The organism is Citrobacter sp. Cb041 (genome assembly GCF_030336655.1).
Taxonomy (GTDB): Bacteria; Pseudomonadota; Gammaproteobacteria; order Enterobacterales; family Enterobacteriaceae; genus Citrobacter; species Citrobacter braakii.
In genome coordinates this window covers 1-47,865 of the sequence record NZ_JAOWDD010000032.1, presented here as the reverse complement: position 1 = coordinate 47,865, position 47,865 = coordinate 1, and the positions used below count along the sequence as shown (strand labels likewise).

Below are 47,865 nucleotides of genomic sequence, written 5' to 3'. Positions count from 1 at the left end.
GCATCTTATATGTCCCCATTTCAGGGGCAAGAGAGAAATTCAGAGGGGAATATGGTCGACAGACCGGAGGGAAAAGAAATCAAAAGAGTGGTGGTGGTCAATAATCAGGCGTTTATTACCACTTCGCTGAATCATTTGTATATGAGCTCATACCCTTTTGACGATCCGCGTCTAAAACCCGGCGGTCCGGGTATAGATTATAAGTTCTTTGATGACACTTATTATCTCTACAGGCCAGGCAAGCATAAATCCAATGGCGAGTATGTGAATGCCCACATCAGACCTGAATCTCCAGGGTATGCGTGGGGTACGGTTATTTTTATGAAAAAAGGACTGAATAATCTTGTTGAGTCAGAAAAATCGAATTATCAAAACCTGCCCGACAAAGAACCGGAGGTGGTGGGTTATAAGGGATGGACCCGGATGCGCTGTGACCTGGATGTGGGGAAATAATATGAAAGGTGTAATCAGGCTAAATGACCCGCTGGAAAACGGTGGGTATGTGAACAAAGCTTCTGGTAGCAAGTTTATGGGAATTCCTGTCGCTTTAATGGGGGATACTGTTCTTTGTGTTGCGCATAAAGGAACCTTTCCCATACTTGATTTTGAACCAACCTGGACAATGGACGGTAGAGGCGTTGTTGTGGATGGGTGTAGGGCTGCATGCGGTTGTGCAATAAAAACCACACTGCCAATGGCGGGGACAAGCAAATGAGTAAATGGAAGATACCAAACAAGAATCCCTATCAAGATCCAGGAAAATTCCCGCTAAATATTATGCTGGTTATTAGCTGTGCTATATTCTTGTTATGTATGATGTACCATATATTAAACTGGCTTCAGGAAAAGAAAGTTGCTGATGATTTGACATGGAATGCAATAGTAATCCCTTCTCTAATAGTGTTAGTAATCTGGTGTGTGGTGATAATCATTCACGGTATAATATCTTTTCCTTTTTATTATGCGGGTTACCTTGAGCAGTATGGTATGTATAAGTGGAAAAACTGGGCAATACAGGCATTGCCTCTTTTAGACTATTCATCAATTCTCCCGGTGCCTGAACTGGCATTAAAAATTCAGAAACTAGAAGGGGAAGCGCCAGCAGGTTCTGCAACGCCGTTACGAATTGATATCGAAGTTGATTCAATGGATGATGCCAGAGTTGATAAAGTGCTAAGACGGTTGATCGAACCACTCAAGAATTCTCTTGTCAAAGAGTATCGTCCGTTTAATACCTGGTTGTATGTTAAGGGTGCGGATGACACTATCGGCAATAGTTTCAGGGCGGTACTCGCAAGTCTGGGCATCTCCAGCAATAAGGTCGGAGACGTTAATATTCTTCATGATTGTCCGGATTATTCTTTAATCAATGGTTGGGTTGGCCTAAATATTTCTGAAAACAACCTGGTTATTACAGTTGAATTGCACAATAAAAATAATTATGATTTTTTCGAAAGTGCTAATGCCTTTATTTTTACCAATGCAAAATTGCTTGAAGATAAAGACACACCTTTATATTTATTGCGTATGATGGACAGTACTCCATATTATCTTGATGAAATCGTAAGTGCATATTTATCTGCTCAACAAGTGGATGTGAGTAAAATTAAAAAGATGTGGTTCAACTCACTGGATAAACAGTCAAAATTCGTAATGTTTAGTGGGGTGGAAAACGCAAAAGTGAACATTTTGGCCGATAGTCGATATGAACTGGAAGCCATTACTGGGCAAAGCACAGAGGTTCAGCGTTGGGTTGTATTGGCGTTGGCTGCGGATGCTGCAAAATATGGTCAAGGGCATCAGTTATTCGCCAGTGCATCCGCAGGCACGATTCAAACCGGAATAATAGCTGCAAAATATCCAGGATGTTGGCCTGCACTTGGTAAGCTCGATTTCGGGAATTATTGGAAAATCATAATTGTTTGCGCAATTATTTTATGGGGTATAGGGTTTGTAAGTCTCGTGCCAACGGAAATGTTCAATAATCATCCCTGGTATACGTTTACTCCTTTAGTTATCGGCATTCTGGTTATTTATACGGCAATTATGATTTATTCTTTGATAGTGAGTCAAAATATAGAGCGGGAAATGGATATTTATTACTCTCAGTTTTTATGAGGTAAGCGCCCTGACGGGCGCTCATACTTCTTTTACTCTCTTTGCGGCAGGAGAGCATCAGTCGGTTAAGGGGTTATTTCACCGTCCAACCCTTATAGCTGCCGACGTTGTTTTTATCGATCATCGTCACCGGGATCAGTACGGGTTCTTTCGGGGCGGGTTTCCCCTGCAATATGTCATAGCCGATTTCGACCGCTTTGGCAGCCATCACCTGTGGATCTTGTGCAGGCGTCGCCACAAATAGTGAGTTTTCCCGCTTCAACGCTTCTTCAGCGTCTGGCGATCCGTCTACGCCGACAATAAAGAATTCGCTACGTTGTGCCTGTTTTGCCGCCAGATCGGCACCGATCGCCGTAGGATCGTTAATGGCGAATACGCCGTCGATCTTCGGATTCGCCGCCAGCAGCGCGGTCATGATCTCTAGTCCGCCTTCGCGACTGCCTTTAGCGTTTTGGTTATACGACAGCACCTTGATATCCGGGTGGCGTTTAAACTCGGTCTGGCAGCCTTCCACGCGGTTCTGGACGGCGGAAACCGGCGGCCCGTTGATAATGACGACGTTGCCTTTCCCTTTCAGACGGTCGGTAATGTATTTACAGGCCATTTCACCCGCCTGGGTGTTATCGGAGGTAATGGTCGCATCTGCGCCTTCCGCCGCTACGTCAACGGCAACCACCACAATCCCTGCGTCTTTCGCGCGTTTTACCGCTGGGCCGATGCCTTTGGAGTCGGCGGCGTTAAGGATAATCATGTCGACCTTGGCGGCAATAAAGTTGTCGATTTGCGACACCTGTTGTCCCAGATCGTAGCCGCTGGAAACCAGCGTCACTTTAACGCTATCACCCGCCAGTTTGCGTGCTTCCAGCTCCGCGCCTTTGGTGATCTGCACGAAGAACGGGTTGGCCAGATCGCCCACCGTAACGCCGATCGATTTCAGTTCTTTTGCCTGCACAAACGGAGCTGCAGCAAGCAGTGCGCCAGCACAGAGCGCGGTGACTAAGGGCTTCAATCTCATGCTGTATTCCTCGAAGTAAGATGTTGTTGTTATGCACTTTGATGGTGTCGGGTACGGTATTTGTCGATCAGTACCGCTATGATGATCACCGCCCCTTTGATCACCAGTTGCCAGAAATAGGAGACGCCCATCAGCGTCATGCCGTTATTGAGCGTGGCGATAATCAACGCCCCTACCAGCGTGCCGGTGATGGTACCGATCCCCCCAACAAAGCTGGTACCGCCGAGGATCACCGCCGCGATGGCGTCCAGCTCGTAACCCATGCCTAAGTTGCCGTTGGCGCTGTATAGCCGTGAGGCGCTCATCACCCCGCCAAGACCTGAGAGCACACCGCTCATGCCGTAGACGAACAGCAGCACCAGCCACACTTTGATACCGGTTAAACGAGCGGCCTGCATATTGCCGCCGACCGCATAAATATGAACGCCGAGTGTGGTGCGCCTAAGAATGAACCAGCACATCACCACCACCGCCAGCGCAATGACCACTAGCCACGGAACCGGACCAAGATAGTTGTTACCGATCCACTCAAAGCTGATATTGGAATTGATCACCGTCGTGCCGTCGGCCAGCAGATAGGCCGCGCCGCGCAGCGCCGTATACGTTCCAAGCGTGACGATAAACGGTGGCAGTCCGGCAAAAGCAACCAGCGCGCCGTTAAACAACCCCAGCACCAGACCGAGCATCAGCGCCGCCGGAATCGACAGCATGGCAAATTCAGGGATCAGCGAAACGACCATAGCCGCGACGGCGGTGGTGCCGAGAATCGAGCCAACCGAGAGGTCGATCCCGCCGGTCAAAATAATGAAGGTCATGCCAGCCGCCAGCACGATGTTGATCGACGCCTGGCGGGTAATATTCAGCAGGTTGCTTTCGGTAAAAAAGTTTGGCGCGATAAAGCCAAACACCGCCACTATCAGGATGAGAATCGGCAAGATGCCGACCGTTTGCATCAGATCGCTCATCAGCAATTTTTTCGCGGAGGCGGATTTCGCCACCTGCTGGGGAGTGGTTGGATTATTCATGGGACACCGCCTGATGATGGGAGTCGTTCACGCCGGTTGCCAGCGTCATAATATTTTCTTGGGTAATACTTTGCCCGTTCAGCTCACCGGCAATGCTGCCTTCCCGCATGACGTACACGCGATCGCTCATACCGACAACTTCCGGCAATTCGCTGGAGATCATCAGGATCGCCACGCCTTTGCGCGCCATGTCGTTCATGATCCGGTAGATCTCGCTTTTGGCGCCAACATCCACGCCGCGCGTGGGTTCATCGAGGATCAAAATGCGTGGGCCGATCGCGACCCAGCGTGAAATCAGCAGCTTTTGCTGATTACCACCGGACAGCCCGCCCGCGCGTACCTGGGCGTGCGGAACGCGGATGTTGAGCAATTGGATGGCGTCATCGGAAATAGCCTGCGCCTTTTTGCGATCGAGCATGCCCCAGTTGGCGTCACGTTCCAGCGTCGCCATGGTGATGTTCTCTGCTGCCGCCAGCTCTAAAAACAATCCCTGCTCTTTGCGGTTTTCCGTCAGAAAGCCAATGCCGTGGTCAATTGCCTCGCGAGGGGAGTGGATCACCACCGGTTCACCGTCTACTTCAATCATGCCGCCGATGGCTTTACGCACGCCAAAAATCAACTGAGCCAGTTCAGAACGCCCGGCGCCGACTAACCCGGCAAGGCCGACGATCTCCCCGGAGCGCACCAGCAAACTGCACGGCTGGACTTTATGGCCGTCGGTCAGGTGGTGGACGTTGAGGCGCGCTTTACCTAAGGGAATATCGCGCTCTTTGTTGAACAAATCGCTTAACGGTCGGCCCACCATCATGCGCACCAGCTCAGAGGCGTTGAGTTTGTCGCGGGTCAGGCTGCCTACATATTGCCCGTCGCGCAGGACGCTGACGCGGTCCGAGAGTTCATACACCTCCGCCATGCGGTGGCTAATGTAGATAATCGCCATCCCCTCATCGCGCAGGCGCATGATCAGTTCAAACAAGCGGTGGGTTTCACGTGAGGAGAGGGCGGCAGTGGGTTCATCCATCACCAGAATGCGGCTGTTACGGTGCAGGGCGCGGGCGATTTCCACCTGCTGCTGTTCGGCGATGGTCAACGTCATCACGCGATCGCTGGCCTTAAACTGGGCGCCGAGCCGGTCGATGACTTTTTGCGACTGCATCACCATCTCTTTACGCTGGACCAGACCGCCGCGCGACAGCTCGCTGCCAAGAAAGATATTTTCCGCCACCGTCAGGTTCGGCGCGAGCTGCATCTCCTGGTAAATCAGCGTGATGCCTGCGCTGAGCGCGTCTTTTGGCCCGCGAATGTGAAACGGCTGACCGTCGATCAGGATCTCACCGCTGGTGGCGGTATACGCGCCCGCGAGGATCTTCATCAGGGTGCTTTTCCCCGCGCCGTTCTCACCCATCAGGGCATGAATCTCACCCGGCCAGACCGTTAAATCGACCCCTTTCAGCGCGTAAAATTTACCAAACGCTTTGGCAATGTTGCGCATCTCCAGAACCGGTGTCCTGCTCATAGCGGATCTCCTGTGGGGTGGCCGATATCAGCAGTCCATCACAGGAATGTAAATGCAAAATGTCAGAAGCCGTTCATATTTGTCATATTGCGATTTTTCTTCACGGAGCGTGATATGCCGCAACCAGGACGTCACTTTTTCGCCAGTGCGCGCGGACGATTGCTGTTCTTCAATCTGCTGGTGGTGACGGTCACGCTGATGGTAAGCGGTGTGGCGGTGCTGGGGTTTCAGCATGCCAGTCAAATCCAGGAACAGGTGCAGCAGCAAACCGTTGACGACATGACCGGCAGCATGAACCTGGCCCGGGATACGGCGAACGTGGCGACGGCGGCGGTGCGGCTGTCGCAGGTGGTCGGCGCGCTGGAATACAAAGGTGAAGCGGAGCGGCTGCAGGAGACGCAACGGGCGCTGAAGCATTCGCTGGAACAGCTGGCTACCGCGCCGTTGGCGCAGCAGGAGCCGGCGCTGGTCGAGCGTATTATCCAGCGCAGCCAGGAGCTACAAAGCAGCGTGGAAGGTATGCTGCAGCGCGGGCAACGGCGACATCTGGAACGTAACGCCCTGCTCAGTTCGCTGTATCAGAATCAAAGTTATTTACGTCATCTGCAAAAGCTGACCGGCGCGCAGGATGACGTGCTGCTGGGGCAGATAGACCGCTTAATTGTTGCCGCCATTGAAACACCCACGCCGCGTTCGGTGGTGAAACAACTGGACGGCGTGATGCCCGCGCTGCCTGTGCAAAATAGCAATCCGCTGATTACCAACATCCTCACCGACTTCAACCAGGAGTTGCATAAGCTGGAGCCGCTCTCTTCTGCGCTTGAGCAGAGTGATTTGGCGATCAACTGGTATATGTTTCATATCAAAGCGCTGGTGGCGATCCTCAACAGCGATATCAACCGGTATGCTTCGCAGGTGGCGCTGATCTCCGAACAGCGGGTGGCGCAAAGCCATCAGGAACTGCAATCTGGCGCGTTGTTTATTTTGGTGTTTGCGCTGTTGGCGGTGGTGATCACCGGTTTTGCCGGCTGGTATATCTACCGTAACCTCGGTTCTAACCTGACGGCCATTTCGCGGGCGATGACCCGGCTGGCGCACGGTGAATCGGACGTTAGCGTCCCGGCCCTGCAGCGGCGCGATGAGCTGGGCGAACTGGCCCGCGCCTTTAGCGTCTTCGCCCGTAATACGGCATCGCTGGAGCACACCACCCGACTGCTTAAAGAAAAAACCAGCCAGATGGAAATCGACCGCACCGAGCGCCAGGGGCTGGAGGAAGCGCTGTTGCACAGTCAGAAACTGAAGGCGGTAGGGCAACTGACGGGCGGATTAGCGCATGATTTCAATAACCTGCTGGCAGTCATTATTGGCAGCCTGGATCTGGTGAACCCAGACTCTCCCGATGCGCCACGGGTCAATCGGGCGCTAAAAGCCGCCGAGCGCGGGGCGCTCCTTACCCAGCGGCTGCTGGCCTTTTCGCGCAAACAGTCGTTGCATCCCCATGCGGTGGAGCTGAAAACGCTGCTGGAAAATTTGGGCGAACTGATGCGCCACTCTCTTCCGGCTACGTTGACGCTGGAGATTGAAGCCCAGTCTCCCGCCTGGCCCGCGTGGATTGATGTCAGCCAACTGGAAAACGCCATTATTAATCTGGTGATGAATGCCCGTGACGCCATGGACGGGCAGGCGGGCACGATTAAAATCCGTACCTGGAATCAGCGGGTCACGCGCAGCGATGGGCGTAAGCAGGATATGGTGATGCTGGAAGTTGCCGACCAGGGAAGCGGGATGTCGCAGGAGGTGAAAGCTCAGGTCTTCGAGCCGTTTTTCACCACCAAACAGACCGGCAGCGGCAGCGGGCTGGGGCTGTCGATGGTCTACGGTTTTGTGCGCCAGTCCGGTGGCCGCGTGGAGATTGAAAGCGCCCCTGGGCAGGGAACGACGGTCAGATTGCAGCTTCCTCGCGCGGTTGTGCCGGTGCAGACACCGGTGGAGACAATCGCACAGCACACCCCGACTCGCGGTGAAAAACTGGTGCTGGTTCTCGAAGATGAAGCCGATGTGCGCCAGACGTTATGTGAGCAATTACACCTACTGGGCTACCTGACGTTAGAGGCCGCCAACGGCGAACAGGCTATGCATATGCTGGCGGCTTCATCCGAGATTGATATTTTTATCAGCGACTTAATGCTGCCCGGCGGTTTAAGCGGTGTGGATGTGGTTAATCATGCGCTGGCACATTATCCACAACTGAACATCCTGCTGATTAGCGGCCAGGATTTACGTCCGGCGCATAACCCGGCGCTGCCGGATGTGGCGTTATTGCGTAAGCCCTTCACTCGGGGAGAACTGGCGCAGGCGCTGCGGCATTCGCGTAATTGAGATTCCTCCGCTACCCGCGCAAATACGCTTTGATTACCGTGGGGCGAGTTTCTTGATGAGGCTGGTTTTATGCAACGCTCCGCGACATTCTTACTTTTCACTCTGCTGATGATGACCACCGTATCGGCGCAGGCCGATATTATCGATGACGCCATCGGCAATATTCAGCAGGCGATTAACGATGCCTACAAACCGGACAGCGGGCGGGATTATGACGACTCTCGTGATGAAAGCTGGCAGCGACAGATGAGTGACGATCGTCGCAGACAGTATGATAATCGCCGCCGCCAGTTTGAAGACCGACGCCGCCAACTGGATGACCGCCAGCGCCAGCTCGATCAGGAACGGCGTCAGTTAGAAGACGAAGAGCGCAGAATGGAAGAAGATTACGATCGTTAGCGCAATCTTTCGCCGGCAAGGTTATAGGGAGCAGAGACCTGTTAACAAGTGTTTTAGTGCGATGTAAACCTACCTCAGCACAATCTCCATTCCGTCATACCCGGCTTCGAGCCCTGTCGGTAGCGGATTCTCCATCATCCACAAATCAAACTGATGACTGATATGCGTCAGGATCACCCGTGGGCAGCGGATAACCTCGTTCAAGGCGATAACGGTATTTACATCGCTGTGATTGCGCGGCGGCTCGGCGCGCGGGGCGTGGCTGCAGTCGATGATAATCACCTGAGGCTGGTTATTGTGGAGAAACTTCAGCGTCTTGTCGGGAAGTCCGGCGGTATCGGAGAGCCACGCCACGCGGCTGTGCGCGGTCTCCAGCAGATAGCCAAACGTCAGCTTTGAATGGTTGAGTGGGAGTGGCGTCACCTGCAACCCTTGCAGATTAAACACCACGAATGGCGCGACGGTATGGCTAAAATCGAGGATGCCAGGGTGCTTAAACAGATCGTCGCATCCCTGTTCATCCGGCGGACCGTACACCGGGATAGTCGCCCCCACGCCCCAGCGCAGCGGAAACAGCCCCTGCACGTGATCCATATGGTAGTGGGTGAGCAGAAACTGCTGGAAGCTGCCTGCTGGCCAGTCGTCCATCAGATGCGGGATCCCCGCGTCCAGCAGCGTCACCGCATTGTTAAATTTGACCACCCCGCTACAAGGGCGTCGACGGTATTGCGCCTGTAAGCGTGCTCGTTGGCAGGCCGCACAGTCACAGCCAAATGCTGGCACCAGTTGCGCGCCGCCGGTTCCCGTCAGCGTAATGGTCAGACTCATGGCTCCCCCTACAACGGTTTGGTGAAGCGAAAATGGCTCATGGTATAGCCTTCGCGCTGGTAAAAGCGGTGCGCGTCAAGGCGTTGGGTACTGGTAGAAAGCTCGGTTATTTCTGCGCCCGCTTCGCGCGCGGTGGCTTCGGCCCAGGCCAGTAACTGACTACCCACTTTTAGTCCTCGTGCCTGTGGCATCACCACCAGTTCCTGGATCTCGCCAATCCAGTTGGCGTGGTGCAGATGAAACTGTAGGTGCAGACCGATCAAGCCGACGACCTGTCCGTCGAGCAGCGCCAGCTGGTAGTGCATATTGGGATCTTGCAGATTTGCGGCGTAGCCAGCGCTAAAGGCCTGCAGGTCGAATTGGCCCTGTTTCAACTCACAGATAAGCGCGTAAACCGCATCGGTATCGTATAGCGTGGCGCGGCGTAATTCACAGACAGACATGTTTCTTCTCCTTGCGTCCCATCAGTGTGAGCAGTGTATCGACAGACTGTAGCAAACTTCCATCATTGTTCAGGACGTGGCAGTCATACGGCGTGTAGCGTGCCGCGCGTTCAAGGCGGGCAGCGATTTCCGTTTCGCTCTCCCGCCCACGTGCCTGCAGGCGCTGGCGTAGAATGGCCGGGGAAACCTGTAAGCAAATGGGAAGTAAAGACGCGCCATAACGGGCCTGCGCCTGGGGCAGATGCGCGCGCGAGCCATTGACCACCACATCAAAACCGGCGTGCAGCCAGAGGTCAATCTCTACGCCGACGCCGTAATAGAAGCCGTTGGCGTGCCAGCTCAGCGCCAGCAGGTTCTGCCCGGCGCGGGTAAAAAACTCTGGTTCGCTGAGGGCAATATGGTTTTCATTCCCGGCGTTGGCGGCGCGGGTGATGTAACGGTGCGCCACCAGCAGTTGCGCAGGTTCCTGCTGGCGAAGTTCTGCCAGTAGACTGTCCTTACCGGAGCCGGACGGCCCCATCAGCCAGATCAGTTTCCCCATAGTCAGAATACCCTTTTGCCCTGACGCCAGACGTGGTCGATATGGATGTGATCGCCTTTGCGATGCGCCAGCACCAGATCCGCGCGTTTACCTTCGGCTACAACGCCACGATCGTCGAGATTTAATGCCCGCGCCGGATTGCGGGTCACCAGACGAATGGCCTGCGGTAGCGTAAAGCGGTTGGCATCATCGTCTGCCACGCGAAATGCCGCATCGAGCAGGCTGGCGGGGTAGTAGTCGGAGGAGAGAATATCCAGCAGCCCCAGCTCAGCCAGCTTATGCGCCGCCACGTTGCCGGAGTGAGAACCGCCGCGCACGATGTTGGGCGCGCCCATCAGCACGTTCATGCCATGCTGGCGCGAGGCCTCTGCGGCGGCAAAGGTAGTAGGAAATTCGGCGATCACGCTGCCAAGTTGATGCGATTCCAGCACATGATCGCAGGTGGCATCGTCATGGCTCGCCAGCGCTATCTGGCGCTCACGACACATCTGAGCAATCGCTGTGCGGTTGGGTTGCGACCAACGAGCAGCCAGAGCTAACTGTTCTTCTTCGTAGCGGGCCATTTGCTCGTCGGTAAGTGAATACTTGCCCTGATAGTACTCGCGGTACTTCTCGCGATTGGCGAACTGACGCTGGCCGGGGGAGTGGTCCATCAGCGATACCAGCGTCACCGGCTCACGACCGACCAGTTTTTCAAACAGCGGTAGGGTGGCGTGATGCGGCAGCTCGCAGCGCAAATGCAGGCGGTGCTCGGCGCGATTGACCCCGCGCTTTTGCGTCTCTTCCACCGCGTTGATCATCTTCTCCAGATTTTCCAGACGGTCGCCACCGTCGCGCACATCGCCAATCGCCACCGCGTCCAGCACGGTGGTAATGCCGCTGGCGACCATCAGCGCGTCGTGGCTGCTCATCGCCGAGTGGGCGGGCCAGTCTACCTTCGGGCGCGGGGTGAAAAACTTGTCGAGATTGTCGGTATGCAGCTCGATAAGCCCTGGCAGCAGCCAGCCGCCTTCTCCGTCCATCGCTTGGGCCAGTTGGCTCTGACTTTCGGCAAAGGCGCGGATCGTTCCGCCCTCAATTTCCAGCGATCCTTGCACCACTTCATCTTCCAGCACCAGCTTTACATTATTGATAATCATGCTGTTGTTCCCATCAGGTGCAGGCGATCCGCGACGCGGTCGCGCACGGTTTGATCGTGAAAAATGCCGACAATTGCCGCGCCGCGGGCTTTCGCTTCTTCAATCAATGCGACGACGGCGGCGCTGTTTTTGGCGTCCAGCGAGGCGGTGGGCTCATCGAGGAGTAGAATCGGGTAATCGACGATAAACCCTCGGGCGATATTGACGCGCTGCTGTTCGCCCCCGGAAAACGTCGACGGCGCCAGATGCCACAGCCGCTCCGGCACGTTCAGGCGGGTAAGCAGGTTAGCCGCTTTGGCTGCGCACTCCTCGCGTGACACGCCGAGATCCAGCAGCGGCTGCATCACCACATCCAGCGCAGAAATCCTTGGGATCACGCGCAGGAACTGGCTGACCCAGCCGATGGTTGAACGGCGAACTTCCAGCACTTTACGCGCCGGAGCCTGCACCAGATCGACCCATTCGCCGCTGTGGCGGATGTGGATGTGTCCTTCATCCGGCAGGTAGTTGGCGTACAGCGAACGCAGCAACGTGGATTTGCCGCTGCCAGAGTGACCGTGCAGCACCACGCATTCGCCGTTTTTAACTTCCAGCGTGGCGTCTTGCAGCACCGGCAGACGCACGCCGTTTTGCTGATGCAGTACAAAGGTTTTACTGACGTTTTCAACGCGAATCGCGTTCATTTTTAGCCTCTTTAAGCATTTTTGCGTTCGATTGCCTGATGGCGCTTCGCTTATCAGGCCTACAACCGATGCCGATCCGTAGGCCGGGTCGCGAAGCGCCACCCGGCAAGACAAAATCAGTTTTGCAAAACAGATGACACCAGCAACTGGGTATACGGATGATGCGGGTCGTCGAGTACGCGGTCGGTTAACCCACTTTCCACCACCTGACCCTGCTTCATCACCAGCAAGCGGTCGGCCAGCAGGCGCGCTACGCCCAGATCGTGGGTGACAATAACCACTGCCAGATCCAGTTCCACCACCAGGCCGCGCAGCAGGTCCAGCAGTTTGGCCTGTACGGAAACGTCCAGACCGCCGGTGGGCTCGTCCATAAACACCAGTTTGGGATGGGTGACGAGGTTGCGGGCGATCTGCAGTCGCTGCTGCATGCCGCCGGAAAAGGTGGTTGGCAGGTCGTCGATACGCGAGGCCGGGATCTCCACTTCCTCCAGCCAACGCTGCGCGGTGGCACGAATGTCGCCGTAGTGGCGCGCCCCGGTGGCCATCAGGCGTTCTCCGATATTGCCGCCAGCGGAGACCTGACGGCGCAGGCCATCCAGCGGATGCTGATGCACCACGCCCCATTCGGTGCGCAGCAGACGGCGACGGTCGGCCTCGTTCATGCCGTACAGCGAACGGTTCTGATACAAAATCTCACCGCTCTGCGGCGTCAGCCGTGAAGAGATCGATTTCAGCAGCGTGGTTTTGCCTGAACCGGACTCGCCGACGATACCCAGCACTTCGCCAGGCCACAGGTCAAAAGAGACATCGCTGAAGCCCTTGCCCGGCGCGTAGAGATGGGTCAGGTTGTTGACTGAAAGCAGCGGTTGCGTCATTTGCTGAGGGCCTCACTCTGTTGGCGGCAGTAGTCGGTGTCGGAGCAGACAAACATGCGTTTGCCGGTGTCATCGAGCACCACTTCATCGAGATAGCTGTGGGTTGAGCCACAGATGGCGCAAGGCTCATCCCAGCTCTGCACGGTAAACGGGTGATCGTCGAAATCGAGGCTTTCCACGCGGGTGTAAGGTGGAACGGCATAGATGCGTTTTTCGCGGCCTGCGCCAAACAGTTGCAGGGCCGGCATCATGTCCATCTTCGGATTGTCGAATTTTGGAATTGGCGACGGGTCCATGACGTAGCGGTCGTTGACCTTCACCGGATAGGCGTAAGTGGTGGCGATATGGCCGAAGCGGGCGATATCTTCATACAGTTTCACCTGCATGATGCCGTACTCTTCCAGCGCGTGCATGGTGCGGGTTTCCGTTTCGCGCGGCTCGATAAAGCGCAACGGCTCGGGGATCGGGACCTGGAAGATAATGATCTGGTCTTCCACCAGCGGCGTTTCCGGGATGCGGTGGCGGGTCTGGATCAGCGTCGCGTCTTCCGTGCGCTCGGTGGTGTTCACCCCGGTTACGCGTTTGAAGAAGTTGCGAATCGACACGGCGTTAGTGGTGTCATCTGCGCCCTGGTCAATTACCTTCAGCACGTCCGGTTCGCCAATCACGCTGGCGGTGAGCTGAATACCGCCGGTTCCCCAGCCGTAGGGCATCGGCATTTCACGTCCGCCAAACGGCACCTGGTAACCGGGGATCGCCACCGCTTTCAGAATCGCGCGGCGAATCATGCGTTTGGTCTGCTCATCAAGATACGCAAAGTTGTAGCCGGAGAGGTTAGTGGTCACGGGTGGCCTCCTGTTGCAGGCGTTTGAGCAGTTCCAGCTCGGCCTGGAAATCGACGTAATGGGGAAGTTTGAGGTGCGAAACAAAACCCGCCGCCTCGACGTTATCCGCATGCGCCAGCACGAACTCTTCGTCCTGCGCCGGTCCCGTGACCGCTTCATCGTATTCGGCTGCCTGTAGGGCGCGGTCCACCAGCGCCATCGCCATCGCTTTACGTTCGCTCATGCCGAACACCAGCCCGTAGCCGCGGGTAAAATGGGGGGATTCGTTTTCTGGCGCGACAAAACCGTTGACCATTTCACATTCGGTCATCAGCAGTTCACCGACGTTCACCGCAAATCCCAGCTCTTCCGGTACGGTTTCCAGTGCCACATAGCCGCTGCGGATTTCGGCGGCAAACGGGTGATTGCGCCCGTAGCCGCGTTGGGTGGAGTAGGCCAGCGCCAGCAGATATCCCTCATCGCCGCGCATCAGCTGTTGCAGACGTGAAGCGCGTGAACAAGGGTAAACCGGTGGCGTGCGGGTGATGTCGTCGGGCGTGGCGCCATCATCCTCTTCACGCTTTGCCAGTCCCTGGTTGGCCAGCAGGGAAAAGACGTGCGGAGAGGCGTTCTGCGCGTCGTCTGCGCTGCGCAGGGGTGGCGTTTCGCCATTGGCCAGCAGGGTAAAATCCAGCAGGCGATGGGTGTAGTCATAAGTGGGACCTAACAACTGCCCGCCGGGAATATCCTTGTAGACCGCAGAGATTCGGCGCTCAAGGCGCATTTCTGCACTGTTAACCGGTTCGCTGACCGCCACCTTTGCCAGCGTAGTGCGGTAGGCGCGGAGCAAAAAGATGGCTTCGACGTTATCGCCGCTCGCCTGCTTCAGCGCCAGCGCGGCCAGTTCGCGGTCGGCGATGCCGCCTTCGGTCATCACCCGGTCGACGGCCAGGTTCATCTGTTGTTCGATTTGCGCCACGCTCAGTTCAGCAATGGTCTCATCGCCCCGGCGTCGGTTTTCCTGCAGGGCATGGGCGTTGGCTATCGCCTTTTCGCCCCCTTTGACGGCGACATACATCAGCACACCTCCACATGGGTAGTTCGCGGAATAGCCAGCAGGCGTTCGCCGCAGGTGAGGATCAGGTCGACCCCCAGCGGGAACGGATGCGGGCGTTCGGTGAGTTCGTGGATCAGGCATTCCGGTAGCTGTGGCGCGATCATGCGCTCTTCAGCGATACCGGCGCCGGTCAGACGCAGCATGCGTCCACCGCTTAAGCCAGAGACCTGCACAATCAGCGTGGCGCTGGTTTCTGGCGCGACGGCGGAACCGGCGGAGAGGGCGTTAAGCTGTTCGCTGCTGATGCGTTCGTCGGCGACGGCAAAGGCCGCCAACTGCGGCTGATCCACCAGCGGCGCGTTGGTGTGAAAACGCAGATTCTGCCGGGCGATATCGTTATCCATCGACGGCGCAAGCCAGACCGGCGTGTCGCCATCGACCAGGGTCAGTAGCACGCTGGTGGTTGCCAGGCCCAGTGGCTGCCAGCCGTGTTTCAGTTGATGCAGGGCGACGATTACGCCCGGCTCACTCATGGCCTTCAGCAGGCGACGGAAGCTCTGCTGAGCATCCTGAACGGGTAAATTAAAAGCGGTTTGTAAGGTCATGCATTATCTCCGCGTACCAGCGTGAAGAAGTCGACCCGGCTGGCGTTGATTTCGGCACGGCGTGCGCTAATCAGCGCATCGCGTTCCGCTTCCAGCGGGGCAATTAAGGTTTCCATTAGGCTCTGGAAATGCGTTTGTTCCTGCAGCAGCGCGTCAATGACCGCGCACTGCTCGGCGTGTTGTTTGTTGCGGCCCAGCAGGTAGCTGTAGCCCAGCGTGCCGCTTTTCAGGCGTACCACTGCGCGGGTAAGCGTGGTATCACCGGCAAAGAAGCGGTTGCCGGTGCCGCCCATGCGAGCCTGGAGCTGCATCAGTCCGCTTTCCGGTGCGCGGATAAGTTCATAGTCTGGCGTCAGTTTGAGCGCGTGGATGCGGGCGTTCAGGGCATCGGCATTGCTGTAAGCCAGCGCGCGCATCCAGCGCTGGCGGGTAGCGGTATCGAAATGCATTCAGTGCTCCATAGTGAATTCGATCATGTCGGCGCGGGTCAGGCTGACGGAGTATTCCGCCGCGTGTTCTTCGCCTTCACGGTGGTTCAGGGTGCGCACGCACAGCAGCGGCGCCATATTGGGGATTTCCAGCACTTTGCTCTCTTTAGCCTGTGCGCGGCGGGCGCTGATGCGCGTTTGTGTGCGCAGGAGCGTCAGACCGGACTGTTCGCGCAGGTAGTCGTGCAGTGAGCCGTTGTTAAAGCCCTGCAGCAGCGGCCATAGCGTGAGGTCGGAAAAATAGTGGTCGATCTGGCACAATGCGATGCCGTTTACCCGACGCAGGGTGCGCAGATGAATCACGTTATCGCCCTCGTTAATGCTGAGCGCATCGGCAATGTGGCTGGAGGCTGGGCGCAGCACCGCCAGCAGTTTTTCGCTGGTGGGGTGGCTGCCCTGGTCCAGCAGGTTCTGGCTAAAGCGCGCCTGGGCATTAAGCGGGTAATCGAATGGGCGCATCAGCACCAGTACGCCGACGCCCTGGCGACGCTGGACCCAACCACGCTCAACCAACTGGTCAATAGCGCGGCGCAGGGTGTGGCGGTTTACCTCGTAGCGCGCGGCAAGCTGATGCTCGGCGGGCAGATAGTCACCGCAGCGATAATGATGACGAAGCTCCTGCTCAAGTCTCGCGGCAATTTCCTGATAACGCGTTGGATAACTGGTCGGATGTGTAGACAAGTGCATAGCAATCAATGCCTCGCTAATCAGATAAAGTGCTTACGCAAACGCTGGGAAAGGAAATCCAGCAGGCTGACGGTGACGATGATTAACACCATCAGGGCGCAGGTTTGCTGGAACTGAAAGCCGCGAATCGCCTCCCATAAGGTCACGCCAATACCGCCCGCACCCACCATTCCGACCACCGTGGCCGAGCGAACGTTGGATTCAAAGCGATATAGCGAGTAGGAGATAAGCAGCGGCATGACCTGTGGCAGAACGCCGTACAGAATCTCTTCAATTTTGTTGGCCCCGGTGGCGCGAATGCCTTCTACCGGACCTGGCTCAATGGCTTCTACCGCTTCCGAAAGCAGCTTGGAGAGCACCCCGGTGGTGTGGATAAACAGTGCCATTACCCCGGCGAACGGACCTAAACCCACGGCGACCACGAACAGCATGGCGAAGACCATTTCATTGATGGCGCGGCAGGCGTCCATCAGGCGACGCATCGGCTGGTAAATCCACCACGGCACGAGGTTATCGGCGCACATCAGGCCAAAGGGAATCGACAGCACAACGGCGAGGGCGGTACCCCAGACGGCAATTTGCAGGGTGACGGCCATTTCACCGAGATAGTCCTGCCACTGACTGAAGTCTGGCGGAAAGAAGTCGGCGGCGAAGGTCGCCATATTGCCGGAATCCTGGATCAGCGTGAGCGGAGCCATTTCGGCACCTTTCCACGAGACCACCAGCACGGCGAGAAGAATGGCCCAGCTCAGCAGTGAGAACCAGCTACGTTTGGGCGGGGCGACGGTGATGGTTTGCATGTTTAGCTCCGTGCGTAGGTTATCGCCGGATGGCAGCGTTTACGCCTTATCCGGCCTACAGAACATCGTCTGCCCGGTAAGCGAAACGCCACCGGGCATCAGGTTTACTGCACCGCTTTAGTCACGCTGGTCATGGCGCCCAGGGCGGCGGTTAAACGGTCAAGGTCGTCGAGCTGCGCTTTCAGCGCCGAGGTTTTGCTGCTTTTCTCTTCCTCGTTCAACCCTTTGTTGCCCTTCACGCCCTGCATCTCTTTAAACAGCGCCAGTTGGCGAATCGGTACCAGTTGCAGGTCGCTGGAAGCACGGAACGGTGCCCATCCCAGGCGTTCCAGTACGGTTTTCTGTTCCGGCGTTTTGCCGTAATTCATAAAGAAGTCGTACACCTTGTCCTTGGTGGTTTCGGAGAGGTTTTTGCGCCAGACGATCGGATCGCCCGGGATCAGCGGTGACTTCCAGATAACCTTCAGCTCTTTCAGTTTTTCCGGCGCGGAGGTTTTCAGCTTGTCGAGGTTTTCAGTGTTGTTGGTGGCGACATCGACCTGTTTGTTGGCGACGGCCAGCGCGTTGGTTTCGTGTCCGGCGTTAACGGTGCGTTTGAAGTCGCTGGCGGAGATGTTGTTTTTGGCGAAGACGTAGTAACCGGGGACGAGGAAGCCTGACGTTGAGTTGGGATCGCCGTTGCCGAATGTCAGATCCTTACGTTTGGCGATCAGATCGTTCAGGTTGTTGATCGGACTGTCTTTGTTAACGATCAACACGCTCCAGTATCCCGGGGAGCCGTCGGCAGCGACGGTTTGGGCAAACACTTGTCCGTTAGCGCGATCCACTGCTTCCATTGCCGAGAGGTTGCCGTACCAGGCGATATCAACTTTGTTAAAACGCATTCCCTGAATGATCCCGGCGTAGTCCGGGGCGAAGAAGGCGTTCACTTTCACGCCCAACGATTTTTCCATGTCCTTCAGGAACGGTTCCCACTGTGGCTTCAGGTTTTGCTGTGATTCGGTCGAAATAATGCCAAAGTTCAGCGCTTTTTCTTGCTCTTCGGCCTGCGCCGGGCTGAACAAGGTGCTGATGCTGAACATGCTGGTAAAGGCCAGCGCGGCAACGGTCTTATAGCTCATGTTGTTTCCTTAATTAGTCTTTGTTCCAGGCTATTTCACTTGCCAGCCTGGCTGCGCCAATAACGCCTGGTTTTTTAGAACTATGCAGCCTGCGCGTTCTGTTCGACGCGGTTCATGCTGCGGTAGAGATGGTCAAAACGATCGTTATCAAAATGCTGGCTGCTGCCATCAAAGAAGACGTTGCCCTGACGAAGCGCGACAATGCGTTCGCAGTAGCGCAGGGCGTAATCCACCTGATGCAGCGTGACGACCACGGTGATGCCGTCGGTCTGGTTAATGTCGCGTAGGGTGTCCATCACGATGCGCGCGGATTCCGGGTCCAGCGAGGCTATCGGCTCGTCGGCAAGGATCACTTTGGCTTGCTGCATCAGCGCGCGGGCAATCGCCACGCGCTGCTGTTGCCCGCCCGAAAGCGTGGAAACGCGCTGGTATGCAAAGTGCGCCATGCCAACGCGGGTCAGCGCCTGTAATGCACGCTGTTTCTGTTCCTGGCTAAACCAGCTAAAACAGGTGCGCCAAAACGGCGTGCTGCCGAGTGCGCCAATCAGGACGTTTTCCAGTACCGTCAGGCGGTTAACCAGATTGAACTGCTGGAAGATGTAGCCGGTGTGGGCGCGGCTTTTGCGGATATCGCGCGCCAGGCGGCCTTCATGTTGAACGGTGCGACCCAGCAGTTCGACGTGGCTACCAGGGGATTTATCACCGACGATCAAACCGCTTAAATGACGTAAAAGGGTGGATTTGCCGGAGCCAGATGGCCCAAGCAGAGCCACCATCTCACCGGAACAGATGTTCAGATCAACCGCATTGAGCGCCTGATGTTGATTGAAGGACCTGGAGAGTTTTTCGACGCGAATAATCGTTTGCATGATGCGGCCTCCCTTAAAAAGTGGCCCCATCGTGGCGGATCAATGTGACGTTTTCGTTAAGGGATGGTTACTTGGTGATGAAGAGTTGAGCGATTTTTGATGACAGTACGGGAGGGCTGGCCTCCCGTTGGATTACTCTGTAGGTTGCTGCTGTTTGACGACGTTGATCATCCACGGTACGCCATACCGATCGCTCACTTTACCGAAACCATGAGCCCAGAAGGTTTCCTGCCAGTCCATTTCGATTTTTCCGTTTGCTGCCAGGTTATCAAACCAGCGTTTGCCTTCGTCGACGTTTTGCGTGTCGAGTACCAGCGTAAAGCCAGAGTAGTGGGCATTTCCGTCGGGGGCGCTATCGCTCATCATGATGTCGCTGCCCGCAACGCGCAGGTTGGCGTGGGCAATGGCGGTATCGGGGAATTTCATGCCTGAAGGGCAACCCTCTTCGCTGTTCTGCGCCGGTTTGGGCATTTCACCGAAGTTGATTTTGTAGAGTAGCTCAGCGCCTAATGTTTTTTGATAGTAGGCGATAGCATCAGCGCAGTTGCCTGCGAAGGAGATATAGGGACTTAACGGCATAATCTTTACCTCAGGTAAAAGAAACCAGTTAAGTGTAGTTATCGTCTGCAAAAATAAGCCAGGCGGGAAGTATGAGCTTCCCGGCTGGCAGATGAGCTGGCATCGGCCTGATTGACGTAGCGCCATCAGGCAATTTGCATCAGTTCTTTTTCACAAACTCAGATTTCAGCTTCATTGGGCCAAAGCCATCGATTTTGCAATCGATGTTGTGGTCGCCTTCAACCAGACGGATGTTCTTCACTTTAGTCCCGATCTTCAACATGGAAGAGCTACCTTTTACCTTCAGGTCTTTCACTACGGTAACGCTGTCGCCGTCAGCCAGCAGGTTGCCGTTGGCATCTTTAACGATCAGTTCGTCGCTGTCCTGAGCCGGTTCAGCATCGTTCCATTCGTGAGCGCATTCCGGGCAGATGAACATGCCGTTATCTTCGTAAGTGTATTCGGAGTTGCATTGTGGGCAGTGTGGTAATGACATGTGGATTTCCTCAAAAGTCAGCAGGGGCAAATGCGCCCAAAAATGGCAGATTGCCGAAAAAGGCCGCAATTATACATAAAATCCCTGCTTTTGTCGGGACTACTGCGTGATTATGCAAAATGATCTGCTGTAAAGCCCCTTTGCTTTTACCTCAATGAAAGTATGGCGGAATATTTTTTAAGGGAAATTGCTACGCTTAGGTATTTAAGATAAGGTGAGGCGAAATATCTGATATTCATAGGTAACGTTGCTTACGGATGCCTAAGCCATTGTGATTGAATATCATTGACCCCCTTAATTTTAGTAGGGGGATTACGCGGGTATTTTTTAAAACTGAACTACGCTGTTTATCTTTCTTACTTATTACATAAGTGAGAGGCATCCGGCCAGCGGTTATACGCCAAATTTATTTTAATAATATCAGTTGGTTGTTTTGATTTTAATTATTTCTACACGTAATTATAAAAGCCAAAAAATCTATAAATAAAACGATTGGGCTAAATAAAAGTAATGCCATTTGCGTTAAGGAAGAATTTTCCATGCACACACAGACAATATATGAATTAAGTCAGGAAGCGGAACGCTTGCTGATGCTCTCGCTTGAACATCTCAGGCAATTGCAAAAATTGCCTATGACGTCGTTGGATGATGTCGCGCTAAAACAAGGAGAGCATAGCAGACAGGTGGTTCAGCCTCTGCATTTCAGCGCGCGTGGCATGGATGTCCAGCAGGCAACGCTCAATAATGAACTGCGTAAGATTACGCGTCTGGAAATGGTGCTGGCGATTGTCGGTACCATGAAAGCGGGAAAATCGACGACGATTAACGCGATTGTGGGGACCGAAGTTTTACCTAATCGTAATCGTCCCATGACGGCGCTACCAACGCTAATTCGCCATACGCCGGGGCAGAAAGAGCCGGTGTTGCATTTTTCACATGTCACGCCTATCGATGCCTTAATGAAGGTTTTACAGCAGCGCGTACGCGAGTGCGATCGCCAGCGTCTTACGCAGACCCTGGAAATTGATAAGGATATGAATGTCCTGCTGCAGCATATTGAAAACGGCGTGGCATTTGAGCGGTATTATCTTGGCGCACAGCCTATTTTCCATTGCCTTAAAAGTCTGAATGACCTGGTGCGTTTGTCAAAAGCACTGGAAGTGGATTTTCCTTTTGCCGCCTATGCCGCGATTGAGCATATTCCGGTTATCGAGGTCGAATTTGTCCATTTGGCCGGTCAGGCGAGCTATCCGGGGCAATTAACCCTGCTGGATACGCCGGGGCCGAATGAGGCCGGGCAACCGCATCTACAAAAGATGCTGAATGAACAGCTGGCGCGGGCTTCTGCGGTACTGGTGGTGATGGATTACACCCAACTGAAATCGATTTCCGATGAAGAAGTGCGCCACGCTGTCATGACGGTCGGCAAGTCAGTGCCGCTGTATGCGCTGGTGAACAAATTCGATCAGAAAGACCGCAACAGTGACGATGAAGAGCAGGTGCGGGCGTTAATTTCCGGCACGCTGATGCAAGGCGGGATTGCCCCGGAGCGAATCTATCCGGTTTCTTCGATGTGGGGGTATCTGGCGAACAGGGCGCGTCATGAGCTGATGGCTCGCGGGCGGCTGCCGGATCACCAGGTGCAACGTTGGGTACAGGATTTTGCCGAAGCGGCGCTTGGCCGACGCTGGTGCACCAACGATCTTGAGGATACGGAGCACATTCGCCATGCAGCCGATCTGTTGTGGGAGGATTCGCTGTTTGAGCAGCCGATCCAGAAAGTGATTCATGCCGCTTACGCCAATGCTTCGCTGTATGCGCTACGCTCAGCGTCGCATAAGTTATTGAACTATGCGCAAAGCGCGCACGAATATCTGGAGTTTCGCGCCCATGGGTTAACGGTTGCCTATGAAAAACTGCGGCTGAACATCACGCATATTGAAGAGGATATGCAGCAGTTAGAAGTGAGTCAGGGGCGGGTGAGTGATGAAGTCAGTCATGAGGTCGAGCTGGCGCTGGAGGCTGCCGCGGCCTATCTCAATGAGCAACAGACTGAGATTCTGTGCGGCATCAACACGTTCTTTATCAAAGAAAATGTCCTGATGATGTCACAACATGGCCAGGGGGCTGGCGTTTCCTCGGCAGAAATGGCCGGAGAAATGCTGGTGTTGCACGATGAAGGGCAGGCGAAAATCGTGCTGGATAAAATGCGCTCGTCCTGTGAAGTTGTCTTGCTGGCAGCGCAGGAAAGCATCAGTCGGGATTTAGCTCTGCGCTTTGAACAGCTTGAGTCGACGCTGTCCCGGGCGCTAAATGACGCCATGCGCCCCATTGAGCAGCGGGTGAAAGAGGAGCTGAACCACGCTGGTTTTCGTGCGCGGATACGTTTTCCGGCGTTTCATGCGGCGATGTTTAACTTCAACACCCGCCAGTTGTTTAACGAGGCCATTGAGCAGGATATTCCGGCGGAAAATGCGCCGTCAACTGGCGGTGTGGTGCGTGATACCTTCTCTCGCTGGTTGAATCAGCCCAACTGGGGATGGAATGAGTACGTCGAAACAAAAACGCGTTATCTCATTGATATGGGCGCACTGCATAAGAACCTTGTGCACTATGTCACCCAGTTTTGCCAACAAATTCGTAAAGCTTTAGCTGCGCAGGTCGATATTTCCGTTACGGCAGGCATGGCCACGTTTTTTGCTGATTTTTCACTGTGTTTGACGCAATTACAGGCGAGCCTGCGTGAGAGTCTGACCCTGCGCCAGCAAAATGAATCTGCGGTGAATGCCTTGAACGAACAACTGCAGCATCGCATTACGACTGCGGCATGGCTTTATGAAGATTCCCGCTTGCTGCGCGACGATATCAATACCCTTTTTGCAACCGAGCACACATGACTAACGTGTTACTGGAAGGCCCCGGGCGGACGCTGGAGTGTGTCTACCCGAAGTTTATGGTCGATCTGGTTCAGGGAGATGAAACCAAACGTTCCGGCGGTTTTCTGCAACAACAGCAGCGGCTGCGTGCGCGTCTGACGCAGGAGGTGCTATCCCAGACGCAACTGCGAGCATGGGTGTTGGCAGGCGTGTCCAGCGAGCATCTGGTGATGCGTCTAAAACTGGTGGAAAAACTGGCGGGCATGATCGATCCGGGCCATCTGGCGCTGGTACGGATCGCCGAAGGGTTGATGTTTTTACAACAAACCGAACACCCGCGTGGACTCTCCACGCCTGGTCTTCTGCAGCAGATAAATTCACTCGCTGACTGGTTTACCCAGCGCGGCGCTTATAAAGAGAAGGCGGTGACGCAACGCGGCCTGACGGTGCAAGCGGGCGAACATAGCGAGCAAATTTTTACCCGCTGGCGGGCTGGCGCGTATGACGGCTGGTCGTTACCTGGACGCTGTTTTGTGGCGTTAGAGGAGCTGCGCTGGGGAGCCTTTGGTGACGCCTGCCGGTTAGCAAATGCCGATGTGGTGTCAATGCTAAAAGACAACCTGCGAACGATGGCTGCTCAGGCGCTGGCAGACAGCGTGAATGCGGCCCCCGCCACGCGTCATTACTATCATCATTGGCTCAGCACGCCGGTTGTTGGCGGCTCGGGTGAGCACAACGATATGTTGAGCTGGCTCGGGGACTGGTGCGATGCGCAGCGTCATCCGGTGAGCTGGTCGGTGACGCAACGTTGGCAAAATGTGGCGTTGGGCATGCCGAGATTGTGTTCGGCGAAGCGGCTGGTTGATGCGATGGTTGAGGAGATTTTTGCACCGTCCCCGCTCATCAATTGAGCAGGAACGGTGAGTGGGATAAAGGCAGGTTTAGTGGTGCAGGGAGTCTGCCGGGGTAGCCGCCGTCTCATTGACGACCGGGTTTTTATTAAAACGTTTGGCATACAGCGCGGTGATAATCGGCACCAGAATCGCGGTGACTATCACGCTGGCGGCAACCAGCGCCGTAGCGGATGCGGCAACCGGTTCAAATGCCGGGTTAATCTGGGCGATAATCACCGGGTTTGCCACTGCAGCGCCTGCCGCAGAAGAGGCTGCTACGCCTGCCGTACCGTTCCCGCCACCAATAACGCGGTCAGCAATAATCAGCGGAATACCGGTGATGACGATAACCGCGACGCCCAGCAGGATGCCCAGCAGACCCGTATCAACGATGACGCTCAGGTTAATCGTGTTGCCCAGCGCGAAGCCGAAGAACGGGATCAGCACCGGCGTGGCTTTGCTGAAGAAGGAACGCAGATCGTGATCCAGGTTACCCAACGCAAAACCAATCAGGAACGGTAATACCGCGCCGACAAAATGGTTTGGTTCGAAGGAAGCCAGACCCGCGGAGCCGAGGATCACCATGGTCATTAACGGACCGGATTCCAGAGACATCAACACAAATGCGCCAGACTCTTCTTTGGTTCCGTACTGGTTCATCAGGCTGGCGTACAAACCGCCGTTGGTCATGTCCATCGCTGAAACAATTGCCAGTACCGAAAGACCGGCAAAGAACCCAGTTTGAATACCGGTATCAGGAATAAATGAAGCAGCAATCATTGCCACTACCCATGCCACGGCTATTTTAGTTAATACCAGTGTGCCGGATTTGCGTAATACCGTGCCGGTTGCTCGTAAATCAATAGATGCACCGATACAAAAAAACCACACTGCCAGAATCGGCACCGTTCCGCTGATCATTCCTTTGGTAAACGAACCGAAATACGCGCCGGTATCCGGAGCTAACGTATTTAACACTGCGCCTAATAACAGAGGAATCAACATCATTCCGCCAGGGATGCGTTCAATCGTGGCTTTAATTTTCATAAGCGTCCTCATCTCTTGTCGCAGGGAATACACGCGCAAGGAAATAAAAATTAATAAATTCAAGTAGTTACTGGTGTTTCTTAACAAAGAAAACAGCTATCTCTTTGTTTTATAAAATCTAACGCGGCATACGTTGAGCGTGTTGCTGCTCCCAGGGATATTGCGTCTGGAATTAGTTTGCATTCATGGGAACATTGATTCAATCAAAATAAAACGATGTTTTAGTTATCTTCATCACATATTCCGAGCAAAAGTTCCTGAGTGCTCTGATTATTAAAAAAGCTGTGATCTTTTTGTGAAGAGATTAGGTGGGTTTTTGCCTAGCAGAATAATAGTGACTGTTGTGATTGTTGGTGCAACAAAGTGATTTATTCTTGTATTTAATTGCCAGAAAATCGCAAGCATTACATGTAAAAAAGTTGACTAAGAATGACCTGATTTACGCATGTTGACGAAATGGAAATCTATATGTGAAGTTGATCACAAATTTAAACACTGTTAGGGTAAAGAGGTCATTAACCGCCCAATCAGGCGTCAACAGGTTCGGTTGTACTGCTCGTTTCTCGTCAGTGTAAGTAAACCTGCTACGCTTGTTACAGGGAATGCGTCTGTGCATTCCCCGCTCGGTGATGACCTTGACGCAGGGGCGTTGAGGGACTCGATCTGTAGCGTGACAGGGCTAAGTCTATGAGGACGAGTATGCTAAAAAGGAAAAAAATAAAACCAATTACGCTGCGCGACGTTACCATCATTGATGACGGTAAACTGCGAAAAGCCATTACTGCGGCGTCGTTAGGTAATGCGATGGAGTGGTTTGATTTTGGTGTTTATGGGTTTGTTGCTTACGCATTAGGTAAAGTGTTCTTCCCGGGGGCTGACCCCAGCGTACAGATGGTTGCTGCACTTGCCACCTTCTCTGTTCCCTTTCTGATTCGACCGCTTGGCGGATTGTTCTTCGGTATGCTTGGCGATAAATACGGTCGTCAGAAGATCCTCGCTATCACCATTGTGATTATGTCGATAAGTACCTTCTGTATCGGTCTCATTCCCTCGTATGCCTCGATTGGTATCTGGGCGCCGATTCTGCTGTTGCTGTGTAAAATGGCGCAGGGGTTCTCGGTCGGCGGAGAGTATACCGGGGCGTCGATTTTTGTCGCAGAGTACTCGCCAGACCGTAAGCGCGGATTTATGGGCAGCTGGCTGGACTTCGGCTCGATTGCCGGGTTTGTGCTGGGTGCGGGCGTGGTAGTCCTGATCTCAACTATCGTCGGCGAAGAAAACTTCCTTGAGTGGGGCTGGCGTATTCCGTTCTTCCTGGCGCTACCGCTAGGGCTTATTGGCCTGTACCTGCGTCATGCACTGGAAGAGACTCCGGCGTTCCAGCAGCACGTGGATAAACTGGAGCAGGGCGATCGTCAGGGACTGCAGGACGGTCCGAAGGTGTCGTTTAAAGAGATTGCGACCAGGCACTGGCGCAGCCTGCTGGCATGTATTGGTCTGGTGATTGCCACCAACGTCACCTACTACATGCTGCTCACCTATATGCCGAGCTACCTGTCGCATAACCTGCATTACTCTGAAGACCACGGCGTGCTGATTATTATCGCCATCATGATTGGTATGCTGTTTGTGCAGCCGGTGATGGGTCTGCTCAGCGACCGCTTCGGACGCCGTCCGTTTGTGATTATGGGCAGTATTGCGCTGTTTGTGCTGGCTATTCCGGCATTTATTCTGATTAACAGTAACGTCATCGGCCTGATTTTCGCCGGGTTGCTGATGCTGGCGGTGATCCTCAACTGCTTTACCGGGGTGATGGCGTCAACGTTACCAGCGATGTTCCCGACGCATATTCGCTACAGTGCCCTGGCCGCAGCGTTTAATATCTCGGTATTGGTCGCTGGTCTGACACCGACGTTGGCCGCATGGCTGGTGGAAAGCTCGCAGAATCTGATGATGCCTGCTTATTATCTGATGGTGATTGCGGTGATAGGTTTAATTACCGGCGTGACCATGAAAGAGACGGCTAATCAGCCGCTGAAGGGGGCTACGCCTGCCGCTTCGGATATTCATGAAGCGAAAGAGCTCCTCGGCGAGCACTACGATAATATTGAGCATAAAATCGAAGATATCGATCAGGAAATTGCTGAGCTGCAGCTTAAGCGTACGCGCCTGGTGCAGCAGCATCCGCGGATTGATGAGTAATCATGTGATTTATCATATCCACTTAAGGTTGGCTTAATCTGTGTCAGGCAAACTCTCCTCCAGAGTATCGGAGGAGAGTGTCATGAAAAACCGCATTTATGAAAGTTTGACCACCGTGTGCAGCGTGCTGATCGTCAGCAGCTTTTTGTACGTTTGGGTGAGTTCTTACTGACCTTTCGCTAATTCCACCCAAGCGCGAGTGCCGGTGGTTCCCTGACGATTTTGCAAATAGAAATGCCCGTGATGTAACTGGGTGATACGACTGACAATGCTCAGCCCCAGCCCAATCCCGCCAAAACGGCTGTCCATACGCACAAACGCTTTACTCAGCTCCCCGCATTTACTCTCATCAATGCCAGGGCCTTCATCTTCGACGGCGATAACGGCATCATGCTCTGTATTCAGGCTAATCGTAATATGGGTGCCTTCCGGGCTGTAACGATGCGCGTTCTCCACCAGATTTCGCAGCAGCATTCGTAATAGCGTCGCATCGCCACGTACGACAACGTCCGCCGTGCTTTGCGGTAGGAGCAGCGTCTGCTGACGCTGGTCCAGCATGGTGCTGAGTTCATCGTAGGAGGGCAAAATCACGTCCTCCAGCAGTTTGACGTGCTGGTAGCTCCCGGCCGAGAACGACTGTCCAACGCGGGCGAGTTGCAGCAGTTGCGACACGCTGTCCATCATTTGGTCAAGGCGGGCAATTAACGGTGAAACGTCGACCTTATGGGTTTTGGACAGTAATTCCAGATGCAGGCGAACGCCTGACAGTGGGGTGCGCAGTTCGTGGGCGACATCGGCGGTAAATAAGCGTTCGTTTTCAATGGTGCTCGTCAGCCGCGTCACCAGCTCGTTGAGTGCTGAGACGACCGCCTGGATCTCAATGGTTGAACTGTGAACTTCAATTGGAGTCAGGTTATCGGCTGCCCGCGTTTCTAACTCTTTTTGCAGATCCGCCAGCGGGCGAGTAATACGTCGTACTGCCTGGTAGCAAATCAGCAGCGTCAGGCTGACCATAAAGATACCGGGGACGATCAGGCTGGCGATGGCCTCGCGGATTTCATGCAGGATGTGGCGATCGTTGTTACGATTTTCGCGTAACGCCTGCTCAAATAGCTGTATTTGTTCGGTGCTTTCGTGCCACAACCAGAAGGTGCTAATCAACTGGAAGACCAGCAGAATAAGACCGATGGTCAGCATCAGGCGATGACGCAGCGGGAGCGGTTTTTTTAGATATTGCAGTAGCTTCACTTAGCTTTCCTCAGTGGCAACCAGCATATAGCCAAATCCCCTGACTGTGCGGATACGTGATTTACCCACTTTGTCCCGCAGGTTGTGAATGTGCACTTCCAGCGTATTGGTCGACGGTTCGTTATCCCAGCTGTAGATGTCGTTATACAGGATCTCCCGGTGTACCGGGCTGCCCGCTTTAAGCATCAGGCGCGACAGGAGTGCGTATTCTTTCGGCGTTAAGATAACTTCTTGTCCATCCATCCACACCTGGCGACGACCGATATTCAGCGTCAGGTTACTGACAATGAGTTCGCTTTCACCCTGATTGTTATGACGACGCAGCAGCGCCCGGATGCGGGCATGCAGTTCTTCCAGTGCGAACGGTTTGACCAGATAGTCATCGGCGCCAACGTCCAGCCCGCTGACCCGGTCTTTCACCGTATCGCGGGCGGTGAGGATAAGCACCGGCACGGTGTATTTTTTCTGTCTGATGCGGTTCAGGAAGTGCAGGCCGTCTTCATCCGGTAAGCCCAGGTCCAGAACCACCAGACTGTAATGGCCGGTCTCCAGACACTGCTCCGCTGCACGGGCCGTTGATACGCCGTCGCAGGCATAGCCTTCTGTTTGCGCGGCGAGTATCAGTCCCTGTAATAACAACGTATCGTCTTCAACAATCAGAATTTTCATTCATTTAGCCTCCCCGGCAGGGTTGCAGAATATCATCTGCCGCCTGATATTTCTGTGTTTGCACGCCTGTTAATCCCAGCAGGGTTGAGAAGAAATTATCCTGTGAGAAGTCCTCTGAGCCTGCCCGTTTTTGCAAACATGTCTGAGAGACTTGATAGCGTTGCTGATAATCTTCTGAGAGCCACAGCAGCATCGGCACATGTTTTTGCGTATCTGGCGCAATCGAATACGGCAGGCCGTGTAAATAGATGCCATTTTCCCCTAAGGATTCACCGTGATCGGAAAGGTAGACCAGGCTGGTGGTGAAATTATCCTGATGCTCTTTCAGTATATTGATTGCTTTATCAACAATATAGTCGACGTAAAGAATGGTGTTGTCATAGGTATTGACCAACTGTTGCTGTGAACAAGTCTGGATTTCGTTGGTGTCACAGGTTGGCGTAAATTTCTTGAACTGCGCAGGATAGCGGTTGTAATAGGTCGGACCGTGGCTGCCGATGGTGTGCAGCACAATCACGCCGTCGCCTTGCAGGTTATTAATGTACTCTTCCATCCCGTGGAACAGCACGTCATCGTAGCATTCCCCGTCAATACACTGCCCTGGCAGGTTCAGCTTAGTCATATTCTGGTGCGGTACCCGGTCGCATGCCCCTTTGCAGCCGCCGTCGTTATCGTTCCACAGAACGTTAATTCCCGCCCGCTGAATAATGTCGAGCACGCCTTCCTGATGCTGCGCCAGTTCTTCATCGTAGTGCGCGCGTGGCATACCCGAGAACATGCAGGGGACAGATACTGCCGTTGCCGTTCCGCAGGATGTGGTGCGGGGGAAATAGACCACATCATCTTTTTCCAGCAACGGGTTGGTCTGGCGCGAATAGCCTGACAGCGAGAAGTTATCGCCGCGTGAGGTCTCGCCGAGAACCACAATCGTTAGGTTCTTACGCTTTTCTTTCACCATCAACGGATTGCGATGGGCGTCTTCACCAATGCGTACCAGCGGCAGGTGGGCCAGCCGCTGGTGTGAATACCAGGAAGAGGTCGCCACAATGCTGTTGGATGGGCTGAGGGATTTCACCAGTTCTTTATTGTTGCGAAACAGTGAGGCGTAATCTTTGTAGAAGAACGCGGCGACCAGCACGATCAGCAGCGCGGAAATCAGAATATTCGCGCCACGGAACAGTACGCTGCGCATGGCCGGGGCGATCGGTTTGATTCTTACCCAGCAGGCAATGAGCGCGGCGAGAATGCCGCTTACTCCGAGCGTGATGAGCATTTGCGGCGTCAGCAAAGCAAAGGTTTCGGCGGGTGTGGTGTCCATCATATTGGCGATCATCGTGCGGTCAATGATGATGCCGTAGGTCATGATGAAATATTGGGCCGATGCGCCAACCAGAATGAAAACGCAGGCCACCAGGCGATTAAGCCACAGGAATGAGGCCAGCGTCAGCACAATGTTCATGACGCTGAAAGCGACGACCGGCATCGACAAAAACACCAGCACGTTACGCACAGAATCCAGGGGCAGTTCTTGCAGCACTTGTTTATAGAACGCAATGTTCAGGAAAGTCGCAAGATAAAATGAGATCAGGAGAAGCCAGCTGATTAGCCCGAGAGTGGGTCTTTTAAACAGGTGCTTAAACATTAAGGGGGTTCCATCGACTAAGTGGTACAAATCCTCTCAAAGTAAAATTAAGCCAACCTTAAGTTCTTAATGTTGATTTCAGGAATCGCGGGGGGCGGCGTTGGCCCGATGAACTTACGCCATCGGGCAACGACGACTGTTTGCGTTAGCTATTGTTTACCGGAGCATCCAATGGATATGGGTTTTTATGGATCCGATTGTAGTTCAGTGCATACAGCGCGGTGATGATCATCAGTGTGACGAATGACCACATCACCTCTTTGGCACCGGAACCGACAACCGCCCAAATGCAGTAAACAAAAGCGATAAAGGTCACCAGTAAGTACATCGGACGCGCTTTACCAAAGTGACCATGGCCGAGCAGCAGCAGCGCGGCGCAGGTGTACAGATACGGCACCAGCGTGAAGATAACGGAGACCGAAGAGACCAGACCAAACTCTTTCGCAGCGTTTGGCGACATGCTGCTGAACTGGAAGATGGTCATCAGAACGCCGACGATAATTAACCCGGCTACCGGCGTACCGGCTTTGTTAACACGGGCAAAAATCGGTGGGAACAAGCCGTCATCGGCTGCCGCTTTGGCGGTTTGCCCGGCAAGCAGCGTCCAGCCGCCCAAGGAACCAAGGCACCCGGCCGCGGCACAGAAGGAGACAATCGCCCCAGCGGTGTCACCCAGCGCCATGCGTGCGGCATCACCGAACGGGGAGGCTGAAACACGCAGCGCCGCGTTAGGGATCATACCCATAATCGCCGTGGTGGAGAGCACATAGCAAACGGCGGCAATCAGCACGCCGCCCATGGTGGCGATAGGCACGTTACGTTTGGGATTTTTAACCACACCTGCCGCGACGGAGGCGCTTTCCACGCCGATAAATGACCACAAGGTTACGTTCAGAGTGCTTTGAATCGCACCGAAGGTGTTCATACCGCTGACGTTCCATGCCGCCATATAGGTTTCACCCCGGAACCAGAACCAGCCGAAGACGGCAATACCGACAATTGGCACCAGCGCCAGTACCGTTGCGACGGCCTGTACACGGGTGATCATTTTTGGTCCGACAATGTTCAGCAATACGAAGATCCACAGTACCACGACGCAGGTCAGCGTCAGGACCAGCGGATCTTTTAAGATGGGGAAGAAGTAGCTCAGGTAACCGACGCCAATAACCACCATGGCGATGTTACCAATCCAGCAAGCCAGCCAGTACAGGACGTTGGTCTGGTAGCCCAAAAAAGGACCGAAACAGCGGCGGGCATAAGCGTAAGAACCACCGGGACTGGAGTCTAAGGACGACATTTTCGCGTACACCATCGACAGCGCCAAAGCACCGATAATAGTGACCAACCATCCGTAGATTGCAATCCCGCCAGTTGACGCAAGGTTTGCGGGTAGCAGGAATACACCGGAACCCATAATATTCCCCGACACCATAAGGGTGACGGGGATTAAGCCCACTTTGTGAGCATCAGCATCCGTCGACATATTTAGTAACTCCTGATAAGGATAAATGACGTCTTATCATACCTCTTCAGAAGACTATTTTATGATGGCGGACTGGGGGTATCGCTAATGCTGATATTATTATGGCTTATCGCTAACTGATTAAAAATCAGGCAGCGGATGGCTCCCTATGTTGACTGACATAATGCAGAGGCGTCATCCCATAGAACTCTTTGAATACGGAAATAAAGTACGAGGTACTGTTATATCCGCACAGTTGAGAGACCTGGGAAATGTTTTTGCCATCCATCAATAATTGATTGACGGCATAACGCATGCGACACGTGGTAATTATTTGGCTGTAACTTGTATTTTCACTTTTGAGCTTTTTCTTTAACAAACTGGGGCTCAGGCATAAGCAACTGGCAACCATGCTTAAATTCCAGTCTTTATGTATATCGCTCTCAATAATGTGATAAACGCTGTCGCTGATACGACTGCGTAGTATATGCATGAGCAGAGAAATAAACTTTTTGCTGCCGAGAAAGCGTGATAACACCGTGAACAGTAGCGAGCGCGTGCGCACACTTTCACCTTCGTCCATTGTGTCCATTACGCTATATTGGGCAGCCACCCGGAAGACATCCGGCGTCAGACAGACGGCGGTCATCACTGGGTTGGCACTGCGTTGCCAGAGTGGGATCTGTGAAAGGTCTTTATTTAAAAAACGTAGATAGTCTTTAATGATATCACGGCTGATATGTACGACCAGTGCGTTATTAAGTGATGAGAAATCGATAATATTATTATCGCATGCTACCAGCGCCATATGATTAGCTTTTAAGCTGATGGCTTCTTTACCGTTAATCCTTAACCAAACATCCTTCTCCGTTAATACAACAACACAAGCTGCTCTGCTGCAAACCCTCATACCCAAACTCCAGGAATATGAACATAAAACACCGTAGCTCACCATCAGATGAACCATATCGGCTAAATTGAAATTGTATGATGAATCCAGGACCGCATTAAAATAACGTGTCTGAAATTAATTACAATGTTTGGTGGGATTTTTCTTATGTACACTTTTTTTTACGCAAGTGGAAACGTGATATTTGCGTATAAAAAAAGCGCGGGGTGGTCCCGCGCAAAAAGGTATGACAATGTTATTGTTTTGCAGCAATACTCAGGAATTACTCAAGCATGACATGTCTACCTTAAAAATCGGACTATCTATAAAATGACATTATGCTTTCACGCACATGACGTGATATACACCGTCAATAATTTCTGTTCCTTCGGTTTCATGTTCAAATCCAGGGAAGTGGTGGTCCCAGGACTGCAACGAACGTAGATAACTAATCTGCGGGCTATTGGCGTCGCCAAAGTTTTCCCCGGACAGCAGCATTGGAATTCCCGGTGGGTAAGGAATTACGGAATTCGCAGCTATACGACCCGGCAGATTTTCAATGGCCACCATCTCAACGTTATCGCTGACTATCGCGTTATAGGCTTCACGCGGGGTGATTTCAGCAACGGGCAGGCCGGAGTAGGCCGCGTTGAGTCGGCTGCCAGGGTTGTTCTCTTTCAGCCAGGCAAACATGGTGTCGCCCAGATCGTGAATGCCCATGTTGGCGTATGTGTCAGGATGTTCCTCAACCAGTTCTGGCATCACCTGCGCCAGCGGTGTATTGGCATCGTAATGGTGTTTGAATGAGCACAGGGTATTGATCAGCGTGCCCCATTTCCCACGGGTAATCCCCATTGAGAACAGGAACATAATCTGGAAATCGGTGGTACGGGTCGGCACGATACCGTGGCGGCCAAGCCAGGCGGTGACCAGCGCTGCCGGTACGCCGCTCTCTTCCAGTTCGCCATCATCGCCCATCCCCGGCGCCAGAATACTGACTTTGATTGGGTCCAGCATGCTCCAGTTATCCGGCAGGTCTTTAAACCCGTGCCAGGATTCACCCGGACGCATCACCCAGCAGTTCTGGTCAGTGGTCAGGAGCTGGGTTGGCGCATCGGCAAAGTCATAGGTTTTGCCAGTTTGCGGGTCAGTCACCACTTCTTTGTTCCACGGTTTGAAGAACCAGTCGCCTTCGGCGGAAAATTCTTTGTACAAACGCGCCATGGCCTGACGGAAATCGACCGCTTCGTCGATCACTTCCTGGGTGAGCGACAGACCGCTGTTGCCGTCCATCATGGAGACCGCCACGTCGTTTGATGCGCAGATGGCATACAGCGGAGAGGTGGTGGCGTGCATCATGTACGCCTGGTTAAAGCGGGAGAAGTTCACGGCCCCACGACCTTCACGGACGTGAATGTAAGACGCCTGAGAGAGCGCATTCAACAGTTTGTGGGTCGAGTGGGTCGCAAAAACGGTAGGGCCGTTATGATCGCCCGGCGCGCCACGCATAGCGTAGTGATCGGTATAAATTGGGTTAAAGCGGGCATAGCCGTACCAGGCCTCATCGAAGTGGATGCGATCGCTGGTTTGCGCGAGCAGGTCCTGGGCCTCTTTGGCGTTGTAGCAAACACCGTCATAAGTACAGTTGGTCACAACGCTGTAAGACGGTTTTTGCCCGGCCTTGCCTTTGGTCAGCGGGCTTTCGCTGATTTTTTTCTGCAATGTTTCAGGTTGCATTTCTTGCGGGTAGATAGGGCCGATAATGCCGTACCGGTTGCGGCTTGGCACCATGTACACCGGTTTTGCGCCGGTGAGGATCAACCCCTGCTCGATAGATTTGTGGCAGTTACGATCCAGCACCACGACGTCGTTGTCGGTCATACAAGCCTGCATGATGGTGCGGTTAGAGCCGGATGTCCCAACCACTACAGACCAGGAGCGGTCAGCGCCAAACACGCGGGCGGCATATTTTTCGCTCTCGCCAAATGCGCCGGTATGATCCAGCAGTGAGCCGAGCGATGCGCGTTCAATACCCATGTCGCTACGGAATAAGTTTTCACCGTAGTAATCATGGTAAAAACGACCCGCCGGCGTTTTGGTAAATCCGACACCGCCCTGGTGACCAGGCGCCGCCCAGGAGTATTCATGGATGTCGCCGTACTTCATCAGCGCGCTGAACAGTGGCGGCAGAAGCTGCTGGCGGTAACGGGTCATCGCCGCAACGGCACGTCCGGCGATAAAGTCTGCGGTATCTTCCATAATCCAGGCGAATTCATCGACAAGCTCCAGCAGGTCGCGATCCAGCGATGCGGTGGCTTTTTCGCGATCGCCCAGCAGGAAAACGGGAACGTTTTGCTGGCGCTCGTGGAGCTTGCCGATCAATTGCCTGACGTTCAGGTGCTCGTCTTGTTGTTCCATTTGATAGCTAAACATCAGGCAATCAATGGCTTCATTAGCGGCGAGGATTGCGTAACCATCGTCGAATGAGGTGGACTTAATGACGGTAACATTTTGGCGGCTTAATGCGTCAGCCAGACGTTCGACAGCGCTACCGACCCAGGTGTCCTGATGCAGAAACTCACTTTCAACAATTAATACTTTCATCATCTTTTACCCGGTTGTGGAAAGGTTGCAATTTATGGATTGCAGACACACCGTATGAATGTGACGCAGGCAAGTATTATCCTGACAAAATGGGCTGTAAAGCGGGTGATAAATAGTCTGATTTGTGTTTAATTTGTTTTTAAACAAATAGTTATGTTTGCTTATTGGCGATTTTTCACCGCTGTTTATCGACAGGGGGAATATTTTTTTGGCTGATACTGATATCGGCGAACGATAGGGATCGTAGGCTGGGGTAACGCCGGTGGTTTCTGGCTGCTCAGCCAGCCATTGTTTGCCGGCGCTGCTGGCTCAGTTTGCGGTACTGCTGCGGCGACATGCCGACAAACTTGCTGAAGGTGTCATAAAAACGGCTGCTGGACCGGAATCCGGCGGTCAACGCGACGTCAAGAATGGTTTTATCGGTATCGCTAAGCAATGCGCGGACGTGATTGATCCGCATTGCGGTGATGTACTGCTTCATGGTGAGTTGCATCACGCGCTGGAAAATCCCCATCGCGTAGTTAGCGTTGAGCTTCACGTGTTCCGCGACGTCGTTGATAGTGAGCACCTGATCGTAGTTATCGGCAATAAAACTCAGCATCTGGCTTACGTAAAACTGGGCGTGCCGCGAAACGCTGTTTTTGTGCGTCCGTGAAGTTTTATTGACCAGGATTGGCTGCCAGCCGGAAAGGCTAAACCGCTTGAGCATCAGACCAATTTCATCAATGGCGAGCTGGCGAATTTGCTCGTTCGGGTTGCTCAGCTCCTGTTGCCAGCGCTGAACTTCAAAGGTGCTTAGCTGCTGCGATGCCAGCGATTTGATGACCATGCCATGGGTAACGTGGTTGATCAGTTCGCGATCCAGCGGCCAGGAAAGGAAAAGGTGCATCGGTAAATTGAAGATAGCCATGCTTTGGCAGTTGCCCGGACGCGTGAGCTGATGCGGCGTACAGGCCCAGAAAAGCGTAATGTGCCCCTGTTTTATCTGCACCACTTCGTTGTTGATAAGGTACTCAACGTCGCCATCAAACGGCACATTAATCTCCACCTGCCCATGCCAGTGGCTGGCAGGCATAGCATGCGGTGAGCGCAGCTCAATATCCATCCGTTGATATTCTGAGTACAGCGACAATGGGCTGCGGGTTTGCTCTTCATCGCTGCTGCACATGTGCGGATCGGGGGGAAGAGGCGATGTCGGTAATGTACTCATGGTTGCTCCATTTCCTGAATTATCAGAATCATGTCATTTGCTGCGCATTAAGGCTGAGAATCAGGACACAAATCGGACCGATATCATTGAGCATAGTGAGATTTTGGGGCCGCATACTCTGCTTTTTGTGCAATTTTGTCCCATAAACTCAGATCCAGTATGGGGCAAAGAGGCGATCTGAGTTTATGGGAATGCTCGCCAGGGAAGTCGGAAGTTTTCATCAATGCGCTGTGCCACCATGACTGTGTTCACTAATGTTCTGGAGAGTCATGATGTCTGCACCCAAAATTACCTTTATCGGCGCCGGTTCCACGATTTTCGTCAAAAATATCCTCGGGGACGTCTTTCATCGCGATGCGCTGAAATCTGCGCATATCGCCTTGATGGACGTCAATCCTACTCGGCTGGAAGAGTCACACATTGTGGTGCGTAAGTTGATGGACTCAGCGGGCGCGTCCGGGCGTATCACCTGCTATACCGATCAAAAAGCGGCATTGCAGGATGCTGATTTTGTGGTGGTCGCTTTCCAGATTGGTGGCTATGAACCTTGTACCGTTACCGATTTTGCGGTGTGTAAACGTCATGGTCTGGAGCAGACGATTGCCGATACGTTGGGGCCAGGCGGCATTATGCGCGCGCTGCGCACTATCCCGCATTTATGGCAGATTTGTGAGGATATGACCGAAGTCTGCCCGCAGGCCACTATGCTTAACTACGTTAACCCGATGGCGATGAACACCTGGGCAATGTATGCGCGCTATCCGCATATTAAGCAGGTTGGATTGTGTCACTCGGTGCAAGGGACAGCGGAGGAGCTGGCCCGCGATTTGAACATCGACCCGGCCTCTTTGCGCTATCGCTGCGCCGGGATCAACCATATGGCGTTTTATCTGGAACTTGAGCGTAAAACGGCTGACGGTGCTTATGTGAATCTCTATCCGGAGCTGCTGGCGGCCTATGAATCTGGTCAGGCGCCGAAACCGAATCTTCACGGTAATACCCGTTGTCAGAACATTGTGCGCTATGAAATGTTCAAAAAGCTGGGCTATTTCGTCACTGAGTCGTCGGAGCATTTCGCGGAATATACGCCGTGGTTTATCAAACCAGGGCGTGAGGATCTGATTGAGCGCTATAAGGTTCCACTGGATGAGTATCCAAAACGCTGTGTGGAACAGCTGGCGAACTGGAACAAAGAGCTGGAAGAGTACAAAACGGCGGCGCGGATCGAGATTAAACCGTCACGTGAATATGCCAGCACTATCATGAACGCTATCTGGACCGGTGAACCGAGCGTGGTGTATGGTAACGTTCGCAATGACCATCTGATTGATAACCTGCCGCAAGGCTGTTGCGTGGAGGTGGCTTGCCTGGTCGATGCGAATGGTATCCAGCCAACGAAGGTGGGTACTCTCCCGTCACATTTGGCGGCCATGATGCAAACCAATATCAATGTTCAGACCCTGCTAACGGAAGCCATTCTGACGGAAAATCGCGATCGCGTTTATCACGCGGCGATGATGGATCCGCATACCGCTGCGGTATTGGGGATTGAGGAGATTTATGCGCTGGTGGACGACCTGATCGCGTCTCATGGCGACTGGTTGCCGGCCTGGTTACACCGTTAACACACCATTACGCCGGGCAGAGCATCCGGCGTTTAACCTCTGACGTTTCCTCTAACAGAAGGCGGGCGCTGGTAACGGCGACCCGATACCCTATGAGCATCTCTCTGAAAACAAAACTCAGTTACGGATTTGGAGCGTTTGGTAAGGATTTCGCCATCGGTATTGTGTACATGTACCTGATGTATTACTACACCGACGTGGTGGGATTATCGGTGGGGCTGGTCGGAACGTTGTTCCTGGCGGCAAGGGTCTGGGATGCGGTAAACGATCCCATCATGGGCTGGATTGTGAACGCCACCCGGTCGCGGTGGGGAAAATTTAAACCCTGGATCTTACTCGGTACGCTGGCGAACTCATTGGTGCTGTTTTTGCTTTTTAGCGCACATTTGTTTGAGGGCACTGCGCAAGTCGTATTTGTCTGCGTGACGTATATATTATGGGGAATGACCTACACCATCATGGATATTCCATTCTGGTCGCTGGTGCCAACTATTACGCTGGATAAACGCGAGCGTGAACAACTGGTGCCGTTCCCTCGTTTCTTCGCAAGCCTGGCTGGGTTTGTCACCGCGGGGGTAACGCTGCCCTTTGTGAGCTATGTTGGCGGGGCCGATCGCGGCTTTGGTTTCCAGATGTTTACGCTGGTGCTGATTGCATTCTTTATCGTTTCTACCGTTGTTACGCTGCGTAATGTGCATGAGGTTTATTCGTCAGATAGCGAGGCAACGGCGGACAGCAGTCGTCTTGGGCTGAAAGCGATCGTTGGGCTCATCTATAAAAACGACCAGTTATCCTGCCTGCTAGGCATGGCGCTGGCTTACAATATTGCCGCCAATATCATTGCTGGCTTTGCCATTTACTATTTTACTTATGTGATTGGCGATGCAAGCCTCTTCCCGTACTACATGTCTTACGCAGGAGCGGCAAACCTGCTGACGCTGATTTTCTTTCCTCGATTGGTAAAAGCGTTGTCACGACGGATCCTGTGGGCTGGGGCATCCGTGCTGCCGGTGCTCAGCTGTATCGTGCTGCTGGTGATGGCGTTAGCCGGTTTCCATAACATCTTACTTATTGTTATTGCTGGTATTTTACTGAATATTGGTTCAGCGCTTTTCTGGGTGTTGCAGGTCATTATGGTGGCGGATACCGTTGATTACGGCGAATACAAACTGAATGTACGTTGTGAAAGTATCGCTTATTCAGTGCAGACGATGGTGGTAAAAGGAGGGTCTGCGTTTGCCGCTTTCTTTATCGCAGTGATACTTGGGGTGATTAATTACGCGCCGAATGTCGCGCAGTCTGCAGAAACCATTGTTGGTATGCAATTCATTATGATCGCGCTACCAGCACTCTTTTTTGTGGTGACCTTAGTCCTTTACTTCCGCTTTTACCGACTGAACGGCGACACGCTGCGCAGGGTCCAGATTCATTTGTTGGATAAGTACCGTAAGGTGCCGCAGCAGCATGAGCAACCGGATATCCCGGCTATTGCGGTAGTCACCCCAGGTGATGTGAAGGCGTAGCTATGGAATGGTATTCGTGGATTGGGTATTTGGCGGCTAGCCTGACGACGCTCTCATTCTTACCGCAAGCGATTAAGGTCATTACCACCCGCAACACGCAGGGTATCTCCGGTTTAATGTATGTAATGTTTGTGTGTGGGCTGGTGTTGTGGCTGATTTATGGATTATTGATTGAAGATACTGCTGTCAGCATGGCGAACTTTCTGACACTCCTGTTCGCCTTGCCGATTCTGGTTATCAAGTCTCGCAATGGGTAGGGCTGATTGCCGGATAAGCGTCAGCGCTATCCGGCAGTTTTTAACTGTCTGTTGTGCCAGCCCGCCAGCACGAGCACCGTGGTGAGCGCACCGAGCAGGGCGCAGAACATATCCGACTGGGTATCCCACGGGTCGCCCTGCGTCCCGAGAAAATCATCTGCTCCCTGACCCATCGCCAGCGCTGCCCACCATTCGATCAGCTCATACATCGCGCTAATCGCCAGCGCCACGCAGCAGACCAAAAATGCCAGCATTTTGCGGCCACGAACAATATTACCGCGCACTAAAATCTCTCTTGCCGTCAGGGCGGGCACCAGACCCTGGAAGAAGTGACCCAGCTTGTCATAGGGGTTACGACTGAGATCCAGCCACTCCTGAACCTGAAAACCGACAGGGACTTTAGCGTAGGTATACATACCGCCGACCATCAGAATGATGGCGTGTAAGAAAATGAGCGTGTAGAGCAATGGCGTCAGCGGGTAGCGCTTCACGGTCGCCAGCAACAGTGGAACGACAATAATGACCGGCGTAACTTCCATCAGCCAGGTGATTTTCTCTGTGGCTGAGATACCGGTGTAGATAAGTATTAGCGCCAGGAGCAGCGCGCCAGAGTGCAAGATTGTGGAGTTCAGTGTGCGGAGCATGGCGAATTCACAAGTAATGGAAAAGGTTACTATTCCCTGTGAGCGGCAAAAATTCAACGCCAGTAAATGGGGGGATAAAGTTGGCCCGGGGGGATCACTGGACTGACGCCAAAAATCTGTTGTCAGTCCAGTGCCGGGCCGAATGGGTTACTTCGCGCAGTTAGCGCATTGTTTGCTGACGATTTGCTGGAAGAAATCGTTGCCTTTGTCATCGACCAGAATGAAAGCCGGGAAATCTTCGACTTCGATTTTCCAGATAGCTTCCATACCCAGCTCCGGGTATTCCACGCATTCCAGATGTTTAATACTCTGCTGCGCAAGTACCGCTGCCGGGCCACCAATGCTGCCTAAATAGAAGCCGCCGTGTTTATGGCAGGCGTCTGTCACCTGCTGGCTACGGTTACCTTTTGCCAGCATGATCATGCTGCCGCCGTGAGACTGTAGCAGGTCAACATAGGAGTCCATACGACCCGCAGTGGTTGGCCCTAAAGAGCCGGACGGATAACCCGCAGGTGTTTTGGCCGGGCCCGCGTAGTAGATAGGGTGATCTTTCACGTACTGCGGCAGACCTTCACCGGACTCAATACGTTCTTTTAGCTTCGCGTGGGCAATATCGCGACCGACAATGATGGTGCCGCTCAGCGACAGACGGGTAGAAACCGGATACTGAGAGAGCTGAGCGAGGATCTCTTTCATTGGGCGGTTAAGGTCAACTTTAACCACTTCACCTTCGCCTGCCTGGCGCAGCGACTCCGGAATGTACTGGGCTGGGTTATGTTCCAGTTTTTCGATCCAGATCCCTTCGCGGTTAATCTTGGCCTTGATGTTACGGTCTGCGGAGCAAGACACACCCATACCAACCGGGCAGGATGCGCCGTGGCGAGGCAGGCGGATCACGCGGATATCGTGCGCGAAGTATTTCCCGCCAAACTGGGCGCCGAGGCCGAGTTTCTGCGCTTCTTCCAGTAGTTCCTGTTCCAGTTGCAGATCGCGGAACGCCTGGCCGTGCGCATTACCTTCAGTCGGCAGTGCGTCATAGTAGTGTGTGCTGGCCAGCTTCACCGTTTTCAGGGTGCTTTCCGCTGACGTGCCGCCAATGACGAATGCAATGTGGTACGGCGGGCATGCTGCGGTACCCAGCGTGCGCATTTTCTCAACCAGGAAGTTTTTCAGTTTGCCGGGCGTTAGCAGCGCTTTGGTTTCCTGATACAGATAGGTTTTGTTCGCTGAACCGCCGCCTTTGGCCACGCACAGGAATTTGTATTCGTCACCGTCTACGCTGTACAGGTCGATTTGTGCGGGCAGGTTGGTGCCGGTATTCACTTCTTTGTACATATCCAGCGCCGCGTTTTGCGAGTAGCGCAGGTTATCTTCAATATAGGTATTAAATACGCCCTTGGAGAGTGCCGCTTCGTCGCCGCCACCGGTCCAGACGCGCTGACCTTTTTTACCCATGATAATTGCCGTACCGGTGTCCTGGCAGGTTGGCAATACGCCTTTAGCCGCGATTTCGGAGTTTCTCAGGAACTGCAGCGCTACGTATTTATCGTTTTCGCTGGCTTCGGGATCATGGAGAATCGAGGCGACTTGCTGTTGGTGTTCAGGGCGGAGCATGAAGGAGGCATCGTGGAAGGCTTGTTGGGCCAGTAGCGTAAGTGCTTCAGGGGCTACTTTCAGGATTGTTTCGCCTTCAAACTCGCCGACGCTGACGTGATCGGAGGTCAGCAGGTAGTACTCAGTTTTGTCTTCCCCCAGTGGGAAAGCCGCCTGATAAGTGAATTCAACTTTTGACATTTGCTTCCAGCCTTTTCATTTTTCTCAGGAATTTTAAAATTCTCTGTGTCTTGACGGTGGCGTGCCGTTCCAAAGCGGACGGCACGCGCACTGTAATTACAGGAAACCGTACATTGCAGCGAAGATCCAACCAAAGACACAGGATACGCTCACGCCGATCAACCCAGGTAGAATGAAGCTGTGGTTAATAACGAAACGGCCAATGTGGGTGGTGCCGGAACGGTCAAACTGAATAGCCGCCAGATCGCTCGGGTAAGTCGGCAGAATGTAGTAACCGTAACATGCCGGAGCGGAAGCAACGATGTACGCTGGATCAACCCCAATTGCCAGTGCGACCGGAACAATCGCCGCCAGCGCCGCAGCCTGGGAGTTTACAAATTTGGAAACCAACAGCAGAACAATTGCATAGGCCCACGGATACTCTTTCACCATATTGCCCAGCACACCTTCGATTTCCGTCATGTGCGCGCCGAACATTGTTTCGGCCATCCAGGCAATACCGTACACCGCCACAATCGCGATCATACCGGAACGGAAGACTTCGTTTTTAGATATTGAAGCGGGATTGGTCTTCGTCAGGATAATAATCAGCGCACCGGTCAGCAGCATGAACATCTGGATAACCAGTACCATTGACAGCGGTTTGCCGCTGAAGGTAGGGCGCAGCTCAGAGAACGCGCCGAGCACGGCAACAACGGCGATAGCGGCAAGGAAGATCCACATGGCCAGCCAATTGCTTTTCGGCAGCTTTTTGTCTAACAGTGTGGCGGTATCACCATAAACGTAGTTGTGGTTTTCAGGGACGGAAATAAACTTCTGGAACTCTTCATCTTTATCCAGATCTTTACCGCGGAACCAACTGAAGATACCGATCGCCAGTATACCCAACAGGGTAGACGGGATAGTGATGCTGAGCAGGTCGAGGAATTCAAGATGCTTGCCTTCAAACGTTACGTTACCCAGCATTGCGACCAGTGATACAACGGCCACGGACACCGGGCTGGCGATAATCCCCATCTGCGCACCGATAGAACTCGCCGCCATCGGACGTTCCGGGCGAATATTGTTCTTAATAGCAACGTCATAAATGATTGGCAGGATGGTGTAGACCACGTGGCCTGTACCGCAGAGAATCGTCAGGGTGCAGGTAACGAAGGGGGCGACGATGGAAACGTATTTTGGGTTACGGCGCAGCAGCTTTTCAGCGATTTGCAGCATAACGTCAAGGCCGCCGGAGGCTTGCAAGGTTGCCGATGCGGCCACCACGGCAATAATAACCAGCATTACATCTACAGGTGGTTTACCCGGCTGGAGATGGAAAACGAAAACCAGAATGACCAGGCCGATACCGCCTAATAAACCCAGCGCGATACCGCCCTTTCTGGCACCATAAAACAAACATATTAATATTATAAGAAGTTGTATACTAAATAACATTTTATTTACCCTCGCGAAAAAACCAGTCAATTTTTTGAAAAATGGATCTGTGCCACATTCTTTTTTGCCGGAATAGGCATCAAAAAATGGTCAGTATTCGATATGTCCGTATTTGCGATTAATGTTCAAATGTCTTGCTAGAATGTTTTTTTAACGTTATGGCGATATTTAGCTTTTTTCTGTGGCTTTGATCAGAGGAGAGAATCCTCAGGCGATGGGAGGCAGAGCTGGACATGGAGAGCTGCGGTTGACGCTGTAATTTATCTGTTTTGCGTTTTCCGCTATTACGTGAACCACCGACAGAATGGGTGAGTAGGTTATTTGTGTGATCACGCTCACGCCATTTCATAATGTGATGAGGTTGGCGTGCGGATACTTTTATTTGCTCACAAAAATGTACGGTGTCCATGGTACGTAGCATGGTCTCCATTGCTACCAGTCTAGATTTTGTATGTCTGGTTAATTTCAGACTAATCCTTTATGGGTAAAAATACACACTCTGCGAGCTAGATAATACTTAATTAACTTTTGTTAGCGATTTTGAAATTAAAAACAGTGTGACGTTAATCAATATTAAAATAATACATTTAACATGCTGGATACAAATATATTTGATCTAACGCAAATTTATAATTCTGCAGCATGATTCAGAAAAGAAGGGATTTTTCATTATTTTAATAATTGTTACTTTCAAATAACAAATAATCCCAAATTGTTTTTATTGGCAATATTGTTTTAGTAATGAGTAATGTTCAGCCTGAACGCGGTAACGATAAACCGGTCTACCGGTTACGCCATAATGGATGCTGGTAAATAGGATGTGACAATTGACGAGCCAGATAAGATATTTACGGCAAGAAACGCGCGAGATATTGACCTCGTTGGCCAGTTCATCGGTGGAGAATTCCTGATCCTGATGCTCATCAATCCACTGGCACAGCGTGCGTAACGTTTGTGGCGTTAATCCTTTAGGTAAGCGCCGCGCTTCCTGTTCATTGGAGGAGCTGCCGTGAATCAACTGGTCAAGCTCAGACTGTTCATAGTACTGATGCTTTTCCATCTCGGTTTTCTTCTGTAGCCAGCCGGTCAGCGCCTCTTCAAAACGGGACGCCTGGAACGGTTTGATCAGGTAGTCAACGACACCATAGTGGAGAGAGTCTTTGATGGTGGTCGCGTCAGCGGCGGAAGAGATGACAATGACATCACACTTGCAACCTTCGCTGTGTAATACAGGCAACAGATCCAGACCGTTTTCTTTTTGCATATAAATATCAAGCAAAATCAAATCGATATGATTTCCGCTATGAAAGATTATCTCTTTTGCTTTCTCCAGCGTGGAGGCTGTGCCGCAGCAATGAAAACCGGAGAGTTGCGCGACATAACGGCGGTTTAATTCCGCTACCATTGCATCGTCATCGACAATTAAGACATTGATCATCTGCTGGCCCTCTCACCATTCCACGGTAACTGTACAAAAAATTGGGTGAAGATCCCAGGTTCAGACTCGACGGAAATATTGCCGCCAACGTTTTCAACCTGTTGTTTAACAAGCGCTAAACCAACGCCCCGTTCGGTTCCTTTTGACGAAACGCCTTTCTCAAAGATGTGCTCAATGTGTTCGGGAGCAATCCCCGGACCATCGTCATTCACTTCGCAATGCAACCAGCCGTGTCGATAATGCAAGGATACGCTGATCTCGCCACCAGGTTCTTGACCTAGCGCCTCCAGGGCGTTTTCAATCAAATTCCCCAGAACGGTAATCAGCACAGCCACCTGATCTTCGTTGCTGTTTTCCGGTAACTGACTTTCATTGCTGATCACCAGGCTATGGCCTAAATCAGATGTGCGATTAATCTTACTGAGTAAAAATCCTGCGATCACCGGGGATTTTATTTTTCCTAACAGTGAGCCAATCTCTTCCTGATAACTGTTGGCGGTCTTCAGGATGTAATTTTCAAGCTGCTTATAACTTTTCAGATGCAATAATCCCAGAATCACGTGCAATTTATTCATGAATTCGTGGGATCGTTCACGAAGTGCGTCGGCATAGTTGACCATGCCGTCCAGTCGTTGCATTAGTTTTCGGACTTCAGTCTTATCTCTGAATGTTGAAATGGCCCCGATGATTTTACCGTTGCTGAGTACCGGAACCGTATTAATTAAGAGTAGCCGATCCTTCACCATGATCTCTTCATCGCGACGCGGCGTTCCGTCATGCAGTACCTGTGAAAAATCGACCACTTTTGACCATGCGTGGCTGAGCGTGGAGAGCTGGGCATCGTCTTGCGATTTGTGGTAATCCAGCAATTCTTGTGCCGCCTGGTTTATCAGCGTCACTTCACCGCACTCGTCAACGGCAATGACGCCTTCCTTTATAGAGTGCAGCATCGCCTGGCGTTGTTCGAACAGATTGGAGATTTCATAAGGCTCCAGACCAAACAGAATACGCTTGAGGACTTTGACAAATACCCATGTGCCGAGCAGCCCAACCAGCACGCCAAATAAGATGGACCAAAAGATGCTGCCACGGCTGTTATTGATCTGCTCAGTCACCCTGCTTAGCTCAAGGCCGATCGACACGACGCCTATCTGCCGGTGATGCTCGTTATAAATAGGGGTAAATACGCGTAGGGCTTGCGCCAGAAATCCGCGATTAATGGCGACATTCTCTTTCCCTTGCAGGGCCAGCAAAATGTCATCGCCTTTAAACGGCTGACCGATTCGCTGCGCTTCGGGATGGGAGTAACGAATGCTTTGCATATCGGTGACGACGATGAACAAAAAATCGTTGCTCTTATTCACCGCCTGGGCAATCGCCTGAATACCGCTTTCCTCGGGCTTTTTCATTAGCCCCTGGCGGATCTCCGGGGAGTTTGCCAGCGTTCGTGCGACCGCAAGCGCTTTACCCGCTAATGCATCGCGCGTCATGTTGCTGATTTGCGAGAAATAAATCAGATGAACGACAAGCAGCACGGAGAAGAGTACCGCACTGACCATGAGGATCACGGTAGTGCCGAGCTTCATCGGGCGTTTGCGTATAGCAGTACGTTGCAGAGAGTGTCTCATCACGGTCCTGGAATCACGGTTTGTATGGGTATTATCGCCTGATGGGATGCGTAATTCAAAGGTGGTAGGGATGATGGGGCATGGGCTGCCTGGGCTTTTCTTCTATATATAACGTAGAGCGAGTCTCTTTTTATATAGAGATTTCCTTATCTGCTTTCACTTCTTTCAGGGAGGCTGACCACTATTTTTCTTACGATTGTGGATAACTCTGTGTGTAAATGGGTATAAGGCGGGGTTTTGCTGTGGAATGCAGCGGTCAGTCATTTTTCTGCAATTTAAGGGTTGCGGGCCGCAGGAAACTCCCTATAATG

Annotated in this window: 44 protein-coding genes and 1 pseudogene; 12 read left to right on the top strand and 33 right to left on the bottom strand. The window is 53.0% G+C overall.

The window, feature by feature from the left end:
* From OGV52_RS07405 to OGV52_RS07395, 3 genes and pseudogenes are all read left to right on the top strand, one after another.
* A pseudogene (locus OGV52_RS07405) lies at positions 1-453 on the top strand (T6SS immunity protein Tli3 family protein); the annotation flags it as partial.
* A 1-nt stretch (position 454) separates the two neighbouring features.
* The gene (locus OGV52_RS07400) at positions 455-715 is read left to right on the top strand and encodes a PAAR domain-containing protein (RefSeq protein WP_016155465.1); all 261 of its coding nucleotides are present in this window, start codon (positions 455-457) and stop codon (positions 713-715) included.
* Positions 712-2,118: a KPHS_23130 family T6SS system protein gene (locus OGV52_RS07395; protein WP_287108291.1), complete on the top strand. Its 1,407-nt coding sequence runs from the start codon at positions 712-714 to the stop codon at positions 2,116-2,118. Before OGV52_RS07400 ends, OGV52_RS07395 begins: the two co-directional genes overlap by 4 nt.
* 73 nt (positions 2,119-2,191) lie before the next feature.
* Here the strand turns inward: OGV52_RS07395 and OGV52_RS07390 are convergent, their stop codons facing one another.
* Genes OGV52_RS07390 through OGV52_RS07380 form a run of 3 tightly spaced genes read right to left on the bottom strand, consistent with a single transcriptional unit; the run spans position 2,192 to position 5,674 of the window.
* Positions 2,192-3,133 (bottom strand): ABC transporter substrate-binding protein, encoded by a 942-nt coding sequence (locus OGV52_RS07390; protein ID WP_019077849.1) that lies wholly within the window; start codon positions 3,131-3,133, stop codon positions 2,192-2,194.
* A gap of 29 nt (positions 3,134-3,162) precedes the next feature.
* Positions 3,163-4,158 carry an ABC transporter permease subunit gene (locus tag OGV52_RS07385; protein WP_016155386.1) on the bottom strand — a complete coding sequence of 332 codons (996 nt, stop codon included), beginning with the start codon at positions 4,156-4,158 and terminating at the stop codon, positions 3,163-3,165.
* Positions 4,151-5,674 carry a sugar ABC transporter ATP-binding protein gene (locus OGV52_RS07380; protein WP_016155468.1) on the bottom strand — a complete coding sequence of 508 codons (1,524 nt, stop codon included), beginning with the start codon at positions 5,672-5,674 and terminating at the stop codon, positions 4,151-4,153. The genes OGV52_RS07385 and OGV52_RS07380 overlap by 8 nt, the downstream gene beginning before the upstream one ends.
* 114 nt (positions 5,675-5,788) lie before the next feature.
* Here OGV52_RS07380 and OGV52_RS07375 point away from each other — a divergent pair, with 114 nt between their 5' ends.
* On the top strand, positions 5,789-8,053 hold the full coding sequence (locus OGV52_RS07375; protein WP_016155388.1) for a hybrid sensor histidine kinase/response regulator: 2,265 nt from the start codon (positions 5,789-5,791) through the stop codon (positions 8,051-8,053).
* Positions 8,054-8,122: 69 nt separating this feature from the next.
* A complete protein-coding gene (gene yjdP / locus OGV52_RS07370; protein ID WP_016155470.1) occupies positions 8,123-8,452 on the top strand; it encodes a DDRRRQL repeat protein YjdP in 330 nt (109 codons plus the stop codon).
* Between the two features lie 69 nt (positions 8,453-8,521).
* Here yjdP and phnP read toward each other — a convergent pair whose 3' ends face one another.
* From phnP to OGV52_RS07290, 16 genes are all read right to left on the bottom strand, one after another.
* Positions 8,522-9,280, bottom strand: coding sequence for a phosphonate metabolism protein PhnP (phnP, locus tag OGV52_RS07365; protein ID WP_016155390.1), 759 nt, complete (start codon positions 9,278-9,280; stop codon positions 8,522-8,524).
* Positions 9,281-9,288: 8 nt separating this feature from the next.
* Positions 9,289-9,723 carry an aminoalkylphosphonate N-acetyltransferase gene (phnO, locus tag OGV52_RS07360; RefSeq protein ID WP_046274567.1) on the bottom strand — a complete coding sequence of 145 codons (435 nt, stop codon included), beginning with the start codon at positions 9,721-9,723 and terminating at the stop codon, positions 9,289-9,291.
* A complete protein-coding gene (gene phnN, locus OGV52_RS07355) occupies positions 9,710-10,264 on the bottom strand; it encodes a ribose 1,5-bisphosphokinase (protein WP_016155392.1) in 555 nt (184 codons plus the stop codon). The genes phnO and phnN overlap by 14 nt, the downstream gene beginning before the upstream one ends.
* Before the next feature lie 2 nt (positions 10,265-10,266).
* Entirely contained in the window at positions 10,267-11,403 is a 1,137-nt protein-coding gene (gene phnM / locus OGV52_RS07350; RefSeq protein WP_287108290.1) for an alpha-D-ribose 1-methylphosphonate 5-triphosphate diphosphatase, read from the bottom strand.
* On the bottom strand, positions 11,400-12,086 hold the full coding sequence (phnL, locus tag OGV52_RS07345) for a phosphonate C-P lyase system protein PhnL (RefSeq protein WP_047499592.1): 687 nt from the start codon (positions 12,084-12,086) through the stop codon (positions 11,400-11,402). Before phnL ends, phnM begins: the two co-directional genes overlap by 4 nt.
* A 116-nt stretch (positions 12,087-12,202) precedes the next feature.
* The gene (phnK, locus tag OGV52_RS07340) at positions 12,203-12,961 is read right to left on the bottom strand and encodes a phosphonate C-P lyase system protein PhnK (RefSeq protein WP_003844769.1); all 759 of its coding nucleotides are present in this window, start codon (positions 12,959-12,961) and stop codon (positions 12,203-12,205) included.
* Entirely contained in the window at positions 12,958-13,749 is a 792-nt protein-coding gene (phnJ, locus tag OGV52_RS07335) for an alpha-D-ribose 1-methylphosphonate 5-phosphate C-P-lyase PhnJ (RefSeq protein ID WP_049259807.1), read from the bottom strand. Before phnJ ends, phnK begins: the two co-directional genes overlap by 4 nt.
* Positions 13,750-13,795: 46 nt before the next feature.
* Positions 13,796-14,863, bottom strand: coding sequence for a carbon-phosphorus lyase complex subunit (locus OGV52_RS07330; RefSeq protein WP_287108289.1), 1,068 nt, complete (start codon positions 14,861-14,863; stop codon positions 13,796-13,798).
* The gene (gene phnH / locus OGV52_RS07325) at positions 14,863-15,447 is read right to left on the bottom strand and encodes a phosphonate C-P lyase system protein PhnH (protein WP_003031824.1); all 585 of its coding nucleotides are present in this window, start codon (positions 15,445-15,447) and stop codon (positions 14,863-14,865) included. The genes OGV52_RS07330 and phnH overlap by 1 nt, the downstream gene beginning before the upstream one ends.
* Positions 15,444-15,896 (bottom strand): phosphonate C-P lyase system protein PhnG, encoded by a 453-nt coding sequence (gene phnG / locus OGV52_RS07320; protein ID WP_095715476.1) that lies wholly within the window; start codon positions 15,894-15,896, stop codon positions 15,444-15,446. The genes phnH and phnG overlap by 4 nt, the downstream gene beginning before the upstream one ends.
* Positions 15,897-16,622, bottom strand: coding sequence for a phosphonate metabolism transcriptional regulator PhnF (phnF, locus tag OGV52_RS07315; RefSeq protein WP_016155477.1), 726 nt, complete (start codon positions 16,620-16,622; stop codon positions 15,897-15,899).
* A 20-nt stretch (positions 16,623-16,642) separates the two neighbouring features.
* Positions 16,643-17,422 carry a phosphonate ABC transporter, permease protein PhnE gene (gene phnE, locus OGV52_RS07310; RefSeq protein WP_016155398.1) on the bottom strand — a complete coding sequence of 260 codons (780 nt, stop codon included), beginning with the start codon at positions 17,420-17,422 and terminating at the stop codon, positions 16,643-16,645.
* Positions 17,423-17,526: 104 nt separating this feature from the next.
* A complete protein-coding gene (gene phnD / locus OGV52_RS07305) occupies positions 17,527-18,543 on the bottom strand; it encodes a phosphonate ABC transporter substrate-binding protein (protein ID WP_016155478.1) in 1,017 nt (338 codons plus the stop codon).
* Positions 18,544-18,623: 80 nt separating this feature from the next.
* Positions 18,624-19,412 (bottom strand): phosphonate ABC transporter ATP-binding protein, encoded by a 789-nt coding sequence (gene phnC / locus OGV52_RS07300; protein WP_287108287.1) that lies wholly within the window; start codon positions 19,410-19,412, stop codon positions 18,624-18,626.
* Between the two features lie 132 nt (positions 19,413-19,544).
* Positions 19,545-19,991 (bottom strand): VOC family metalloprotein YjdN, encoded by a 447-nt coding sequence (gene yjdN, locus OGV52_RS07295; RefSeq protein ID WP_016155401.1) that lies wholly within the window; start codon positions 19,989-19,991, stop codon positions 19,545-19,547.
* 139 nt (positions 19,992-20,130) lie between these two features.
* Positions 20,131-20,466, bottom strand: coding sequence for a zinc ribbon domain-containing protein YjdM (locus OGV52_RS07290; RefSeq protein WP_003031835.1), 336 nt, complete (start codon positions 20,464-20,466; stop codon positions 20,131-20,133).
* Positions 20,467-21,005: 539 nt separating this feature from the next.
* Between OGV52_RS07290 and crfC the strand changes: the two genes are divergently transcribed.
* Positions 21,006-23,363 carry a clamp-binding protein CrfC gene (gene crfC / locus OGV52_RS07285; protein ID WP_287108286.1) on the top strand — a complete coding sequence of 786 codons (2,358 nt, stop codon included), beginning with the start codon at positions 21,006-21,008 and terminating at the stop codon, positions 23,361-23,363.
* A complete protein-coding gene (locus OGV52_RS07280) occupies positions 23,360-24,253 on the top strand; it encodes a diguanylate cyclase regulator RdcB family protein (protein WP_016155403.1) in 894 nt (297 codons plus the stop codon). Before crfC ends, OGV52_RS07280 begins: the two co-directional genes overlap by 4 nt.
* A 30-nt stretch (positions 24,254-24,283) precedes the next feature.
* On the opposite strand, the gene kdgT is transcribed toward OGV52_RS07280, so the two are convergent.
* Complete coding sequence (gene kdgT, locus OGV52_RS07275; RefSeq protein WP_287108285.1) at positions 24,284-25,282, bottom strand: 2-keto-3-deoxygluconate transporter; 999 nt, start codon at positions 25,280-25,282, stop codon at positions 24,284-24,286.
* Between the two features lie 699 nt (positions 25,283-25,981).
* On the opposite strand from kdgT, the gene proP reads away from it, so the two are divergent.
* Both proP and pmrR read left to right on the top strand, forming a co-directional pair.
* Positions 25,982-27,484 (top strand): glycine betaine/L-proline transporter ProP, encoded by a 1,503-nt coding sequence (proP, locus tag OGV52_RS07270; RefSeq protein WP_016155405.1) that lies wholly within the window; start codon positions 25,982-25,984, stop codon positions 27,482-27,484.
* 82 nt (positions 27,485-27,566) lie between these two features.
* On the top strand, positions 27,567-27,656 hold the full coding sequence (gene pmrR / locus OGV52_RS07265; RefSeq protein ID WP_016155406.1) for an LpxT activity modulator PmrR: 90 nt from the start codon (positions 27,567-27,569) through the stop codon (positions 27,654-27,656).
* Here pmrR and pmrB read toward each other — a convergent pair.
* The 7 genes from pmrB to melR form a co-directional block, all read right to left on the bottom strand.
* Entirely contained in the window at positions 27,650-28,732 is a 1,083-nt protein-coding gene (gene pmrB / locus OGV52_RS07260; protein WP_204552586.1) for a two-component system sensor histidine kinase PmrB, read from the bottom strand. The genes pmrR and pmrB overlap by 7 nt on opposite strands.
* Positions 28,733-29,401, bottom strand: coding sequence for a two-component system response regulator PmrA (gene pmrA / locus OGV52_RS07255; RefSeq protein ID WP_016155408.1), 669 nt, complete (start codon positions 29,399-29,401; stop codon positions 28,733-28,735).
* A 4-nt stretch (positions 29,402-29,405) separates the two neighbouring features.
* Positions 29,406-31,043 (bottom strand): phosphoethanolamine transferase EptA, encoded by a 1,638-nt coding sequence (gene eptA / locus OGV52_RS07250; RefSeq protein ID WP_287108284.1) that lies wholly within the window; start codon positions 31,041-31,043, stop codon positions 29,406-29,408.
* Positions 31,044-31,188: 145 nt separating this feature from the next.
* Positions 31,189-32,526, bottom strand: coding sequence for an arginine/agmatine antiporter (gene adiC / locus OGV52_RS07245; RefSeq protein WP_204552590.1), 1,338 nt, complete (start codon positions 32,524-32,526; stop codon positions 31,189-31,191).
* Positions 32,527-32,653: 127 nt separating this feature from the next.
* Positions 32,654-33,415 (bottom strand): AraC family transcriptional regulator, encoded by a 762-nt coding sequence (locus tag OGV52_RS07240; protein ID WP_016155411.1) that lies wholly within the window; start codon positions 33,413-33,415, stop codon positions 32,654-32,656.
* Between the two features lie 315 nt (positions 33,416-33,730).
* On the bottom strand, positions 33,731-35,998 hold the full coding sequence (adiA, locus tag OGV52_RS07235) for an arginine decarboxylase (protein WP_141876126.1): 2,268 nt from the start codon (positions 35,996-35,998) through the stop codon (positions 33,731-33,733).
* Positions 35,999-36,275: 277 nt separating this feature from the next.
* On the bottom strand, positions 36,276-37,208 hold the full coding sequence (gene melR / locus OGV52_RS07230) for a transcriptional regulator MelR (protein WP_141876121.1): 933 nt from the start codon (positions 37,206-37,208) through the stop codon (positions 36,276-36,278).
* Positions 37,209-37,477: 269 nt separating this feature from the next.
* Here melR and melA point away from each other — a divergent pair, with 269 nt between their 5' ends.
* From melA to OGV52_RS07215, 3 genes are all read left to right on the top strand, one after another.
* Positions 37,478-38,833, top strand: a complete 1,356-nt coding sequence (gene melA / locus OGV52_RS07225; RefSeq protein ID WP_049259806.1) for an alpha-galactosidase — start codon at positions 37,478-37,480, stop codon at positions 38,831-38,833.
* A gap of 92 nt (positions 38,834-38,925) precedes the next feature.
* A complete protein-coding gene (gene melB, locus OGV52_RS07220) occupies positions 38,926-40,356 on the top strand; it encodes a melibiose:sodium transporter MelB (RefSeq protein ID WP_287108281.1) in 1,431 nt (476 codons plus the stop codon).
* A 2-nt stretch (positions 40,357-40,358) separates the two neighbouring features.
* Positions 40,359-40,613: a SemiSWEET transporter gene (locus OGV52_RS07215; RefSeq protein WP_131380509.1), complete on the top strand. Its 255-nt coding sequence runs from the start codon at positions 40,359-40,361 to the stop codon at positions 40,611-40,613.
* 26 nt (positions 40,614-40,639) lie between these two features.
* On the opposite strand, the gene OGV52_RS07210 is transcribed toward OGV52_RS07215, so the two are convergent.
* The 6 genes from OGV52_RS07210 to OGV52_RS07185 all read right to left on the bottom strand — a co-directional run bounded on the left by OGV52_RS07210 (position 40,640) and on the right by OGV52_RS07185 (position 47,554).
* On the bottom strand, positions 40,640-41,257 hold the full coding sequence (locus OGV52_RS07210) for a DUF2238 domain-containing protein (RefSeq protein ID WP_019077832.1): 618 nt from the start codon (positions 41,255-41,257) through the stop codon (positions 40,640-40,642).
* Positions 41,258-41,404: 147 nt separating this feature from the next.
* Positions 41,405-43,051 carry a class I fumarate hydratase FumA gene (gene fumA, locus OGV52_RS07205; protein ID WP_016155418.1) on the bottom strand — a complete coding sequence of 549 codons (1,647 nt, stop codon included), beginning with the start codon at positions 43,049-43,051 and terminating at the stop codon, positions 41,405-41,407.
* Positions 43,052-43,147: 96 nt separating this feature from the next.
* A complete protein-coding gene (dcuB, locus tag OGV52_RS07200; protein WP_003031873.1) occupies positions 43,148-44,488 on the bottom strand; it encodes an anaerobic C4-dicarboxylate transporter DcuB in 1,341 nt (446 codons plus the stop codon).
* A gap of 118 nt (positions 44,489-44,606) precedes the next feature.
* A complete protein-coding gene (locus OGV52_RS07195; protein ID WP_131341598.1) occupies positions 44,607-44,909 on the bottom strand; it encodes a hypothetical protein in 303 nt (100 codons plus the stop codon).
* Positions 44,910-45,206: 297 nt separating this feature from the next.
* Positions 45,207-45,926 carry a two-component system response regulator DcuR gene (gene dcuR, locus OGV52_RS07190; protein WP_016155419.1) on the bottom strand — a complete coding sequence of 240 codons (720 nt, stop codon included), beginning with the start codon at positions 45,924-45,926 and terminating at the stop codon, positions 45,207-45,209.
* The gene (locus tag OGV52_RS07185; RefSeq protein ID WP_049282257.1) at positions 45,923-47,554 is read right to left on the bottom strand and encodes a sensor histidine kinase; all 1,632 of its coding nucleotides are present in this window, start codon (positions 47,552-47,554) and stop codon (positions 45,923-45,925) included. Before OGV52_RS07185 ends, dcuR begins: the two co-directional genes overlap by 4 nt.
* Positions 47,555-47,865: the final 311 nt, after the last annotated feature.

Coding starts and splice junctions, on each gene's coding strand:
- OGV52_RS07400 (WP_016155465.1), top strand. CDS start 455: ATGAAAGGTGTAATCAGGCTAAATGACCCGCTGGAAAACGGTGGGTAT.
- OGV52_RS07395 (WP_287108291.1), top strand. CDS start 712: ATGAGTAAATGGAAGATACCAAACAAGAATCCCTATCAAGATCCAGGA.
- OGV52_RS07390 (WP_019077849.1), bottom strand. CDS start 3,133: ATGAGATTGAAGCCCTTAGTCACCGCGCTCTGTGCTGGCGCACTGCTT.
- OGV52_RS07385 (WP_016155386.1), bottom strand. CDS start 4,158: ATGAATAATCCAACCACTCCCCAGCAGGTGGCGAAATCCGCCTCCGCG.
- OGV52_RS07380 (WP_016155468.1), bottom strand. CDS start 5,674: ATGAGCAGGACACCGGTTCTGGAGATGCGCAACATTGCCAAAGCGTTT.
- OGV52_RS07375 (WP_016155388.1), top strand. CDS start 5,789: ATGCCGCAACCAGGACGTCACTTTTTCGCCAGTGCGCGCGGACGATTG.
- yjdP (WP_016155470.1), top strand. CDS start 8,123: ATGCAACGCTCCGCGACATTCTTACTTTTCACTCTGCTGATGATGACC.
- phnP (WP_016155390.1), bottom strand. CDS start 9,280: ATGAGTCTGACCATTACGCTGACGGGAACCGGCGGCGCGCAACTGGTG.
- phnO (WP_046274567.1), bottom strand. CDS start 9,723: ATGTCTGTCTGTGAATTACGCCGCGCCACGCTATACGATACCGATGCG.
- phnN (WP_016155392.1), bottom strand. CDS start 10,264: ATGGGGAAACTGATCTGGCTGATGGGGCCGTCCGGCTCCGGTAAGGAC.
- phnM (WP_287108290.1), bottom strand. CDS start 11,403: ATGATTATCAATAATGTAAAGCTGGTGCTGGAAGATGAAGTGGTGCAA.
- phnL (WP_047499592.1), bottom strand. CDS start 12,086: ATGAACGCGATTCGCGTTGAAAACGTCAGTAAAACCTTTGTACTGCAT.
- phnK (WP_003844769.1), bottom strand. CDS start 12,961: ATGACGCAACCGCTGCTTTCAGTCAACAACCTGACCCATCTCTACGCG.
- phnJ (WP_049259807.1), bottom strand. CDS start 13,749: ATGATTCGCCGCGCGATTCTGAAAGCGGTGGCGATCCCCGGTTACCAG.
- OGV52_RS07330 (WP_287108289.1), bottom strand. CDS start 14,863: ATGTATGTCGCCGTCAAAGGGGGCGAAAAGGCGATAGCCAACGCCCAT.
- phnH (WP_003031824.1), bottom strand. CDS start 15,447: ATGACCTTACAAACCGCTTTTAATTTACCCGTTCAGGATGCTCAGCAG.
- phnG (WP_095715476.1), bottom strand. CDS start 15,896: ATGCATTTCGATACCGCTACCCGCCAGCGCTGGATGCGCGCGCTGGCT.
- phnF (WP_016155477.1), bottom strand. CDS start 16,622: ATGCACTTGTCTACACATCCGACCAGTTATCCAACGCGTTATCAGGAA.
- phnE (WP_016155398.1), bottom strand. CDS start 17,422: ATGCAAACCATCACCGTCGCCCCGCCCAAACGTAGCTGGTTCTCACTG.
- phnD (WP_016155478.1), bottom strand. CDS start 18,543: ATGAGCTATAAGACCGTTGCCGCGCTGGCCTTTACCAGCATGTTCAGC.
- phnC (WP_287108287.1), bottom strand. CDS start 19,412: ATGCAAACGATTATTCGCGTCGAAAAACTCTCCAGGTCCTTCAATCAA.
- yjdN (WP_016155401.1), bottom strand. CDS start 19,991: ATGCCGTTAAGTCCCTATATCTCCTTCGCAGGCAACTGCGCTGATGCT.
- OGV52_RS07290 (WP_003031835.1), bottom strand. CDS start 20,466: ATGTCATTACCACACTGCCCACAATGCAACTCCGAATACACTTACGAA.
- crfC (WP_287108286.1), top strand. CDS start 21,006: ATGCACACACAGACAATATATGAATTAAGTCAGGAAGCGGAACGCTTG.
- OGV52_RS07280 (WP_016155403.1), top strand. CDS start 23,360: ATGACTAACGTGTTACTGGAAGGCCCCGGGCGGACGCTGGAGTGTGTC.
- kdgT (WP_287108285.1), bottom strand. CDS start 25,282: ATGAAAATTAAAGCCACGATTGAACGCATCCCTGGCGGAATGATGTTG.
- proP (WP_016155405.1), top strand. CDS start 25,982: ATGCTAAAAAGGAAAAAAATAAAACCAATTACGCTGCGCGACGTTACC.
- pmrR (WP_016155406.1), top strand. CDS start 27,567: ATGAAAAACCGCATTTATGAAAGTTTGACCACCGTGTGCAGCGTGCTG.
- pmrA (WP_016155408.1), bottom strand. CDS start 29,401: ATGAAAATTCTGATTGTTGAAGACGATACGTTGTTATTACAGGGACTG.
- eptA (WP_287108284.1), bottom strand. CDS start 31,043: ATGTTTAAGCACCTGTTTAAAAGACCCACTCTCGGGCTAATCAGCTGG.
- adiC (WP_204552590.1), bottom strand. CDS start 32,526: ATGTCGACGGATGCTGATGCTCACAAAGTGGGCTTAATCCCCGTCACC.
- OGV52_RS07240 (WP_016155411.1), bottom strand. CDS start 33,415: ATGAGGGTTTGCAGCAGAGCAGCTTGTGTTGTTGTATTAACGGAGAAG.
- adiA (WP_141876126.1), bottom strand. CDS start 35,998: ATGAAAGTATTAATTGTTGAAAGTGAGTTTCTGCATCAGGACACCTGG.
- melR (WP_141876121.1), bottom strand. CDS start 37,208: ATGAGTACATTACCGACATCGCCTCTTCCCCCCGATCCGCACATGTGC.
- melA (WP_049259806.1), top strand. CDS start 37,478: ATGATGTCTGCACCCAAAATTACCTTTATCGGCGCCGGTTCCACGATT.
- melB (WP_287108281.1), top strand. CDS start 38,926: ATGAGCATCTCTCTGAAAACAAAACTCAGTTACGGATTTGGAGCGTTT.
- OGV52_RS07215 (WP_131380509.1), top strand. CDS start 40,359: ATGGAATGGTATTCGTGGATTGGGTATTTGGCGGCTAGCCTGACGACG.
- OGV52_RS07210 (WP_019077832.1), bottom strand. CDS start 41,257: ATGCTCCGCACACTGAACTCCACAATCTTGCACTCTGGCGCGCTGCTC.
- fumA (WP_016155418.1), bottom strand. CDS start 43,051: ATGTCAAAAGTTGAATTCACTTATCAGGCGGCTTTCCCACTGGGGGAA.
- dcuB (WP_003031873.1), bottom strand. CDS start 44,488: ATGTTATTTAGTATACAACTTCTTATAATATTAATATGTTTGTTTTAT.
- OGV52_RS07195 (WP_131341598.1), bottom strand. CDS start 44,909: ATGCTACGTACCATGGACACCGTACATTTTTGTGAGCAAATAAAAGTA.
- dcuR (WP_016155419.1), bottom strand. CDS start 45,926: ATGATCAATGTCTTAATTGTCGATGACGATGCAATGGTAGCGGAATTA.
- OGV52_RS07185 (WP_049282257.1), bottom strand. CDS start 47,554: ATGAGACACTCTCTGCAACGTACTGCTATACGCAAACGCCCGATGAAG.